This is a genomic window from Zobellella maritima (genome assembly GCF_003075035.1).
Taxonomy (GTDB): Bacteria; Pseudomonadota; Gammaproteobacteria; order Enterobacterales; family Aeromonadaceae; genus Oceanimonas; species Oceanimonas maritima.
Genome location: NZ_QCZE01000001.1, coordinates 1,394,015 through 1,449,895 on the forward strand (window position 1 = coordinate 1,394,015; position 55,881 = coordinate 1,449,895).

Sequence of the window (55,881 nt, forward strand, 5' to 3'; positions counted from 1 at the left end):
CGGCCCTGATCTGTTCCCGATTGTTGTCGTTGCTCTGGCTCATGCGTGTTTCCTTGTTTGCATACTGTCGATTGCGTGCCACCTTGATGTCATGTCAGGCCGGCGTCGTAGTCTTGTACCTGCAGCCTGTTATTCCGGTCGCTTCGGGCCAGGCTAACCCTGCCGCTGCAGTGCCCCGCCCAGCCGATGGAAATAACGGCCGAAGGCGGCATTGATCCGCTCCCGCTGCTCCCCCTGTGGATACAGGCCCAGCTCCGCCTCGCCCGACGCCCGGGTGCCCCTGACCAGGAAGCGGTTCTTGATGGCCGCATCCTGCACAAAGGCTTCGAAGGCACGGGCGCACACTTCTTCCGGTTGACTGTAATACAGGGTTCCCAGGCGCCGATCGGCCCGGGCAGAGACATGGAACAGTTCGCTCGGCTGCTCACCCCTGCTATCCAGCAGGATTGCCTGAAAGCACTGGAACAGCAGGTCGTTGAGCGGATGAGGCACAGCCCTGGCCTCATCCAGCCAGGCCCTGGAAGCGAATATCCCCTTGCCGACCCCGCTGAAGGCCTTGTCGGCCAGGTAGTGGTCGAAAGCATGAAACCATTCGTGGGCGATGCTGCCGGGCCCGGCATTCTTGGCCAGGGAAAAACAGCGGCTGGCCGGATTGTAGTGGGCCGATACCCCCGGCCGGCCACCGATGCCGTATTGCAGGGAAAGGCTGCCGCGCAGGGAAATCAGCAGTTCGGGTCCCTGCAGGATCAGCATCAAGTCGCACAGGGCGTTATAGAACAGTCCCGCCGCCTGCTCCCGCTCGGGCCGGGTCACCCAGCGCCCGATTTCGATGCTGCGAAAGTCAAAGCGTCGTCTAATCGCCACAAAATCGGTTTCCTGCCCGGCACCGTGCTCCGGCCCGTTGCGATAAAAACGATCGGCGGTTTTTGCTGTCATCGGTGGCCGGCTCGGCTCCACTCGCATCCTCATTTCCTTTACATGGAAGGGGGCAGCATATCGCAAACTCGCCGGTGTTACAGCTGCCGTCAAGGATGCGGTTAAGCACGCCCTTTCACCGCCATCATGACAACTGCTTCGGAAACCACCCACTTAATGCGACAGGAATAGCTTCGTATGGACCTTGTTACGCCGGCCCTGCAATAAAACAGTCATAAAACTGTCGCATTGTAATAAAACCGTCATCTTTCCTCGGCATAGTGCCGCCAATCCAGAAATGAGGAAACATGATGAACCTTGAGTCCACCGCCATTCCCGGCACCGCAAACGAGCGCAGCCAGTCCAGCTGGCTGTCCTGGCTGCTGGTTTCATTCCTGATTTATGTACTGCTGGCCGCCGTAGGCGCCATCGGCTCCGGCTTCAAGGCCGCCGCCGGCAGCAATGCCCAGGAACTGTTTGCCTTCGCCTCCAATCCGGGTATCGCGTTGATCATCGGGGTGGTGGCCACCGCCCTGATCCAGAGCTCCAGCACAGTCACTTCCATTATCGTCGGCATGGTCGCCGGTGGCCTGCCGATTGCCATCGCCATTCCCATGATAATGGGCGCCAATATCGGCACCTCGCTCACCAGCACCCTGGTCAGCCTGGGCCATATTCGCAATGGCGAAGAATTCAGGCGAGCCTTTTCAGCCGCCACCGTGCATGACAGCTTCAACATCCTCGCCGTGGCCATATTGCTGCCGCTGGAGCTGCTGTTCCGCCCTCTGGCCACCGCTTCCGAGTTCCTTGCCGGTCTGTTGGTCAGTGACGCCAGCGTCAGCATGAGCGGCATGAACTTCATGAAGGTGCTGCTCTCGCCCGCTTCCGACATGCTCAAGGCCAGCGTGGCCTGGCTGCCCGGTATCTGGTCCGGCGTGGCGCTGATCCTGATCGGCATCGGCCTGATCCTGCTGGTGGTCACCCAGATAGGCAAGGTACTGCGCACCCTGATGGTGGGGCGCGCCATGAACATACTGCACACCGCCGTGGGCCGCGGCCCCGCCTCGGGCATGGCCTCCGGCACCCTGATCACCGTGCTGGTGCAGTCATCCTCCACCACCACCTCGTTGATCGTCCCCCTGGCCGGCACAGGTGTATTTTCCCTGAAGCAGGTGTATCCCTTTATCCTGGGCAGCAATATCGGTACCACCATCACCGCCCTGCTGGCTGCCACCGCCATCAACGGTGCCGCGGCAACGGTTGCGCTGCAAATCGCCCTGGTGCATCTGCTGTTCAACCTGCTGGCCATCGGCATGATTTACGTATTGCCCTTGCTGCGCCAGGTGCCGGTGCGCATGGCCGAAACTCTGGCCATGCAGGCCCAGCGCAACAAGGGCTATGTGGCAGCCTATATCGGCGGCGTGTTCTTCGCCCTGCCGCTGATGATGGTTGGCCTCAGCCGGTTGCTCTAAGGATTTTCCTCGTCGGCTGCCTTGCCAGGACAGGCAAAGGCAGCCGGTATTATCCGGATACCCCTTCCTCCTTCAGCATCGCCGACCTACGCGGCCTGAGATTAGCCACCCCGGCCCCCAGCATGACCAGCATCAGGGCCGCAATCGTGGCCGGTCGCCAGTCATTGATTCCCGCCAGCACCAGCACCACGGACGACAGCAGCGGCGTGCCGAAACTCAGGGAAGCCAGCAATGGCCGGTTGCCCTGCTTCAGACCCCGATCCCACAGGTAGAAGGCGCCACCCACCGGCCCCAGACCCAACAGCAGGGCTCCCAGTCCCTCCCTGGCCGAAAGCGGCCAGTGCCCCTGCTCTGTGGCCAGATGCACCAGCAGCGACAGCAGGGCCACCGCCAGCGACACCCAGCCGATATCCTCGGCCTTGCCCTTGGTGCGAGACAAATACCAGGAATAACCGGCCCAGATCAGCGCACAACACAATGCCAGGCCATAGCCCACCAGGCCAGCGTTACTCGGGCCAGCATCTCCTGAAGGCGCGATCAGCACCGCCACCCCGCCAAAACCCAGCAGGCTGCCCAGGCCGGCAAGGTGCCGTCGCCCGCGACCGGCCACCAGCAGGCTGAGCAGCAAGGGCCACAGGTAGACAATCAGGCTGACTTCCAGCGCCGGCGCCCACTTCAGGGCGGTAAAATAACACCAGTGAAAGCCAAACAGGCCGGTGATGCCCACCAGCCACTGACCGGGGCTCAGGTCGGGCGGACTCAGCATCGGCCGGCGATGGATCAGCCGCCCTGCAAACATCAACAGCGTCGAAACACTGAAACAGATAAAAAGCAGCTGAAAAGCCGGAATGGCGGTGGTGAGGGCACCCAGCAGCGCCAGCAGGCTCCACAGGCTGATCGCCATTATCCCTTGTAATGTGGCCATGACTCTTTGCTCGATAGGAATATATTGCAGCAGAGTGTATAAGCTAATGGCCTGACAAATTGTGCCAAGAAGCCGATAGACTTGCCCGGACGGATGCTTTTAGCGTAAACGGCGGGGCGACAGCCCGAAGTGGGCACGAAAACGGCGGCTGAATGCCGAGGCATTCTGAAACCCCACCCGTTCGGCGATAATGGCGATGGGCATGTCGGTAAAAGACAGCAGCGAGCGGGCCTTTTCCATACGCAGCTGCTGCAGATACTGGCCGGTAGTCATGCCCAGCTGTTGTTTGAACAGAGTCTTGTACTGGCTGACGCTCAGGAAGCTGATGGCCGCCAGCTCGCTCAGACTGGGGGTCCGTGCCAAATCCTGCTTCAGATGCTGTACCGCCCGCTGCAGGCGCGGGTCCAGCCGGGGTTGCCAGTCCTGCTCCTCCAGCAGCCGGTAGAACAGCCGACCCATGTCCCGGATCAGGTCCGGGTTGCTTTTCTGTTGCAGCTGAGTTTCGACAAATTCGCTGTAACGCTGCAGACCCGGAGACAATGCCACAAAGGGGGTCTCGAGCCGTTGCATGGCGACGGGCAGCGTCGGCAGATCTACCACCAGGAAGCGCGCCTGCTGCTCGGCGGCAAAGCTGTGCAGTTCCCCCGCCGGGATCACCACGCACCGGGACGGCCCCACCCGACCACGCTGCCCGGCCAGTTCGATATCAATACGTCCCTGCAGCGGCAACACCAGCTGTGCATAGGCATGATGATGAGCACTCACGGTCAGGGTATAGGAGCGGATGGAAAAACGGAGTTCAGGCGCGACTGCCAAGGGGGGGATTTCCTCGAAAGATGAGAATAAGCCTGCTCAGGGTAAGGCTGGTCTGGTGTTTTGCCAACCCTGGCCGGGCAACATGCCTATGGGGCTGAAAGAACTGTTACCCTCCCACCCGGTACGGTGGGAGGCAACGGCATCAGAGGGTAACTCGGGTCCCCAATACCTGTAAAAAGGCCGCCAGCCAGGCCGGGTGCGCGGGCCAGGCGGGCGCCGTGACCAGGTTGCCGTCGACATGTACCTGATCCACCGGGATATCCATCCATTCACCGCCGGCCAACGCCACTTCAGGGCCCGCCGCCGGATAGGCAGAGCAGCACTTGCCCTTGAGCACGCCGGCGGCGGCCAGCAACTGGGGACCATGGCAGACGGCGGCAATGGGTTTATCGGCATCGGCAAAATGGCGCACCATCTCCAGCACCCTGGGGTTAAGACGCAGATATTCCGGAGAACGTCCGCCCGGCACCAGCAGGGCGTCATACTCCGCTTCCTGAATCTCGTTGAAATTGGCATTAAGGGTAAAGTTGTGGCCACGCTTTTCGCTGTAGGTCTGATCGCCTTCGAAGTCGTGGATGGCGGTCCGTACCTGCTCCCCGGCCTGTTTATCGGGACATACCGCATGCACCTGATGGCCGACCATAGAGAGTGCCTGAAACGGCACCATGACTTCGTAGTCCTCGACGTAGTCGCCCACCAGCATCAGAATTTTTTTCGCAGCCATCTTCCCGTCTCCCGCAAGTGAAAAAGCCTCATAAAGATAGCAGAATACAAGCGGTGCAAGATGACAACGATATGATGTTTGCAGGAGGAAAGAGATTGCCCGGGCGCGGCCGGGCAACCGGTGGCATCAGGCCAGTTCGTTACCGATCCAGGCCAGTACTTCGCCGTAGTTGTCCGGCAGCAGGGGCTCCAGCTGCGCGAGGGCCTGTTTGATTTCGGCAGTAGTGCCCAGGCAGAAGTTGATATGCCCTACCTTGCGGCCGGGACGGACTTCCTTGCCGTACCAGTACAGCTCGGCGCCGGGCACCGACAGCCAGGCGTTGTCCCGCTCCACGCCGACCAGGTTGACCATGAAACAGGTATTTTTCACCGCAGGGGTGACCAGCGGTAAACCCGCCACGGCCCGCAGATGGCTTTCGAACTGGCTGACGTTGGCGCCGGCCTGGGTCCAGTGCCCGCTGTTGTGCACCCGGGGCGCCAGCTCGTTGATCAGCAGGTGATCGCCAACCCGGAAACATTCCATGGCCATCACCCCCACATAGTCGAGGGAGTCCATCAGCTTGCCCAGCATCTGCTCGGCTTCAGCCTGTAGGCCAGCCAGCCGGGCCAGAGGCGCAACTGACGCCAGCAATATGCCGTTGACATGCAGGTTAAGGGTCAGCGGATAGAAAAAGCACCGGCCATCATCACCCCGCATGCCGACCAAGGACACTTCTTCATCGAAGTTGATGGCCTGCTCGGCAATGCAGTGGTCATGCCAGCCGTCGGGTACCTCGGATTGCTCGGCGGCCTTCAGCCAATGCTGGCCACGGCCGTCATAACCGCCGCTGCGGCGCTTGAGCAGCACCCGCTCGCCCAGCGCCTGGTGCAGCTCGGCGGCATCCATCTCGCCTTCAACCAGACGCCAAGGCGCGGTGGCGAGATCCAGCTGGTCGATCAGGCTCTTCTGAGTGAAACGATCGGCCAGGGTGGGAAAGGTCCCCAGGTTGACAAAGCCCGGGTGGCTGGCCAGCTGGCGGGTCGCCGGGGTATCGGGCCATTGCTCCCGTTCGGCGGTCACCTGCTCGTGGGGTTGCAACGGCAGGGTATCCTGCGATTCGATATCAACAGGACAAACCTGCAAATCCAGTGGCATGCCCGCATGAACCAGCATCTGGCCCAGCTGGCCGGCACCCAGTACCCAGATACGACTCATGCTTCCTCCCGGGGGTCAGCCTGCTCCAGCACGGCATCGGTCTGCTCTTTACGGAAGGCTTCCAGGCGGCTGGCCAGCTCCGGATCGTTATTAGCCAGGATCTGACAGGCCAGCAAGCCGGCATTGAAGGCACCAGCGGTGCCAATGGCCAGGGTGCCTACGGCAATGCCCTTGGGCATCTGCACGATGGACAGCAGGCTGTCCATACCGCTCAATGCCTTGCTCTGCACAGGGACGCCCAGCACCGGCAGACGAGTCTTGGCGGCAACCATGCCCGGCAGGTGGGCGGCGCCGCCGGCACCGGCGATGATCACTTCAAAGCCGCGGTCAACCGCCTGCTCGCCGAATTGCATCAGTTTGTCCGGGGTCCTGTGGGCCGACACCACGTCCACGACATAAGACACCTGCAGTTTATCCATGATTTCTGCGGCGGCCTGCATGGTGGGCCAATCACTTTTCGAGCCCATGATGACGGCGACTTTTGCTTGCATGACAACTCCTAGTAAACAACATTCAAGATTTGGTGGTACAGGGGGACCCCCAGTATAACATTAAAGGGGAAAGTCACCGCTAGTGCTGCCAGCATCGCCAGGCCGATATCTGCTTCTTTTATCGCCCCGCCGATGGCGGCCGGTGCCGCTATATAGGAGGCGCTGGCGGTCAGAGCGGTCAATATCAATGCCGTGCCCAAAGGCAGACCCAATGCGGCACTGGCCATGATGCCCAGCAATGACAGGGTCAGGGGCGCAAGGACGGCAAACAGCATCAGCCGCCAGTGATGCCAGGGCACCGGGCTCAGGGCCTTGGCGGCGCACAACCCCATCTCCAGCAAAAACAGCGCCAGCAGGCCCTTGAACGCGGTCAGGAACAGGGTACTGACCGGCGCTGCCTCGGGCCCGTAAAAATAGCCGATCAGCACCCCGCCGGCCAGCAGCACCACGCCCCGGCTGGTCAGGGCCTCATGCCAGATATGGCCATTGGACGCCATGACTCCCTGTCCTGCCAACCGTTTGTACAGATAGATGGCCACCACAATGGCGGGCAGTTCCAGCAGCACCAGATAGAGGGTGGTCTGGGGAGCTATGGTCATGCTCCGACTTTCTGCATAGGCCAGGGCCACGGCAAAGGTACCGGCACTGACCGAACCGTAATGGGCGGCGATACTGGCACTGTTGGCCGAGTTCAGGCGCAGCAACCGGCGGCACAGGGGATAACACAGCAGCGGGATCAGCACGCCGAGTCCGGCAATCATCAGCAGTTCGGGTACCAACCGCCAGCTCATATGGCCATGCAGAGCCAGCCCCCCCTTGAAGCCGATGGTCAGCATCAGCAATATACTCAGGGTATCGTAGGCCGCCTGCGGAACCTTTAAATCCGACTTGGCGAGCCCCGCCGCCACCCCCAATGCAAAAAACGCCACGACCACATCCGGCATAACCTCTCCCCACTGTTCATCAATTCGCTTGTTCATCGACGGGCCCGAAGGCCGGCAGACGTTGTGATGGCGACATTGTGCGGATCACGGAGTATAGTTACCAATAAATGTTAACAGCAACCAGCATAGACAATTATCTATGAACATTCGTCATCTCACCTTCCGCCTGTTGCAGGTCTATGTTGCAGTGGTCCGACTGGGCTCCGTTTCCCAGGCTGCGCGCCAGCTGCACCTGACCCAGCCGACCGTATCCCAACAACTGAAACGCCTGGGCGAAGCGGTCGGTGAACCCCTGATCGACATTCAGGATAACCGGCTCAAACCGACCCTGGTCGGCACCGAGCTGTATCATGCGGCCCTGGACGCGCTGACCCGCTTCGAGGATTTCGACAGTTTCCTGGTCGATGCCCGTCAGGGCATTCGCGGCAACTTCAGCATCGGTGTGGTGACCACCGCCAAGTACATACTGCCCCGCCTGCTGGGCCCCTTTAACCGCCAGTTTCCCGGTATAGAGGTGACCATTCATGTGGGTAATCGGGGTCATATCCTGCAGCGCCACCAGCACCAGCAGGACGACCTGTACCTGTTCAGTCATCCGCCGGCGGGAGAGCACACCCTGAACGGCCGCTTTATCCGTAACCCGCTGGTGTTGATAGCGCCATCTGATCATTGGGCCGCCCGCCGCCCACCGGGCCGCTTTAGCGATCTGCTGCAGGAACGTTTTTTGCTGCGCGAGCCCGGCAGCGCCACCCGTATGGTGTTTGAAGAATGGCTCCGGGAGCGCAACCTGCAGCTGACCAAACTGATGCAGATTGAAAGCAACGAGGTGATCCGCATGAGCGTGGAGCAGGGGCTGGGGTTGGCGGTGCTGTCCGAGCATACCCTGGCCGAGGGGCAACAGCAGGTGGCCGTGCTGCCCCTGGAGGAATTCCCGCTTCACAGCCACTGGTATCTGGTGTGTCACAAAAACCGGCGGCTGCCCTATGCGGCGGCCAACTTTGTGCACTATATCAATGATAATCTCGCGCGCTGCATCGACCCCCGCTATATCCGCAACGAGCTGGAGCTCATGCTGGCGCATATCGCTCGACAAAGCAGCAAAGCAGACACACTCGGACCCGGGTGACAACGCAGGACCCGACCCTATGCATCTGGATAAACACAAGCTGAAGCGCGCCGCCGACCGGGGGCTGCTGCGACCGGAGCAGGTCGAGCCCCTGTGGCGTTTTTTAACGGCCCAGGACCCGCGGCAGACCCGGTTTCAGTTTTCCCATATTCTCTACTACCTGGGCGGGCTGATGGCCATCGGCGCCATGAGTCTGTTCATGACCCTGGGCTGGCAACAATTCGGGGGCTGGGCGCTGGTAACAACAGGCCTGTTGTACGCCCTCGCCGGCCTGGGACTGACCGAGTGGTTCAGGGCCCGCCGTCTGTTTATCCCGACGGGTATCTGTGCCGTTCTGGTCGTGGTGCTCACTCCCCTCACCCTCTACGGTTGGCAATATGCCCAGGGCTGGTGGGAGCCCGGTGGTCCTTATCCGATGTTATTCGGATCGGGCCACTGGCGCCCACTTTCCCTGGAACTGGCGACCCTGGCCGTTGCCGCCATCATGCTGTGGCGTTACCGGCTGCCCTTGCTAATGTTACCCCTGGCCGCCACCCTCTGGTTTCTCGTTCTCGACACCAGCGGCTGGTTGCTGGACGAACGCCCGGAGGTTCAACAGTGGGCCTCGCTCTGGTGTGGATTGCTGATGACGATGGCCGCCATCCGGATCGAGCTGGCCAACGACTCACGCCAGGACTTTGCCTTCTGGCTGTATCTCTGGGGGGGCACCACTTTCTGGGCCGGGCTGAGCCTGCTCCAGCTGGGCGGCAATGAACCCGGCCCCGAGTATCTGGTGGGCAACCTGCTGATGATCCTGCTCGGCACCCTGTTGGTACGACGTATCCTGGTCGGGCTCGGCGGCCTGGGCACCGCCTGGTATCTGGGATATCTGGCCTGGGAGGTATTTGCCGACAGCCTGCTGTTCCCGCTGGCGCTGACGGCCATTGGCCTGGCGGTGATGGGACTCGGCATCTTCTGGCAGCGCCACCAGCGGCGACTGACCGAACGACTGCTCGCTATGCTGCCGCCGCGCCTGAGCGCCTTGCTGGCTCGCCGGGCCGAGGATTAACCCTCCTGCCTGGCCTGCTTGGGCGTGATCCCAAAGCGGGTCTTGAAACACCGGCAGAAATGGGCCTGGTCGTTGAAGCCCCATTTATAGGCGATATCCGCCAGGGTACGCCGGCCACCGGGCTGCCTGATGTCGGCCAGCGCCGACTGCAGGCGGATTTCCTTGATCCACTGGCCCACGCTCAGCTCGGCGCCTTCGAACAGCTTGTGCAGGTAGCGAACCGAGATCCCGCAAGCATGAGCGATGCTCTCCGGCGACAGCTGGGAACTGCGGATATGCTGGCGGATATACTGCTCCACCCGCTGCACATGCACCTGGCGCAAGCTGCTGTCTTCACTGGCGATGGCCCGTTCATCGCCCTCGACCGCCAGCGAAAACAGTTCGATCAGCTGACGCAGCAGCACCGCCGTCTGTTGATCGTCGAGATAGGCAACCTGGTTGGTGATGCTGCGGAAGTAATCAAAAAATACCGCGCCCAGGCCCTGGCTGCGGTCGAACTCGGCAAACAGGTAACGTTCGGGTAGGCGCAGGCGCGAACGCAGCAAGGAACCCGGCACCCGCAGCACCCACAGGCTATTGTCCCGGCCGTATTCGAACTCATAGGGCTTGTCGCTGCGTTCGAGGATAAAAGCCCCCGGGCGGCAGCGCACGCTGCGCCGATCCTGGCTGAAGCTGACCTCACTCTGTTCGGGTATGGTGATCAGATAATGGTGATCTTCGTGCTGATGGATATGCTGTTTCAGCCGTTGATAACAGGTGGGCGAGCTGCTGAGAAAAGAAATGCTGAACGGCGGCACTTCCCAGCGCCACAGCTGTCCGAAAAAACGCTCCTGCTGGTTGAAGCGCAGGGCCATATCGAAATAGGTGCTGCCGATAACGCCTTTCCAGTAATCTTGCCGTTCGGCCATCGGCAACAGGGTGGTCTGATGACAAGAGTGCATATGAGCTTCCTCGCAATTCCTTTGCGTGACGGCAGCTAAAAAAACCGCCGGTCCCATGATAAACCGGGCCCGGCGGTGCTCACAAGGCACGTGTGACTAAAGTCTTATCGCGCTTTTACTTGAGGCGGGTCAGCCGGTAGCAGTTGTTGGGCTCCAGCACCAGGCACCAGCCGGGGCGCACCACTATGTTGGTGGTCGGCTCTTCCACCACCGCCGGGCCCATGATCTCCAGCCCCACGTCGAGCCGTTCGCCGCTGTAGACGCCGGTTTCAATCCAGTGGCCGTCGGCATCGAACAACATGGGCCTGTGACCCACCAGGGCGTCGGTCAGGGTATGGCCGGCGGCATCCAATTGTTGCACCGGTGGCTTGCTCACCTTGCCGGTGAGGGTGGATTCGATGTTCACCAGCTCCACCGGGTTGTTCGGCTCGCTGTAGGTATACAGCTCTTCGTGCCGCTGGTGGAAAGCCTCCAGCATGACATCCACCGTCTCCGGGGTGATCTTGCCACCGGGGATCTCCACCGGACACTCGTGGATCTGACCCTGATAACGCATTTCCACGCTGCGCGACAGGCTGATATCGCCAAGCCTGAAGCCATCGGCCAGCAGATGCTCGGTGCCCTGGCTTTCCAGCTCGTGAAAGCGCTCGTTGAGGAATTTCAGCTCCGCTTCCCGGTGGATGGGCATGGGCTCCGAGGCCAGATAGTTGTAGCGTACGTCCGAGATGATCTGGCCGAAGGCGCAGAATACCGAGGCCACCTTGGGCACCAGCACGGTACGGCTGCCGATTTCCTCGGCCAGGGCGGTAATGTGCATGCCGGAGGCGCCACCTGCGCAGATCAGGGCGAAATCACGGGGGTCATAGCCCCGCTCGATGGATACCCGGCGAATACCGTTGACCATATTCAGGTTGACGATGGTGCTGATGCCGTAGGCGGCCTTTTCCACACTGATGCCGAGCGGATCGGCCACCTGGGTTTTCACCGCCTGCCAGGCCGCCTCCCGATCCAGTCGGATGGTGCCGCCCAGCACGGCGTCCGGGTTCAGGTAGCCGAGCACCAGGTTGGCATCGGTCACCGTCGGTCGGGTGCCGCCCTTGCCGTAGCACACCGGGCCCGGGGTGGCGCCCGCACTTTCGGGGCCCACCTGCAGCATGCCGAATTCGTCCACCTGACAGATGGAGCCGCCGCCGGCACCCAGGGTTTCCACCTGGATCATGGGCACGCCGATACGGTAACGCAAGAAGTCGATGTCCTTGCTCAGGTTGGTCTGACTGTCCTTGGTCAGGGTGATGTCGAATGAGGTGCCGCCCATGTCGACGGTGATCACGTTCTCGATACCGAAGGGTTTGGCGACATACAAGCCGGCCTGGGGCGCCGAGGCCGGACCCGAGTTGATGGCATTGACCGCCCGCCCCTGCATGGCCTCGCCGATGGCCAGACCGCCGTTGGACTGGAAATAACGCACCGGATACTTGGCGCCCAGGCTCTTGAAGTAATCGTCGATACGCTCCACATAACGGCGCATGACCGGGCTCAGGTAGGCGTTGACAACGGTGGTGGAGGTACGGGTGTATTCGCGGATCTGCGGATACACCTCACTGCCGGTACACACGAAGACCCCGGGCATCAGCTGCTCAACCAGCTCCTTGGCACGCCGCTCGTGGGCCGGGTTACGCACCGCCCACAGGAAGGAGATGGCCACACTTTCGACGCCTTGCTCCTTGAAACAAGCCACCGCCTCGCGGATCTGCTCTTCGTTGAGCGGGCTGTGCTCTGTGCCGTCGGCCAGAAAGCGTCCATCGATACCCCGACGCAGATGCCGCGGCACTATCATGTGCGCCGGCGGGAAGTCGGCCTCGTAACGATACCCCTCTTCCTTGTGACCCAGGCGTATCTCTATGCTGTCTTCATGGCCGGTGCTGCACAGCAGGCCCACCTTGACCCCCTTCTTTTCAATCAGGGCGTTCAGCGCAACTGTGGTGCCGTTGATGCACAGATCGCATTCCTGCACTATCTGACTCACCGGCTTGTTCAGGGCCTCGGCAATCTGGCCCAGGCCGTTACGGATGGCAATGGTGCCGTCCTCGGGAGTCGACGGGCTCTTGAATACCCGGATGTTGCCGTCGTTCTCGGCCAGTACAAAGTCGGTAAAGGTGCCGCCGGCATCCACGCCCAGACGATATTTACTACGCATAATCGGTTTCCTTCCTTAAAACAGTGTCAGCCACGCAGGTGTTCGGTTGCAGCCAGGTCAATACTCAGATCGTCGGGGTTCAGTTTGACGCCGTACTCCAGCTCGGCCGCTTCCAGTGATACCAGGCCGTTGCGCACGTCCTGTTGTACTGCCTTCGGATCCCGCTCTAAAGCTGGCCCGTAACCGCCGCCGCCCGGGTTGACATTGGTCACCCGCTCACCGGGCTTGATGGTGATGATGGTGTTGTGCTTGTGTACGATTTCCTGCTCCGGGGTGTTGACCACCAACTTGCCCAGCTTGGGCTCCAGCAGCCTGTTCTCGGCCCCCGCCGCGCCCATGGTGGGGATCTGCCGGCCTTCGCCGAAGGCAATCACCTGCATCTCGTGATCTCTCGGCTCCACTTCCCAGGCCGTGCCCGAGCCCCCCCGGTACTTGCCGGCACCGCCGCTGTCCTGCAGCAGGCCGTAGCGGTGAATGATGATGGGATAGGTGTATTCGAGCAGTTCCACGTCGCCGGAGCTGAGCGCACCGAAGCAGCACAAGGGGCCCACCGCATGCCAGCCATCCATGACCTGGGTGGCACCGGCACCGGAGATAATGGACGCCAGTACCATGGTCACGTACTGCTCGCCGCTGCGCGGATCCATGCCCGCAATGTTAATGCCGCTGGCATGGCCCCAGGACGCGGTGACCCGCTCGGGTGCCGCCTGCTCCAGGGCCTGGCGCACGGCGTCGGTCAGGGTTTCCATCGGCGTGGTGGTACAGTTGACGTGAGGCGCCGGCTCCACCGCATTGCACAGGGTGCCTTTCTCACCCAGATCCACAGTCACACAGCGATACAGGCCCTCGTTGTAGGGGGGCGGCAGCTGGGCAAACATCATCAGGCCCAGATAGACACCGGACAGGGAATTGCCCTCATAGGAATTGATAAAATAGGGGATTTGCGGCGGACTCTGCACCGCAATATGCAATTGGTCGCCGGTGACCGTGATGGTGCTGGATATTTCCAGCTCGCCAAAGCCGTGACCGGCGTCTTCCAGCACGGCACTGCCCTGGTAGACACCGTCGGGCACGTCCCGGATCAATGAGCGCATCTGCCGGTCCGCCATGTCCTTCAGCTCGGCAATACAGGCCTTGACCGTCTCCACCCCGTATTTGTCGAGCAGGGCGAGCAGGTTGCGCTCCCCTACCCGGCAGGCGCCGAACTGGGCGTTGATGTCGCCTTCCTGATCCCGGCGGGCACGCATGTTGGTGAGCAGCAGGTTGATCACGTCGTCCCGGCGCTTGCCCTTTTCCCACAGCTTGACCGGTGGAATACGCAGGCCCTCGGCATAGATTTCCTTGGCATCCGGGTTATATCCCGCCGGTACCGGGCCGCCGATATCGGTGAGGTGGCCCTTGCACACTGTCCAGAACACCAGCTCGCCCTGATAGAACACCGGCTTGTACATACAGCAGTCGAGGATATGGCTGCCCTTGTAGGCGGGATCATTGTGGTAGATGACATCCCCTTCCTGAACGTCGCCATCATAAAACTCGGCCACCGCCTTCATCGCCGGGATCAATGACCCCAGATGAATGGGAATGTCCTGGCCCTGAAGGATCATCTCGGGAAAATGGTCGAACAGGGCGTTACTGTAATCATGAGCCAGGTTGAACACGCTGGAGCGCCCGGTTTTTTCGAGGGTGAGGGTCATTTCCCGTTGGGTGGTTTCCAGCGCTCCGCGCACCACCGCCAGGGTTATGGGATCTACATGTGTGGCCATCGTCTACCTTCCGTTTTATGACTGCCTTGAATGAGTTTTTAACGACTTGTTACCAGGTCGTATGCCAGGGGCAGTATAAAATCCGCGTTGGCCCGAATAATTGACGCTGGGTGCACCGGGTTTTGACCCTGAGGGAACAGGCCGCTGATGGCAGATCCCCGACTCCCCCAATGCACTAAAAGACAAGAACCGGTGCACCCGGATGCAATCCCCTGCAGCCACAGTATCCCTATGCTGATGCCTGGTTTACCCGGGCTTAACAGGGGTTAAGCCCGTCATCACACGACAAGGAGTTCACCGTGGCCCAACTCAATCAACCACAATCGCAAGGCAGCGATCCGGACTTTACCCGGTCGCCGGTCCCCAACCACGCACGCATGCCTCGCTTCGGCCTGACCATGGCCTGGTGGTCGGTGTGCAGCGCCATGTTCTGGCTGGTGGTATCCGCCACCCTGGCACTGCATTACGGCACCCTCAATACCCTGGCAGGGCTCGTTCTGTCGGCAGCCTGCTTCAGCCTGATCAACGGCGTGATCAGCCGCTACGCCATCCGCACCGGACTGTCGGTCGGGCTGTTTTCCCAGACCCTGTTCGGCCGCTCCGGAGCGGCGCTGGCGACGCTGATCTTCTTCGCCACCGCCATCTATTACGGGGTGTTCGAAGGCTCGGTGATCGCCGTGGCGATCCAGGCCTATTTCCCCTCGCTGACCCTCAACCAGGCCTACCTGTTGGTAGTGCTGTACAGCGTGCCGCTGGTGCTGGGCAGCGTGCAACGCTGGCTGGACAAGCTGAACGGCGTGCTGCTGCCTTTTTATCTGCTTGGCCTGGCCACCGCCGTGGTGATGACCCTGAACACCTATGGCTACAGCCATGCCTGGCTCGAACTGGGACCGGAAGGCGGCGCCCCGGCCGACGGCTGGTGGCATTGCTTTACCACCTTCATGGGGGTGTGGATCCTGATGATGTACACCTGGGACTATGCCCGCTTCGGCAAGACCGAAGACACCGGCTACCATGCCCGCTTCAACTTCGGCCTGCCCTTCTACCTGTTTACCTTCGTGCTCAACGGCGTCGTGGGCATCTTTCTCGCCGCCAGCATTCCCACCGACGGCGCTGTTACCGAGGTGTCCGTGGTGCTGGCACTGCTGAAACTGATGGGCTTTGCCGGCCTGATGTTTGTCTGGGTCAGCCAGACCCGCATCAACACCGCCAACTTCTATCTTGCCACCGTCAACCTGCAGAGCTGCGTCGAGAAAGGGCTGACGCTGCGGCTTTCCAAGCTGGTCTGCGGTGGCTTGGTGGGCGGCATCGTCTATCTGCTGATGCTGACCGACGTGTTCGCCTTTATCCTGCAGGCACTGGCCTATCAGGGCATTTTCGTGGTGGCCTGGGTAGGCATAGCGCTCAGCCATATCTGTTTCGATGGCGATACCCTGTGTCATGGCGAGCAGGCGCCGGCCATTCGCGGGGCCGGGGTCGGCACCTGGTTTGTCGCCGCCGGCCTGGGTATCGGCTGCCTCGAAGCGGGTGGCGACTGGGCCCACTGGTCGGCGCCGGTTTCGGTGTTGAGTGCCTTCGGCCTGTACAGCCTGTTTAACCGCAAGGTCCCTGCCGGCGCTCCGAAGCAGGAACAGGTTTAAAATCGCCGGACGGGTCAGCCATGTGGTTGCGCTGACCCGTTACCTTGGTTACGGCGTATCGCCGGGCCACCCACGCCTCCTGGCCGCCCCCACCTTGATGGAACCCAAGCGGATCCCTTTCCCCGCCCTGCAGATGGCTCAATATATCGCCACCCGCATCACACGCCGATTCGGTCCCATGCCCTTTATCAAAATGTCCGTGCATTTCACAGGGACAAAAGATAAATTAGCGGGTCAGGGTCGCGAACGGCACCCTGGCATCAAACAAGATAGATCATAAGGAACTCCGGCATGGCAATTTGGGGGCATGGGCTCAGGGCGAAATCCATTATGGCCCTGCTGATTGCCTGCCTGGTAGCCCTGCTTCCCTCGGGCCTGATCGGCTGGCAGGTACTCGGTGCGGTACAGGACCATTTCGGCAAGGCGTATGCCCGCAACTTCACCCTGCTCAGCCGCCAGCAGATACTGGCCCCCGTATCCCGAGAACTGGCCCTGGCCCAGCGGTTGGCCGGCTCCGTGATTACCCGCAGCTGGCTGCGGGATGAAGCCAACACCGACAAAACCGCCCTTTTCTTCGAGGAAGCCCAGGGCTATGCCGATGACTTTCGCAGCCATTCCTACTTTATTGCCAGCGCCCGCTCGAATCAGTATTACTTCAATGATCCCGACAAGGTATTCAGCACGGCCCCCCGCTACCAGCTTGACCCGGACAAGACGGATGACGCCTGGTTTTTCAATTCCATGGCCGGCAAGGCCCCCTACAATATCAACGTCAACCCGGACACCCAACTCGGGCTGACCCGGGTGTGGATCAATGTACTGATCCGGGACGGGGAGCAACCGCTGGGGATGGCCGGCACCGGCATGGATCTGAGTGCCTTTATCGACCAGTTTATCCGCACCGACGAACCCGGGGTAACGCCGATAATCATCGACAAGCAAGGCGCCATACAGGCCCACCCCGACACCAGCGTTATCGCCTTCGGCGCCACCACCGGCGCCGAGCTGCAGGGGCATCATCTGTTCGCCATGGTCGGCCCGCAGCAAGACCAGAGCCGCCTGCGCCTGGCCCTGGCGCGGGCCGAACGGTCTCCCGAACAGGTCATACTGGAGTGGGTCACCCTCAACGGCCATCGCCAGCTACTGGCGCTGGCGTATATTCCCGAATTGCAGTGGTATGTGGTCACCGCCGTGGATGTGGCGGTTGCCAATATCCTGGAGCGCCCCTGGCTACACAAGGCGCTGTTCGTCCTAATGCTGATGCTGGCGCTGCTGGTGCTGGCCCTGGTCTATGCGGTGGACAAGCTGTTGCTGAGTCCATTGCAACGATTGCAGGGATCGGCGTCGGCCATTGCCGAAGGTCGCTTCGATGTCAGCCTGCCACCGCCTTCCAAAGATGAGATAGGTGATCTCAGCCAGGCCTTCGGGGTCATGGCTGAAAAGATAAAGCAGCACAGGACAGAGCTGGAAGACAAGATCGTCGCCCGTACCCGGGAATTGGAAAAAAGCCACCGACAAATCAATGACTCCATCGACTATGCCAGCCTGTTGCAGCGGGCCATACTGCCCGACCGCCAGCTGACCCAGGTGCTGGGGGAGAGCCACTTTGTCATATGGCGGCCCCGGGACGTGGTCGGCGGTGATTTCTACCTGTTTCAGCAGGACGGTGACCGTTTCCTGCTGGGCCTGGTCGACTGCGCAGGACACGGTGTACCCGGTGCCCTAATGACCATGCTGGCCCGGGCTGCCCTGGATCATGCCATCACCCAATCCGGCATCCGGTCACCGGCGGCCGTACTGAAACAGGCGGATCTTACCCTGAGAGGCATGCTGCAGGACTGTGAGCTGCCACGGAGTCTGGCCACCAACATGGATGCGGCGTTGGCCTTCATCGACCCAGAACAACAACGGCTGGTGTTTGCCGGCGCCAAAATGTCGCTGTACTGGAGCGATGGCCGGCAGGTGGAGGAAATCAAGGGCAATCGCAGGCCACTGGTGGGCCGACATAGTGGCGACTATCAGGATGTCAGCCTCGATTTCAGGCCCGAGCGCATCTATTACCTGACCACCGACGGATATCTGGATCAGGCCGGTGGAGACAAAGGCTTTGGCCTGGGCAATACCCGTTTCCACCAGTTGCTGAAGGAACATGCCGCCAAACCGCTGGCGGAGCAAGCGGACGCCCTCACACAGGCGCTGGATGAATACAGCGGCGATTATCCCCAGCGAGACGACATTACCCTACTGGCCTTCAGAGCAGAATGACCCGAGGACAATGCCATGCACCATATCGAACTGCTCTCGTTACGAGAACAATTTAACCAAAACCGGATATTAATTTGTTTTAACGGCGCCATCTCCCACAGCCTGATTGAAGAAATCGGCAATGCCCTGAAAAATTACCTGCACGAAGACCAGGCCAAGCCCTCGGCAGCCATGGATGTCTTCGCCGTCTATATCGAGCTGACCCAGAATATTCGTCACTACGCCCAAAGGCGGGGTTATAGTGAAATGGAAGGCGCCGCCACCGTGGTCGTCGCCAAGGATAAGGACAACCACTACCGGGTACTTGCCGGCAACCTGGTGGAGCTCGCCGACGGCCAGGCATTGTGTGACCGGGTAACCACCATGGCCGCCATGGACAAGACGGAGTTGAAAGCCGCCTATAAGGCCCAGCTACGCCGGCCACGGAACGACAACCAGCACGGCGACGCCGGGCTGGGCCTGCTGGAGGTCGCTCGCAAGACGTCTCACCCCCTGGTCTCCAAACTGACTGAAATCGGAGACAACCGAGCTTTTTTCAGCCTGCTGGCTGTCATATGAAAGTACAACGGAAATTAACCATGACCATGAACTCTCTCAATATCGAAGGTAGTCGCTCGACCCCCCAGATCCGCTGCGATGCCGACACCGGAGTGATTACCATGCGGGGGGATGCTTACCCGGAAAACTCATTCGAGTTTTTCAACGGACTGATTGACTGGGTTGCCCAATACCTTGCCGAAACCAGCCATCCCCTGATGCTGGAGCTGCATCTGGTCTATATGAACACCAGCAGTGTCAAGGCGATGATGGATATCTTCGACATGCTCGAAGAGGCCCATCAACAGGGAAAAGACGTCGCCGTTCACTGGCATTACGACCCGGAAAATGAACGGGTGGTTGAACTGGCGGAAGAGTTCAGGGAAGATTTAACTTTCCCATTTACCATCAGCAGCGTCGATGAGTAGTCACCAGCCCATACCCGAAGACGACGCCGACCAGGATGCCTGGCTCGAAGCCCTGCTCCAGGATCCGGCCAATGGCAACAATCCCCTGCTGCCGGCCCTGCAACTGCTCTGCCGGCGAGAGCTGGAGCACAAAAAACGCCTGACCCGCCTGCTGCGCATTTCCGATGGCTATTACAGCTTGGCCAAGGCCGAGAGCAAGTCGCTGCTTGAACGCTGCGACCGGCACATCCGTCGCCTCGAAAAAATCAGCCGTATCTCGGATCGCTATCAGCGCTCCCTGCTCGATCTGAACGAACACCTCAGACAGGCCGCCTTGCGCGATCCCCTGACCGGCCTGGCCAATCGGCGGATGATGACCGATCGCATAGCGGAAGAACAGGAAAGAGCCAGGCGTAGGCACACCGACTTCACCCTTGCCATGCTGGATGTGGACTATTTCAAGAAAATCAATGATACCCATGGCCATGAAATGGGGGATCGGGCGCTGTGTTCCATCGCCGAGGCCATCAACAGCAATCTGAGAAACTATGATCTCGGGGCCCGCTGGGGAGGTGAGGAATTCATGATATTGCTGCCCCACACCAGCCTGAAGGAAGCCGGGGATATCTGTACCCGGATGCAGAGGGCCCTGGCCGGCATCAAGCTGGAACAGACCGGCCAGCCACTGAATATCACCGCCAGTATCGGCCTGACCGCCTACCGGGGCCGGGAGGAATACACCCAGACCATAGGCAGGGCCGACCAGGCGCTGCTGCGGGCCAAACGCAGGGGCCGCAACCGCATCGAGACAGCCTGAAGTCACTCCGCCGCCTGACTCACCCTACGCTCACCGACAAGGGATATATACCGATGAAATACCAACAACTGGGTACCACTGACCTCAAGGTCAGCCTGCTCGGCCTGGGGACCATGACCTGGGGGGAACAGAATAACGAACAGCAGGCCCACGCCCAGCTGGAGATGGCACTCGACTACGGCGTCAACCTGATCGATACCGCCGAGATGTACCCGATCCCGCCAAGCCAGGACACCCAGGGGGCCACCGAGCGCATGATAGGCAACTGGCTGAGTACCTCGGGCAAGCGTGACCGGGTGGTGCTGGCCACCAAGGCGGTGGGCCCCTCCCGCAACCCCGTTCGACCTTCCTATTTCCGTGGCGGCCAGGCAAAACTAGACCGGGCCAACCTGTTTCAGGCGGTCGATGACAGCCTGCGCCGGCTGAAAACCGATTATATCGATCTGTATCAGTTGCACTGGCCCGATCGCAGCACCAATGTCTTCGGACAGCTGGGTTTTCAGGCCATGGTGGACGAACAAACCGTGCCCATAGAGGAAACCCTGCAGGCACTGCAGGCATTGCAACAAAGCGGCAAGATCCGTCACTTCGGGGTATCCAACGAGACCCCCTGGGGGATGCATCAATTCCTGCTGCAGGCCGAACGCCATGGTTTACCCCGCCCGGCCAGCATCCAGAATCCCTATCACCTGCTCAACCGCACCTTCGAGGTCGGTTTGTCCGAGTTCAGCCTGCGAGAAGGGGTCGGACTGCTGGCCTACTCACCGCTGGCCTTCGGCCTGCTCACCGGAAAATATGACCAAGAGGCGTTGCCCGCCAATGCCCGCCTGACCCTGTACAGCCGCTTTAAACGCTATCTGGATCCCCAGGCCAGGGCGGCAGCCACTCGTTATGTGGCGCTCGCCCGAGAACATGACCTGAGTCCGGCTCAGCTGGCACTGGCCTTTGTCAACAGCCGGCCTTTTGTTACCAGCAACCTGATCGGCGCCACCAACCTGACACAACTGCAGGAAAACCTGGAAAGCATCCACTTGACGCTGAGCGACCAGCTGCTGCAGGCTATCGAGGCCATTCATCTGTCCCGGCCCAATCCCTGTATTTAAGATTAACGCGATAGCCGGCCTACCGATTTCAATCGCGGCCATGATGACCCCGTCAGCACCGCCCGGTACCAATAAGCCGGGCATCAAGCTGCCGGGCCAGGCCCAGGGCGCCATCGGCCATGACCGCATTATGGCTCCATACAAATATCGGCCGGGCGATGGGCGCCGTCAGGTTCATCCACAGCCGGGTAGTAGTCACCTGCCATTCATACCGAATGCTTGTCACCCCGCTCTGTTCAGACAAACGCCAGCGACCAAGCCCGCTGAGATCGCCACTGGCTACCCCTTCGATCAGCCGGGGTGACCGATGGCGAGTCACCCGTATATCAAAACAGAGACGGTATCCCAACCGGCTTTTCCAATGGTATCTGTATACCCTGCCGATACCGTTAGCATCACCCGGGGCCAACTGCTCTACCCCCTCCAGTCCCCGCCACCAGGCGGGCCAGTGTGTGGAATGCCGGATCACCCCGTATACCTCCTCGATAGGAGCGACTATCTGCCAGATGCTCACCATACTGAATGTCGCCATCAACGCCACCCTTCCTGACCACCCGGCTCAGGGAGTAAAGAAGTCATCGGGTAACCGGGGATCAAGTTCGATATTCTCCATCAGGACAGTCTCGATTTCCTGCCCCTGCCGGTCAAAGCTGACCACCTTGAGCGGGAACAGGTTGTCGCTGTCGAGCCAAATTTCATAGCGGGCCACCTCGCCCACCGTCGTCCGCCCCTTGCCATCGACAATCAGGTGCAGGGCACTTTTCTCGCCGATGGCGGTTTCTCCCAGCAGCCCGACTTCTCCCTGCCGCTGTAACGCCTGCAGGTTGGCCAGCAGGGTACCGACATCGGACTGATCGACCCTGTGTCCCTTGGCACTGCGCACCAGACGATTATCCGGGCTGAGGGAAAAACCGGGGTGACGGTGGGGCGAACCAAACGGCCACAGACGGACCCGGCGGCTAAGCGGACTGTAGATAAGCACGGCCCCCTTGAATGGCGAGACAAGATCCATGCGGACAAATCCGGGCTTGCGATAACCATAACGCATGATCTGCATGTCACCCGGGCCCAGGCTGCGCAGCGTCAGCCGGTAGGATGACAATCGTTCGAAGCGCGCCCGTGCCTCGGCCACCGGATCGGCATCCATCCATCCCAGGGTCATCACCAGTAACAGCTCTGTCAACATGGTTACTCCACCACCTCCAGCGTCCCCACCATGCCCTTTTCCTTGTGGCTGGCAAAAAACAACAGCTTTTCCTGACAATAGAAGGTGATGCTGCCCACGGCCCGAGGGGTAAAATTCACCCTTGTCTCTCTTTCGCCCAGGGTAATATCGACATCGATGCCCGCCCGGGGCGACCAGATAACCAGGCTGTGAGGCACCAGCCCCGGCTCCTTGCTGACCACAAGCTCCACCGGCACGCCGACCTTCACCACTATATGATCCGGGTTGAAAAAATGACTGCCTCCCTTGATATGCACACGCTGCACCCCGTCTGCGGCTATCGTGGCCGTCAAGGGGGCGGACAAGGCAGGGCCCGCCAACAGCAGCGCCACTCCCAGTAACCAGCCCTTGTATCTCGCCATCATGCACCCGGCCCCTGCCCCGTTTCCGGCATCACCATCGCCAGGGCAGGCTTTCAATCACGGTACCTTCAGCATAGCAAGACAGGGACCCGCCGGATGCCGGTAAAGGCCAGGCTTAGCGGTCAGCTGCCCAGCACCACCGTCTTCCCCTGGTGGATAAATACCCGCTGTTCGATAGGGTACTGGATGGCTCGGCCTTGTTTTCCAGGTTCACCGGCAGGTGGTAGAAGGGAATATGGCGCCAATCCGCCAACCGTTGCAGTTCCGGATGGTTGGAGATAATGGCTGGGTCTCGGCGGCGCGGCCGGCAATGATAATACTCTTCTAGGCCATCAGCACCTGCATGGCCTCGGTGCCGCAAGGGGTAATGCTGAACTCGTCTCCCGCCTCCATCAACGCCTCCCACACATACAGCCCGTAGCTGGCCCGCACCTTAACGTCAAAGCTCAACTCACCGGTAAAGGAGATACGGAATATATGCGCCTCTACCCCGGCTAGGGTGGCCGGTCGCCAGTCCATAGGCCTGAAGGTCTTGCCGGACAGCTCCACATCCTCGGCCACCTTCTCCAACACCTTGCGGCTAGCGGGGCCCGATACCGTCATGGTCGCCCAATGATCGGTGACATCGGTCAAGGATACTTCCAACTCCGGACATTCGCTCCGCTGCCACAGCTCCAGCCACTGCAATACACCTTCCGTATCGTCGTGGGGGGTGATGAGGAAGCGGTTATCACCGAGGCAGGTGATCACGTCATCATCGATAAGAGAACCATCTTCCTTGCGCAGCTGACCGTAACAGCACTTGCCCACATCCAGGCCGGTGTGGGTGTAGGTGCGGTTGAGCAAGGTCCGGGCATCCGCGCCCTGTATCACGATACCGCCCCTGGCCGAGGTATCCATGATCCCCACGCTACGGCGGCTTGCCTGGCATTCCCGTGCGACCGCCTGGTGGAGGTTCTCGCCTTGTTTTGGGAAAAACCAGGGACGCCGCCACAGACCCGTATCTTCGAACTCGGCGCCCCGCCGAACATGCCAGGCGTGCAGGGGAGTCACACGTGCCGGCTCGAACAAGAGACGCCCATCGCGTCCGGTGCGGGACCCGCAGGCCATAGGGGGAGTTCCGGGACGGCGCTGAAGGTCGCCTTTTTCTGGAAGGCGGTCGTTCCGGCTCGGAGCGATGCCGAACTTCTCATGGCCTGCAGCCGGCAGCGGGAACGGAGGATGGCTGTCCACCAGCTGTGGCTGCCAGTCGGTCACACCGGGTACGACGCCGATAAGGGCATCCCACCACTGCGGTTTGCAGCTGCCAGCCCCGGTCGGGTGCCTATGGGGGTTTTTTGAATACTTTGACATGCTGTCACCTGTTCCTTCTGGCTTGCTGGAAGCGGGAGGGTGGCATCCTGTCCGGCCAATCCCCGGTGGTCGCCCGGAGCTCCCATTCATCATTTCGTGGTTGTAAAACAATCGTAAGACAAGGCTTTTCATTTGTTAAATTAATAGAAATAATGCAATCATTAATAAACCAAATTTACCTGGATGATATGGGATGAAAAATCTGCCGACGGATCTGTTGCGTACCTTTGTCACCATCAATCAGCTGGGGGGCTTTACCCAGGCCGGCGAACTGCTGGGCCGCTCCCAACCCGCCATCAGCCTGCAGGTCAAACGCCTGGAGGAGCAGCTCAATGTGCGCCTGTTTAACCGTGCCCATGGCCTGCAACTGACCGAGGAAGGCCAGTTGCTGATGAGCTACGCCCAGAAAATGCTCGATCTGAACGATGCCGTGGTATCCCGGCTGGACTCGCCCAAGGTCATCGGTACGGTTCGCCTGGGGATCCCCAACGATTTTGAAGTGTCTTTCCTCGCCACCACCCTGGGGCGCTTTGCCCAGGCCTACCCCGATGTCACCCTGGATGTGAGCAGTGACATCAGCGTCAACCTGCTGCATGACTACCGGAAGGGGGAGTACGACCTGGTGATGGCCATGGAAGAAAGCCACCAGCAACAGGGGCAGCTGAGCGACTTTATCCTGGAGCCCCTGGTGTGGGTGCGCAGCAACAACCTGGTGCTGAACGCAGATGCTCCCCTGCCGCTGATCCTCTATCCCAAGGGCTGCCTGTATCGTCAGTCGATGATCCGTGCCCTGACCGATGCCAATATTTCCTGGCGCATTATCTACAGTTCTTACAGCCTGCTCGGCATACAGGCGGCGATCAAGGCCGGCCTCGGCATCAGCGCCCTGGCCAAAAGCACGGTGCCCGACGGGCTGGAGGCCTCGATGGAATATAACGGCTGTCCCAGCCTGGGCAGCGTCTCCGTCGGATTCTGCTACAACGGGGCCGAGCTCAGCCCCGCCGGACGCATGCTGCTGGATTATTTGAAAACCGGACTGAACAGGTTGTAGGCGGAGTCCGTCCCTGCTCCCACAATAAAAAGCCCGGACGAACCGGGCTAAAGACCATGACGCCGTTTTGATACTCAGTTTGTTCTGTATCGTCCTACCGGCTGGGCGGCGGTCGCGGAGGCGGTCAGCTTGCTGACGGCCACATAAACCACGGACGATGCCAGGCAGCCATAGAGGGGCCCTTCAACCCAGCCAACCTGGGTGAACAGCAGGAAACTGCCGCTGGTGACCAGACCGGTCAGCATGGCCGCCAGGGCGCCATAGCTGTTACCGCGCCAGAAGGAAGAAATAAACACCGGACCTATCATCACCGCCAGCAAGGTGCCCGAGCCCAGGATCCCCAGCCAGGACAGCATAAAGGGCGGTGCATAGAGCATCATCAGGAAACCGACCAGGCCCAGGATGGCGACCCAGCTGCGGTTGATCCACAGGATCCGACTATTGGACGCCTTGCTTTCGGGAAACAGGGCGGTTCTCAAATCGTGAGAGGCGGCGCTCGATACCGTATGCAGCAGGGAGTTGGCGGTCGACTTCATGGCGAACAGGATAAACAGGGTGATCACGCCGGCCAGGGCGGGATGCAGGAAGGTCGACAGATACACCGGCATCGCCTGATCCGGCTGGGCCAGCTCGGGATGCGCCACACGCACATACATGCCCACAATCGGTACCAGGCTCAGCAGGCAGCCCATGGGGGCGACCCAGATCGCCACCTGATGCATCTTGACCGTCGGCTTGAAGGCCAGGAAGCGCACCGCCATATAGGGCAATACAGCGGTAAACAGGAAGGCATAGGGCAGCACCAGGAACACGGATCCCTTGCTCTCCCCGTAGGGATCCGAGGTGGTCGGATTGAGCAGCTCGGGGTTGATGGCATTGAGTCGCTCGATAAGCTCGGACGGGCTGATATCGGTAAAGATCTGCACCATCATCACCAGGGCGCCGATGCCCATGCCGGACACCATCAGGGTATCGGTCCAGGCCACCGCCGCCAGTCCACCCAGCATGGTGTAGAGGATGATCACCGAAATCATCAGCAGGGCACTGTCGTTCAGGGAAATGCCGAGCCAGGAAGCCCCCAGCAAGCCGACCGCCTTGATCTGGCTGGTCAGAAACACCAGCAGCAGCACTATGGTAATGACCGCCGCCACGCCCTTGACCCAACGCGCCATCAGACCCTCACCATGCACCTGGGCCACGTATTCGGGAATGGTGCAGCTACCCAGCTCATCTGCCCGCTTACGCAGGAAGTTGGCAAAATAGAGCACGGCGATCACCATCGCCGGAGCAAAGAAGAAATTGCCCAACACTTCTATCGAGCCGAATTCATAGGCCACCCCGGGGGAGCCCATAAAGCCCCAGCCGCTGAAGCCGGTGGCCACTATGGTGCCCGCCCCAACAAAGGGACCCAGGCTCCGGCCGGCCACCAGGAAGCCGGCTGCATCGCTGTCCTTGATCGCCCGGCTGGATAGATAGCCGATCAGGATCAATATTCCGAATGAACCCAGCAACAGGGTCCAGTTTAACCATTCATAATTTTCCATGTTTAATCCTTGTCTCTGTCCTTGTTATGACGTTGCAGCTTTATCGGCGCAGGTATTCAACCGTCCGAGGCCTTTTTCATAAACTCGCGATAACAATAAACAAGTGCGGACCAGCCGATGATGGTGGCATTCAGATAGGTGAACCATTCCATGGTCCATGATTGAAATAACATAGCTTCTACCTCTTGGAGCAGTCCGTATAGCGACTGGTCTTTGTTTCCCTGAGTGCAGCTGCTTGTCCGGGCGCTCGCACGGACGCAGTGCGGCAATTAATATTCCGTCTAATTGCGCCGGCAACACTGTGCCGCTCTGTTAAAAAGCCCGCATGACTGCGGGCCTGGGGAGGGTTAACCTTTGATGATGTTGTACTCGGGACCGAAGGGGAAACGGGTGATGTTTTCCACGCCGCTGTCGCTGATCACCAGGATATCGTGCTCGCGATAGCCACCGGCGCCGGGCAGGCCTTCCGGCAGCATCAGCATCGGCTCCATGGACACCACCATGCCCGGCTCCAGTACGGTGTCGATGTCTTCGCGCAACTCCAGGCCGGCTTCGCGGCCGTAATAGTGGCTCAGGGTACCGAAGGAGTGGCCGTAACCGAAGGTGCGGTATTGCAGCACGTCGTGCTGGGCGAAGATCTCATTCAGCTCGGCGGCGATGTCGCTGCAGCGGTTGCCGGCCTTGATCAACTCCAGGCCACGGCGGTGCACCTTGCAGTTGATTTCCCACAGTTCCAGGTGGCGGTCGGAGACATGTTCGCTGAACAGGGTCCGCTCCAGGGCGGTGTAGTAGCCGCCGATCATCGGAAAGGTGTTCAGGCTGAGGATATCACCGGCTTCAATCTTGCGGCTGGTGACCGGGTTGTGGGCACCGTCGGTATTGATGCCGGACTGGAACCAGACCCAAGTGTCCATCAGCTCGCCATGGGGGAAGGTACGGGCAATCTCGCGCACCATGGCCTGGGTGCCCGCCAGCGCCACCTCGTATTCGGGCACGCCGACCGCGATGGCGTCGCGGATGGCGGCGCCGCCCACATCGGCCACCCGGGCCCCCTGCTTGATAAGCGCAATTTCTTCCGCCGACTTGATCATGCGCATCTTCATGGTGGGCACGCCGATATCGACGAACTCGGCATCCGGCAGCGCCGCCTTCAGCTTGTCCAGGTTCTGCAGGCTCAGGTGGTCAAACTCCACACCCACGCGCTTGGCGCCGCCGATAAGCTGTTGCACCGCGCGGAAGAAGTTGTCCTTCTGCCAGTCGGTATAGACCAGGTTGTCACCCAGGGCATTGCGGCGGTAGGGCTGGCCACCGTCGATGTTGGCGGTGATGGTGGTATGGATATCCTGGGTCACCGCCAGGCCATAGTCCCGACCGAAGCGGCAGTAGACGAAGTCGCTGAAGTAGTTGATGTTGTGATAGGAAGTAAAGAGCACCGCGTCCACGTCGTTGGCGGCCATGTAGCTGCGCAGTTTGGACTGGCGGGAGGCCATTTCTTCTTTGGTAAACATACCTTGTACTTTGTCGCCATTGGGAATGGTCAGGGTCTGTGGCATTTGCATCGTAACACTCCTTCCTTGTTGAGACTGGATCAATGCGTCCGGTTGAAACCGTCGTCCGGATTAACGCATGACCCTGATGCTAGCCCCGGCCACCTCATAATAAAAATGAATACTTTAAATAATATCATTAACTATGTTAATGCCATGTGTCTGCGCAAGGGGGCCGAAGCAGCAGAAATCACATGGCCGGATACCCCTCATCGGGAACAGTCATATCAACTGGATATTCAAGAGGAAGGCAAGAACGGCCCCATGCGGATGCACGGGGCCGGATAGAAGGGAAATCGGGGGATCAGCCTCGGGCAATTTGGCAGTTTTCGCCTTCGAGCATGCGTATCTCCTGGGCAAAATCGATCGCCTGCCTGGCCTCGGTCATTTCCCGTCTGTGGTTGCGGTTCAGCTTCTTGCGCAGTTTGCCGACGGCGAAACGCTTGATCTCCTGATCATCTTCGAGGATCAGGCCGGGCACCGGCACGGGTTTGCGGGTAATTTCATCTACCGCCACCATGGTGAAATAAGAGGTGTTGGTATGCTTGACGATGCCGTTCTTGAAGTCTTCCGACACGACCTTGATGCCCACTTCCATCGAGCTGGTACCCACATAATTGACCGAGGCATAAAGGGTCAGCAACTCACCCACTTCCACCGGGTTGACAAAGTCCACCGAGTCGACCGAGGCGGTCACGCAATAGGCCTTGGCATGAGATGCAGCACAGGTATAGGCAATCTTGTCCATCAGTGACAGGATCACGCCGCCATGCACCTTGCCACCGAAGTTGGCGTAGGAAGGCACCATCAGTTCTTTCAGGATAACTTGGGAAGACTTGACTGTTCTGAAGCTCGGCTCGTTCATGGTTTTCTGATATTCACTCTATTTTATGGGCGTTGGTGACTCAAATTGCACCCAAAGGCGCTATTTAAACAATTTGTGATTAGAATGTATGACTTTTTCGCTTTCTGCAAACGGTTAGTGACAACGGACTCGAATCACTTGCTTCTGTAAGGTATTATTTACACTTTGCATTACCGAGACAGGATAAATGCGTTTAAAGGTAAATTGTGAAGATCGCCTGGGCCTGACCCGTGAGCTGCTCGATATTCTGCTGGAGCACCAGATAGATCTGCGTGGCATAGAAATCGATATCAGCGGCATCATCTACCTCAACTTTCCTACCCTCGATTTCGCTACCCTGCAGCATCTGATGCCGGCCATCCGCCGTATTCCCGGGGTACATGACGTCAAGACCATTCCCTGCATGCCTTCGGAGCGGGAGCACAACGCCATCTTGGCATTGCTCACCGCCCTGCCCGATGCGGTGGTGGCAGTGGATACCCTGGGCCGCATTACCCTGGCCAATGATGCAGCCTGCAGCCTGCTGGCAGAGAGCCAGGCAAACCTGCAGCACCAACACCTGGGGCCCAGACTGAAGGGGGTGCACGTCACCCGCTGGCTGGAGCAGGCCAACCCCAAGCCGCTCAGTGAAAAAGTGGTGATGGCCGATGAACCCTACCTGGCCGACTTTCTGCCTATCTGGGTTACCGACGAAAGCGGCGAGCAGAGCCTGGCCGGCGCCGTGGTGGTGTTCAAATCGGCCCACCGGGTGGGTCAGCACTTCAAGGTCATGCGCAGCAAGGAAAGTCCGCATTTTGACGGCTTCATCAATCAGAGTCCGGCCATGGCCCAATTACTCAAGGAAGCCCGCCGGCTTGCCACCCTGGATGCTCCCTTGTTGATCCAGGGAGAAACCGGCACCGGCAAGGAACGGCTGGCCCGGGCTTGCCACGCCGCCAGCCTGCGCGGTGAAGGGCCCTTTATCCTGCTCAACTGCGCCGCTATTCCCGACGAGGCCGCCGAAAACGAACTGTTCGGCTATGGACCCGGCGCCTTTGGCCATAACCGGGATCGCAAGCACGGGGTGCTGGAACAGGCTAACGGCGGCACCCTGGTGCTGGACGAAATTGGCGAGATGTCGCCGCTGTTGCAGCTCAAATTCTTGCGGGTGTTGCAGGACGGGGTGTTCCGCCGCCTCGGCGACGAGCTCGAAGTCAAGGTGGACATCCGGGTGATTTGCACCAGCCAGCAGGATCTGGCAGCCCTGGTGCAGCAGGGTCAGTTCCGCCAGGATCTGTTTTACCGGCTGAATGTACTGAACCTGCGCCTCCCCCCCCTGCGGGAACGGCAGAAGGATATTTTACCGCTGAGCCTGCATTTTTGCGGTCAGTTCGCCGCCGAGCTGGAACGCCCCCGCCCTAGGCTGGCAAAGCAGCTGGCCGACTACCTGTGCCATTACCCCTGGCCGGGCAATGTGCGCCAGCTCAGACACAGCCTGTACCGCGCCATCAGCCTGCTGGAGGGCGACGAGCTCACCCTGGCCCACCTGGCGCTTCCCGAGCAGGCCGGTTTGCCGGAACTGGACGCCCTGTGCGATGGCTCGCTCGAAGAGGCGGTCAAGGGATTCGAGCGCATGCTGCTGGAACGCTTGTACCCCCAGCATCCCTCCAGCCGACAGCTGGCCAAGCGGCTCGGTATTTCCCATACTGCCATCGCCAACAAGCTCAGGGAGTATGGGATCGGGAAACATAGTCGACCAAAATAATCCCCCATGCCAGCACCAACAACAGCATGGACAGCAGCACCGCCGCCGAGCCCATGTCCTTGGCTCGGCCGGCCAGCTCATGGTGCTCATGGCCGATGCGATCCACCACCGCCTCAACGGCGGAGTTGAGCAGCTCCACGATCAACACCAGCAGCAGGCTGCCGATCAGGATGACCTTTTCAACCGCCGTCACATCCCAGAACAGCGCCACCGGCAGCAACAGCAACACCAGTAGGCACTCCTGGCGAAACGCCGCCTCATGCTGAAAGGCGCTTTTGATACCCTGCCAGGAATAGCCGATGGCGGATACGATGCGGCCGAGTCCGGTCTTTCCTGGTTTCATGCTTGCTCCTCAAAGGCGCGAGTCTGCAACTCCACCCCGGTCGGGGTCACTTCCAGCACGCTGCCCTGGGTATACCAGTCACCGAGTACGATGCGCCGGGCGGCCTTGCCGTCGAGGGTCAGTTGATGGATTGCAGGCCTGTGGGTATGACCATGGATCAGCAGCTCAACATGATATTGGGCCATCTGCCGTTCCACCTCCAGCTGGGTCACGTCCATCAGACTCATGGATTTGGCCTGGTTGGCATTCTGGCTGGTATTGCGCATGCAGTCGGCAACCTTGAGACGCCAGCTCAGGGGCAGACGCCGGAACAGCCACTGCAGCCAGGGCCAGTGAGTGATGCGCCGAAAACGTTGATAGTCCCGGTCGTCTATACAGAGGGTATCACCGTGCATCACAAGCGCGGGCTTGCCGTATAGCTCGACCACGGAATGCTCGGGCAGCAAGGTGACGCCGGCCCGACCGGCAAACTCCCGGCCCAGCAGGAAGTCCCGGTTGCCATGCACGAAATAGATGGGCGTACCTTGCTCCACACAGGCCCGGCAAGCCTCGGAAACACTGGTGTGCAGCGGGTTAGGCTCATCGTCGCCAATCCAGAATTCAAACAGATCGCCCAGTATGTAAAGGGCATCGGCTCGGGGAGCTTCCTCGGCCATAAAGCGCAGGAAGGCGGCGGTAATATCCGGCCGGGCCTGGCTCAGGTGAAGATCGGCGATAAACAGGGTTGCCGGTGTCAAGGGAATGGGACCTATTGCTTATGGACGGAAAGACTGAGCATTCAGAACAGACTGGCCAGGGAAGGATACGGTGCTGACCTGTTACGCAAGTCGGTACGCTGTATTTTCCCTGGCCAGATTGCGGAGTATCAGAACCGATACTCCTCGGCGATCAGCTCTTATTCGCTAACGGTCACGCCGGTGATCAGTACATCGTCAACCGGTACATCCTGATGCATATGGCCGCGAGTGCCGGTGGCCACGCCCTTGATCTTGTTGACCACATCCATGCCATCGGTCACTTCGCCGAACACGCAGTAGCCGTAGCCCTGGGCATTGGCGGCCTTGAAGTTCAGGAAGTCATTGTCGTTGACGTTGATAAAGAACTGGGCGGTCGCTGAATGGGGCTCCATGGTGCGGGCCATGGCAATGGTGCCGACCTTGTTGGACAGACCGTTGTTCGCTTCGTTCTTGACCGGCGCACGGGTCTGTTTTTCTTCGAAGTTGGGGCCATAGCCACCGCCCTGGATCATAAAGCCGTCGATCACCCGGTGGAACAGGGTGTTGGCATAGTGGCCGTCGCGGCAGTATTGCAGGAAGTTGGCAACGGTTTCCGGCGCCTTGTCGGCAAACAGCGTCAGGGTGATATCGCCGTAAGTAGTGTGCAGTGTGACCATAATGAATTACCCGAAAATAAAAATCAGAGCCTGATTCTAGCCTATGCACCCCCTTTAACAAAACCCTGTCGTGCCAAGGCTTGCACCCGGCCTCCAATGAAGGTTCAATACGCACAGGCTCACACTCATTATCAAGACATAGACACCATGCTGAAAATTTACAACACCCTGACGCGACAAAAAGAAACCTTCAAACCCCTGACAGACGGCAAAGTCGGCATGTATGTGTGTGGTGTCACCATTTATGATCTCTGTCATATCGGTCATGGCCGCACCTTTGTGGCCTTCGACGTGGTCACCCGTTATCTGCGCTACCTCGGTTATGATCTTAATTTTGTACGCAACATCACCGATATTGACGACAAAATCATCAAAAGAGCCGCTGAAAACGGCGAATCCTGCGATGCCCTGACCGAACGACTGACGGCTGAGATGTACCGGGATTTCGATGCCCTGCATATTGCCCGCCCCGATCTGGAGCCCAAGGCCACCCAGCATATTCCCGACATTATCGCCATGGTAGAAACCCTGATCAAAGACGGCCATGCCTATATTGCCGACAATGGTGACGTACTGTTCGAGGTCAGCAGTTTCGCTGACTACGGCCGCCTGTCCGGTCAGAACCTGGAGCAACTGCAGGCCGGTGCCCGGGTTGAGGTGGAACAGTCCAAGCGAAATCCGCTGGACTTTGTGTTATGGAAACAGTCCAAGCCCGGCGAGCCGTCCTGGCCGTCACCCTGGGGGGCGGGACGTCCCGGCTGGCATATCGAATGTTCGGCCATGAACGGCAAGCATCTTGGCAAGCATTTTGACATCCATGGCGGTGGCTCCGACCTGCAGTTCCCCCATCACGAAAACGAAATTGCCCAGAGCTGCTGTGCCAATCACAGCCCTTACGTCAACACCTGGATGCATTCGGGTATGGTCATGGTCGATAAGGAAAAGATGTCCAAGTCCCTGGGCAATTTCTTCACCATCCGCGATGTACTGGGGCACTATGACGGCGAAACCATCCGTTATTTCCTGCTGTCCGGCCACTACCGCAGCCAGCTGAACTACTCCGACGACAACCTGAACAAGGCGCGCACGGCCCTGGAACGCTTCTATACCGCCCTGCGTGACCTGCCGGTGGTCGATGCCCGGGGCGGTGAGCAATTTGTGGCGCGCTTCAAGGATGCCATGGACGATGACTTCAATACCCCCGAGGCCTACTCGGTGCTGTTTGATCTGGCACGGGAGATCAACCGGCTGAAATCAACGGATCAGGCCCAGGCGGCCGGCCTGGCCGGGCGTCTGCGTGAACTGGCCGGGGTGCTGGGACTGCTGTACCAGGATCCGGAAGCCTTCTTGCGCGGTGATAACGGCAGCGATGATGAAGTCGCCGAAATCGAAGGCCTGATCCAGGCTCGCCTGGACGCCCGCAAGGCCAAAGACTGGGCCGCCGCCGACGCCGCCCGGGATCGGCTCAACCAGATGGGGATCGAGCTGGAAGACGGCCCCGAAGGCACCCGCTGGCGTCGCAAATAATAAATAACTGATACAAATACCGCTACATTTCGAGAGAGCAGTCAGGATTCGATAAGCAGACCCTCCGCGCCAAGGCCGGAAAATGCTCCCTTCCATTCCGGCATTCCCGCCATCCATGGCGGTCAGTGACGCGGCGGAGCACCCTGGGATGGGTTTATGGCGAGTCTGCGTTCGAGCCTGATTTCTGTAGCACAATGAGGAACAGTTATTTATACGCTGATAACAACAAGGGGCGGTCGGCCCCTTTTTTGTTCAGGCAATGACAGGGTTAGACATATCTTTCATGGAAAAGCCCTATTTCATCACGTCAGGATGCTTCGCAAAATCTTATTATTATCTGATTTTAAAAGATAAAATATTAAAAGACTTATTTTTACCCACCATACTCCCCCTGTATTTTTATTCCCGCCTGGGCTATTACTGATAGAGGTTAATCTCAATAAACGATGGCCATGCCGTTACGGTACCATTTAAGGAGTTTGTATGAACACGTCATTGCTTAAAGCCCTGCTGTTTTCTTCTGTCGCCGCCTTTGGCCTGGCGGCTTGTGACAACAAAGGCCCTGCCGAACAAGCCGGTGAGCAGATTGATGAGACGGTCGAAGCCGTACAGGAACAAGGCGAGCAAATGGCCGATGAGGCTCAGGAGAGCATGGGTGTTGAAGAGCAAGGCACCATGGAAGAAATGGGTGAAAGTATGGACCAGGCCGTAGAGAATATGCAGGAGCAGGCCGGTGACGCCATGGACGTGATAGAAGAAAAAGCCGGCGAGACCATGGATGCTGCAAAAGAGCAATCGGCAGAAATGAAACAGTCAATGGATGAAGTTGCCGAGGAAGCCGAACAACGGCTGGATGAGATCATGGAAGAAACCACTGAACAATAATCGGCATTAAAACAAAGGGAGCCTCGGCTCCCTTATTTGTTTTCCTGTTTGTCCTGGTCGGGATCTTCCATTGCTCCGCCACAATATTTGCAGAAGCTGGCGTCCCTGTCGTGTCCACTCCGGTCGCATTGGGGACAATGGCGGAAGTCATACTCGCGGCGGATTTCACGCCCCAGCTCGGCGGTAATGATCCCGGTCGGCACCGCAATAATCGCATAGCCCATCAGCATGGTAATGGCGGCAATCCCCTGACCCAACGGCGTTTGCGGGGTAATATCCCCAAAGCCCACCGTGGTGATGGTCACGATAGCCCAGTAAATACTAATCGGAATACTGGTAAAGCCGTTTTCCGGCCCTTCCACCATATAAAGCAGAGAACCAAACAGGGTGACCAGGGTAAACAAGGCGCTGAAAAACACCAGTATCTTGCGCCGACTCTGGTTAAGGGAACGCATCAGCACCTGGGCTTCACTGACGTAGCGCATCAGCTTCAGGATGCGGAAAATACGCAGTACCCGCAACAGCCGCACCACCATCAGGTAGCTGGCCCCCGGCATCAGCAGCATCAGGTAGGAAGGCAGCACCGCCAATAAGTCGATGATACCGTAAAAGCTTTTGATATAGGCTGGCCGGTTCTGCGAACAATAGATTCGCACCCCGTATTCAAAGGTAAACAGCAGGGTAAAAAACCATTCCAGGGAAGACAGTAACAGCCCGTATTTTTCCCGGATCCAGCCAATCGAATCGAGAAACAACACCCCTATGGACAGCAGTATGGTGACAATCAGCAGAAGATCGAAGCGACGGCCCGCCGGAGTTTCGGTTCCAAATATAACGGTATAAAGCACATCCTTGTCGGGCCATCGCATCATGCCTGATCCTGTTTAGTTGTCGTGGTACCGTTCACAGGCGATCAGGGTGTTTTCAATCAGGGAAGCCACCGTCATGGGACCCACACCACCGGGAACAGGAGTAATATAAGAAGCCCGCTCGGCGGCTACCGCATATTCCACATCCCCCACCAGTCGGCCATCGTCCAGGCGATTGATCCCCACATCAATCACCACGGCACCGGGCTTGATCCAGTCACCGGGAATAAAATTGGGCTTGCCGACCGCCACCACCAACAGATCGGCCTGAGCAACCTTGCCTTGCAGATCTTCGGTAAAGCGGTGACAGGTGGTCGTCGTGCAACCGGCCAGCAACAGTTCCAGGGTCATGGGGCGTCCTACGATATTGGACGCACCCACCACCACCGCATTCAAGCCATGGGTCTTGATATGGCTGCGTTCGATCAGGGTGATAATGCCCTTGGGCGTACAGGGACGCAGGGCCGGAATGCGCTGAGCCAGGCGGCCGACATTGTAGGGATGAAAACCGTCCACATCCTTGTGGGGATGGATGGACTCGACAATCAGGGTACTGTCGATATGGGACGGCAACGGCAACTGGACCAGGATGCCGTCGATCGTCGCGTCCTGGTTCAGCTCATCGATCAGAGTCAGCAGCTGTTGCTGGGTGGTTTCCTCGGGCAGATCGAAAGACTTGGACACGAAGCCCACTTCTTCACAGGCCCGGCGCTTGCTACCCACATATACCTGAGAGGCAGGGTTGGCTCCCACCAGGATTACTGCAAGGCCCGGTGCCCGCTTTCCCTGGTTCACCCGTTCAGCAACCCGGTCGGCCACCTGCTTACGTACCGCTTGCGCAATCGCTTTTCCGTCGATTATTTGAGCTGACATCTGCGTTAATTCTCACCTTGATAAACCTGCGCGGATTGTCGCATTTTTTCGAGCCCTTGATAAGCTGGGCGCCCGGTGTTTAATTACCGTTTAATCCCTGGGCGGGCCGCTCCCGGTTCGGGATAAAGCCGTTGACCCCATAGCATCAAATCGGTATTATCCCGCCCCGTTACAAGAAAAGCGCCCTTAGCTCAGTCGGATAGAGCATCCGCCTTCTAAGCGGATGGTCGCAGGTTCGAATCCTGCAGGGCGCGCCATTTTCTGTGGTGACCGTAGCTCAGTTGGTAGAGTCCCGGATTGTGATTCCGGTTGTCGCGGGTTCGAGCCCCGTCGGTCACCCCAATATCTCCCCTGTTAAGCTCCTTGTTGGCTATCTATTCCCTGTTACCGGTCAGCATCCTGCTCACCTTGTCGAGTAACGCCTTGCGGATACCGCCCAGCTGTTTTTTCTCGTCTCCCTGCCAGGGTATGGGGCGACACAGATCCATGGCCTGCAGTCCCAGGCGAGCGGTCAGCAAACCGGCACCCACCCCCTGCCCGGCCCGGGCTGACAGCCGCCCCGCCAGCTCCAGGCCCAGCAGATCCATGCCCATATCGACCGCCGCCTCGCTCACCCCCACATAGAGCATATGATGCAACACCTGGCGGATCAGCCGCAGCCGGCTCCAATAGCCCAGGCGAATGCCGTAACAATGGGTAATATCTTCAATCATCTTCAGGTTACGCCACAGCACCAGCAGCATATCCACCACCGCCAGCGGGCTGGCAGCCACCATCACCGCCGCCTCACCGGACCACTTCAGTACCCGGCTGCGGGCCTGCCGGTCCTGCACGCTCAGCACCTGACGGCTGTACAGGGTCAGTACCTCCACATCCAGCTCATGCTCGGTCAGGCCCGCCTGCCAGCCCTGATAGGCATCGGTATTGTTCAGGCCCGTCTCCCGGGCCAGCTGCTCACAAAAGGTCCGCGCCCGGCCAGATCCCTGTTGCTGCAGCAGCTGCTCGGCCCGAGCCCGGTGCCGAGATACCCGGGCCAGTCGCCGCAACAGCCGCAGCTCCCGCACCACAGATCCCAGAGCCGCCATGGCCAGCAGACCCAACGCCAGGCTCCATGCTGCCCCCAGCCACTGATTTTGCTGCCAGGTCTGCCACAGACCGATGGCGGAATGGAGCACCAGCAATCCCAACGTCAAACCGAAGCCTGACCACCACAGCAGGTAACGACGCCCGGGCCTCAGATCACTTGGCGGCACCACCTCGGCATCATCTACCCGGATAAAATCATCGGCGCTGAAATCTCGGCCCGGCCGGATGGGATCGGGCGCCGGGTCATCCAGGGAGGAATCCAGCATTACCTTGCCTTTTAGTTTCACAATAATTTGTCTCCCAGTAAAAACGCCAGCGCCTGATCCAGGCGCAGATGAGGCAGGGGCACCTCCTTATGCCAGTCCGGCGGGGCAAATTCGGTAAAATCGAAGCCTTGTTGCCGCCAGAATTCCGGACCAGGCAGATGTTCCGGCACGTCTCCGGGATACAGGGTGACCGGCTCGCCGTCGGCCAGGCGTACCCCCTGCAAGGCGGGCAGCTGTTCCCCCTGATAGGCCACCTGACCCGAGCGGGTGGCCTTGACCGCCGCCAGCGCCAGGGTGTGGATATCGATGCCGGCGAGGCGCGCATGCTTATGCCCGCCCTTAACCAGGGTTTCCAGCAACCGACTCAGCTTGCCATGTTGCTCCGGCGTCAGGTGATCCGCCTTGGTGGCGGCAAACAGCAGCTTGTCGATCCGTGGCGAGAACAGCCGGTGCCACCAGCGACTCTTGCCATACTGGAAGCTCAACAGGATGGCGGTCAGCGCCCTTTTCAAATCGTCGAAGCTGGCGGCCCCCTGGTTGAGGGGAGTTAGACAGTCCACCAGCACTATCTGACGATCGAAACCGGCAAAATATTCCCGGTAGAAGCCCTGCACCAGATACTTTTTATAATGCTCGAAGCGGGCGGCCATCATGCCGTAGTGATGACCTTCGTTAAGACCATCGGGCACCTCCCCCCAGATCCAGGGCACAAACTGCAGCATGGGCGCCCCCTGGTATTCCCCCGGCAACACGAAGCGACCGGGCTGGACCAGATAGGCACCCGCTTGCTGCTTGATGGCGTGCAACCAACGGGTATAGGACTCGGCCAGCGGAGCGATGCGCGTGTCATCGGCCGGGCTGTCGGGCGCGATATCCGCTCCCAGCCGCCGCCACTCCTCGGCCAGCCCGCCGAGGGCCGTTTCATTCACCAATGCCTGTTGCTGCCGGCTCCACTGGGCATAGCTTTGAGACAACAGCGGCAGATCCAGCAGCCATTCTCCCGGGTAGTCGACAATTTCCAGATAGAGGGTGGCGCTGTCATTGAGTTGACGCTTAAACCGGCTCCTGGGCCGGTATTTGATGGCCAGGGTAATTTCGCTGATGCCCTTGGTCGGTTCGGGCCAGCGGGGCGGCGCGGCCGACAGCTGACTCAGCGCCGCCTCATAGCCGAAGGCAGGGATATGGTGATGCCGTTGAGGCACCCGCTTGATACCCAGCAGCCGCCCTTCGGCCGCCGGCTCCCAGTGTGGCAGCCGGGCATCAAGGCCGGCGTGTTCCAGCTGGTTGACCAGGCTGGTAATAAACGCGGTTTTACCGCTGCGGCTCAGGCCGGTCACCGCCAGACGCAGACGCTGATCCAGTCCACGCTGCACCCAGGCCCCCGCCTTGTGCCGCCACTGCTCGAGTGTTGCCTTGCTCATTTACCCTCGCGTAGGTCGTTAAACTCCCGGCGCAGCCTGAACTCCGGCGACACCACCAGCTGCTCCAGCTCGGCGACCCGGCCGTTGAGGGCCCGCAGTTTCTGCTCCAGTGTCTGTAGCGCCTCCTGGGGAGACAGGCCGGATTGCCAGCCGGTGGTTTTGATGTGTGCCGGTGAAGACTCGGCCTCGTCGGGCATTGTGTCCAGCAGCAACCAGGCGGCGATATAGGCCACCAGGGTCAGGAAGCTGGCAAAAACAAGCCCGGTCAAGGCAAAGATACGCACCAGCCAGGGTTCAACACCCAGCTTATGAGCAATACCGGCGCAGACGCCACCCAGCCTGCCGTTTTTTTTATCGCGATAGAGGTTGATCAGGGTCGACGCCATCCGGGCACCTCCGCATCCAGCAACCGTTCCAGGGTTTCTATGCGCTGACCGAGTCGGTCGGCCTCGGTCAGGGCCTGCTCCAGGCGCTGGCGGGCTGACTCATCAAGCCCCTCTCCCAGCCGCCGCTTGCTGCGGTAATGCAGCACCAGCCAGATGGGCACCACCAGAAACAGAAAGATATTTAACGGGGCCACCAGGGCCCAGGCCAGTTCCGACATCAGCTATCCTCACCCTTGTTCATCTTGGCTTTTAATTTGGCCAGTTCCTTGTTAATGGCGTCATCCACCTCCAGTTCGGCAAAGGCCTGATCCAGGCCCCTGCTCTGGCTGTAGAGATCGGCCTTGGCCTCCAACTCGTCGATCTTGCGCTCCATGTGATCGAATTTATCGATGGCCGACTGGCTTTCGCTGCGGCGCATCTGCTCCTGCACCTTGATTCTGCTCTGGGCGCTGCGTTCACGCAGCTGCATGGCCTGCTGACGGGCACGGGCGTCGGCCAGCTTGGCCTCGAGTGCACTGATGGCCTCGGCCAGCTTGTCCATGCCCTCTTCCACCGCCCGCTGTTCCTGTTCGAGGGCCTTGAGCAGCCCTGCCTGTTTGCTTTTCTCCAGCAAGGCGGCCCGAGCCAGATCCTCGCGTCCCTTGTTCAAGGCCAGTTCGGCTTTGTTCTGCCATTCATCCAGCCGTTCCTGATGGCGCTCGGTCTGACGCAACAGATCTTTTTTCTCGGCCAGAAAACGGGCCAGGTTGGAACGCTCGCGCACCAGCTCATCTTCCATCTCCTGGATGATCAGGCGCACCATCTTGGGCGGATCTTCGGCCTTGTCCAATAGGGTATTCAGGTTGGCATTAATAATATCGGCCAGGCGTGAAAAGATACTCATCATCGTCTCCTGTTTCGGGTCTAGCTAAAATACGATTCCAGAATAGGACGACCGTCTGTAGACAGCAGTAAGGATCCGAGAAGCAGGCCGTCTGCGCCAGGGATGGCGCTGCCGAGCACCATCGAAGGGTTTACGGCGAGCCTGCGTTCGAACCTTACTGCTGTAGCACAGCTCGAAACACCTATTCATCGGTGTTGCTTACCCTTATCCATAGTCAAGTTATATGCCAACTGTTCAGGTAACACTAATTCATTGATATTAAAAAATAAAAATAGTTTATATCGAGGTTAGCGGTTGGCGGTCATAAACAAAAAGACTAATATTTGGTAAATTTCACCAACTTTATTCCTCAATGACAGACAATGAGCTGATCGGTCAGTCCAACAGCCTGCTGGCCGCCCTGGAACAGGTCTCGCGGCTGGCGCCGCTCGATAAACCGGCGCTGCTGGTGGGTGAGCGCGGCACCGGCAAGGAGCTGATCGCCCATCGCCTGCATTACCTGTCACCCCGCTGGCAACAACCGTTTGTCGCCATCAACTGCGCCACCCTGGCGGAAAGCCTGCTGGAAAGCGAGCTGTTCGGCTATGACCCCGGTGCCTTTACCGGCGCCCAGAAGCGCCATCAGGGCCGCTTCGAGCGTGCCGATGGCGGTACCCTGTTCCTCGATGAGCTGGCCACCACCAGCAGTCGGGTACAGGAAAAGCTGTTAAGGGTCATCGAGTATGGAGAGTTTGAGCGGGTTGGTGGCAGCCGCTCCATCCGGGTCAATGTACGCCTGATCTGCGCCACCAACCAGGATCTGCCGGCCCTGGTCGCGCGCGGGGATTTCCGGCCCGATCTACTTGATAGGCTGGCCTTTGATGTGGTTACATTGCCGCCCTTGCGCGCCCGGGAGCATGACATACTGCACCTGGCCGAGCACTTTGCCATCAAGATGTGTGCCGAGCTGGGCTGGTCGCTGTTTGCCGGTTTCAGCGCCGAAGTACGCCGACAGTTACTGACCCATGACTGGCCGGGCAATGTGCGGGAACTGAAAAATGTGGTGGAGCGCAGCCTGTACCGCCAGGGCAGTCCCGATCAGCCCCTGGCCAGCCTGTGCCTGGATCCTTTTGCCTCGCCCTGGCGACCAACCACCGACAACATGCCGGCCCCGGTAAACGAGCTCCGTTTACCGACCGATCTCAAGGCGCAGCTGGCCGGGCAGGAAGTGGCATTTATTAAGGCGGCCCTGGTCCAGGCCCGGTATAATCAGCGGCAGGCGGCGGAGTTGCTGGGCCTGAGTTATCACCAGTTGCGCGGCCTGTTACGTAAATACTCCACCCGCCTGCCGTCGGGCGAAGGATCTGAAGATTAAGGACTCACCATGCGTTCATGGCTTCACTGCCTGCTGCTGACTATCCTGCTAAGCGGTTGTGATACAAGCAACACCCAGTTGGCACAACAGAGCCTGCTCTACTGTGCCGAGGGCGCCCCGCTGACCTTTAATCCCCAGCTGGTCACCTCGAGTGTCACCCTGGACGCAACCGCCCACCAGCTGTATGACAGGTTGTTGGACCTGGATCTGGACAGCCTGCAGCCGATTCCGGCACTGGCCAGTGCCTGGCAACGCAGTCCGGATGGGCTGAGCTATCGCTTCACCCTGCGCCAGGACGTCGCCTTTCATCAGACCGACTGGTTCAGCCCGAGCCGCAAGCTGACCGCCGAAGATGTACTCTTTAGCTTCCGCCGCCTGACTGACCCGCATCACCCCTACCATGACACAGGCGGGGGGTATCCCTACTTCAACAGCATCGGCCTGGCGGATCTTATCAAGGAGGTACGGGCGGACGGCGACTATCAGGTGGTATTCGAGCTGAACCACCCCGATGCCTCCTTCCTGACCTATCTGGCCACCGATTATGCGGTGATACTGTCGGCAGAATATGGTCAACATCTGCTTGACCTGGGCACACCCGAGCAACTGGATCAGCAACCGGTGGGCTCGGGCCCGTTCAAGCTCAGCCAATACCGTACCGACGAGTATATCCGCTACCTGCGCCATCCCGACTACTGGCAGGGCAGCCCCCGGCTGGAACAGCTGGTGTTTGACATCACTCCCCAGTCTTCCAAACGGCTGGCCAAGTTGTTAACCGGAGAATGTGACGTGATGGCCTACCCGGGAGCCAGCCAGTTGCCGGTGATCAAGGCAGATCCCGCATTACGGCTCAACCAGGAAACCAGCATGAATGTGGCCTTGCTGAGCCTGAATACCGAAAAGCCGCCCTTTAATGATATCCGGGTTCGCAAGGCCATCAATCTGGCCTTGTCCCGACAGGATATACTGCATGCGGTGTATTTTGATGTGGGTTCCATGGCCGAAGCCGTCTTGCCCCCCGTATCCTGGGGCAATCACCCCAACCTGCTGGCACCGATACCGGATCTGTCTCGGGCCCAGTGGTTACTGGAGCAGGCAGGCCTGGCCGAAGGCTTTGACATGGAGCTATGGGTGTCGGCCGCCGCCCATTCCTTCAATCCCGATGGAGTCAAGACCGGCCAGCTGATCCAGCGCCAGCTAAGCGAGCTGGGTATCCAGGTCAGGCTGGTGCCCCTGGAAGAGCAGGTGATGCGCAACCGGCTGGCCGAGGGGGATCAGGATGCTGTGCTGACCGGCTGGGACGCGGACTCACCGGATCCGGACAACATGCTGCGTAACCTGTTGAGTTGTCAGGCCATTGCAGCCGGCACCAATACCAGCCGCTGGTGTCAGCCGATATTTGAACAACACCTGGATCTGGCGCTGCAAACCCCGCTACTGGCCGAGCGGGTACGGTTTTATCAGCTGGCCCAGCAATTGGTGCACCAGGAGGTCCCCGTGATCCCGCTGATCCACAGCCTGAAACTGCAGGCCTATCGCCGGCAGGTACAGGATTTGCGCCTACCTCCCTTCGGGGGCGTAGATTTCCACCAGGTTCATAAGGAATAACCATGCGCAGCCCATCAACCCAGAAGGCGTGTTTATGCTGAACTATATTTTACGCCGCTTCAACCTGCTGGTGACCACCCTGCTGGTGCTCACCCTGCTGGCCTATGTACTTGAATACAACCTGCTGGCCGAGGGGCCCGGCGCTGATTTCTGGGCCGGTTATCTGGTCTTTATGCGGCAACTGCTGCAGGGCGATTTCGGCATCTCCAGCGCCACCGGCATGCCGGTGCTGGATGCGCTGAACCAGTATTTCCCGGCAACCCTCGAGCTGTGCCTGGCGGCCTTTATCATCTCGTTGGTGGTGGGCATCCCGGTCGGCACCCTGGCCGCGCTGCGTCAGGGCCGCTGGCAGGATGCGCTGATCCTCTCAAGCACCCTGCTGGGCTATTCGATACCCGTCTTCTGGCTGGGGCTGCTGCTGGTAATGTTTTTTTCGCTCAACCTGGGCTGGTTGCCGGTGTCCGGCCAGCTGAGCCTGCTCTACGACATTCCCACGGTAACCGGTTTCATGCTGATCGACACCCTGCTGGCCGACAGCGACTACCGGATGTCTGCCTTCCTCGACGCCCTGCGCCACCTGATACTGCCGGCCCTGGTATTGTCCATCGTGCCCACCACCGAGGTGATCCGCCAGATCCGCAGCGCGCTGGTGGAGGTGCTCAAACAAAACTATATCCGCGCCGCCCTGACCAAGGGCCTGAGCAAGACCCAGGTCGCCCTGCGTCATGGGCTGCGCAATGCCTTTCCGCTGGCCGTGCCCACCCTGGGGCTGCAGCTGGGCCCCGTGCTGACCTCGGCGATGATGACCGAAATCGTCTTCGACTGGCCCGGTCTGGGGCGCTGGCTGCTGACCAGTATCGCGCAGCAAGACTATATGGCCATCAGGGGGGGTACCCTGGCCATCGCCACCTTCACCGTGACAGCCAGCGTGCTGACGGACATCTTCTCCACCCTGATTTACCCCACCCGCAGAAAGGCGTTTTATGTCAAACAGGGCTAACATCTATCCCGAAGTCCGGGTCTTAACTCCCCTGATGCTGGCCTGGCAGCTGTTCAAGAACAACTTCATGGCCATGGTCGGGCTCTGGGGCCTGCTGATCCTGGCCCTGTTGATTCTGTTTGGCTCCTGGCTGGCCCCGTACCACCCCGCCGAGCAATTTACCCAGGCCCTGCTGCTCCCCCCTTCCTGGGCGGAACAGGGCAATATCGATTTCTTCCTGGGGACGGATGACCTGGGCAGGGACATGCTCTCCCGCTTGATCAGCGGCGCCCGCCTGACCGTCGGCAACGCCGTGCTGGTGGTGCTGGTCGCCCTGCTGCTCGGCGGCAGTATCGGTATCCTGGGCGGCATGAGCAAGGGCTTGAAGTCCAGTATCCTGAACCACCTGCTCGATACCCTGCTGTCGATCCCTTCCCTGTTGCTGGCCATCATCTTTGTCGCCATCCTCGGACCCGGGCTGTTCAATACCCTGATGGCGATCACCCTGGCGCTGATTCCCCAGTTTATCCGCGCCACCTACAATGCGGTGTCGGACGAGATGCAGAAGGAATACATCACCGCCCTGCGGCTCGATGGCGCCAACCGCTGGCATATACTTAAGTTAGGGGTGTTGCCCAACCTGAGCGATACCCTGGTCAGCCAGACCACCCGGGGGCTTTCCTCCGCCATCCTGGATATCACCGCCGTCGGTTTCCTGGGCCTGGGTGCCCAGCCCCCCAGGCCGGAATGGGGCGCCATGCTGTCCCATGCCATCGATCTGGTGTACCTGGCCCCCTGGACCGTGACCCTGCCGGGCATGGCCATCGTGCTCAGTGTGCTGGTCATCAACATGGTGGGTGAAGGCCTGCGTCAGGCGATCAATGAGGTAATGAACTGATGCCGCTGTTAGATATCCGCAACCTGACCATAGAGATTGACACTCCTCAGGGCACGATCAAGGCCATCGACAAATTCAGCCTGACCCTGGCCGAGGGCGAGATCCGCGGCCTGATCGGCGAATCCGGTTCGGGCAAGAGCCTGGTGGCACAGACCATAGTCGGCATAGAAAAAGACACCTGGCGCATTACCGCCGACCGCATGCACCTGAACAACATCGATCTGCTGAGCCTGTCCCCGAAGGAGCGCCGACGCATCATGGGCCGGGATATCGCCATGGTATTCCAGGAACCCTCCAGCTGCCTGGACCCCTCCGAGACCATCGGTGCCCAGCTGGAAGAAGCAGTACCGGACTGGGCCTTCGAGGGAAAATGGTGGCAGCGCTGGCAGTGGCGTCGTCAGCAGTCCATCGCCCTGTTGCACCGGGTGGGCATCCGTGACCACAAGACGGTGATGAGCGCCTATCCCTATCAGTTGTCCGAGGGCATCTGCCAGAAGGTGATGATCGCCATGGCCATTGCCAACCAGCCCAAGTTGTTGGTGGCCGACGAACCCACCACGGCGATGGAGGCCAGCAACCAGGCGCAGATACTCAAGCTGCTGGAGCGGGTGAACAAGCTGTCCAACACCACCATATTGCTGATCAGCACGGACATCACCGCCATCGCCAGACTCACCGACCATATCAATATCATGTATTGCGGCCAGACGGTGGAATCGGGCACCCGGGAGCAGATCCTGACCCGCCCCCATCATCCCTATACCGCCGCCCTGTTGCAGATGATGCCGGATCTGGACGGCAACCTGCCCCACAAGTCCAAGCTGAATACCCTGCCCGGGGTGATCCCTCCGCTGCAGAACCTGCCCATCGGCTGCCGGCTGGGGCCCCGCTGCCCCAATGCCCAGAAACAATGCGTGATCACCCCCCCGCTGGCCAAGGTCAAGGGGCATGTTTACTACTGTCATTTTCCGCTGAATATGAAGAAAGGTAAGACCAAGTGAGCCAGGTTCCCCTGCTAAAGATCGATAATCTCAGCAAGGTATTCATCAACCAGACCGGGCTGTTCCGACGCCAGAAGAAGACCGCCTTCTATCCCCTGTCCTTTACCCTGGAGCGGGGCCAGACCCTGGCGTTGATGGGCGAAGCCGGTTCGGGCAAGAGTACCCTGGCCAAGGTGCTGGCGGGGGTATTACCCCCGACCCAGGGCAGCGTCTATATCGATGGCGACAAGATCGAGCCCGGTGACGATCGCAAGCGCTGCCAGCTGATGCGGATGATTTTTCAGGATCCCAATACCTCGCTCAACCCCCGCAGCCGCATCGGTCAGATACTGGAAACGCCCCTGCTGCTCAATACCGAGCTGAGCGCGGAGCAGCGGGAAACCCTGGTACTGAATACCCTGCGCATGGTGGGCCTGCTGCCGGATCATATCCATTTTTACCCGCAGATGATCTCCACCGGCCAAAAACAGCGGGTCGCCCTGGCGCGGGCATTGATCCTCTCGCCCAAGATCATCGTTGCCGATGAGGCCATCTCCGATCTGGACGTCTCGGTTCGCTCGCACATCATCAACCTGCTGCTCGGCCTGCAGAGTACCCTGGGCTTGTCCTACATCATCGTGGCCAACGATCTGGGCGTGGTGCGTCATATCAGTGACCAGGTCATTTTAATGCACGAGGGGCATGTGGTCGAAGCCGGCCCCACCGCCAGGGTGCTGAGTAACCCCCAGAGCGAACAGGGCCTGCGCCTGTTGCAGAGCTACAGTAATGAATACCGCTGGCATGCCCCCGGCAGCGGGCGCTAACCCAATCGTAAGTCGGCCGGCACGCCGCTGTGAAAACGCAGCACCTCGTCGGGAGCCTGGATAAGCTCGGCTTCCCGGGCACCGAAAAATGCCACCCGTTCGCCGATGTCCCGATCGCTGTAGTCCGCGGCCAGGGTCAGGTAGTCCTGGTAATGGCGGGCCTCGGAACGCAGCAGCGACACATAGAAGCGGTTTAGTTCCTCATCCAGGTGCGGCGCCAACCGGGCAAAGCGCTCACAGGAACGGGCCTCGATATAGGCGCCGATAATCAAGCGGTCGACCACCGCCGCCGGTTCATGGGTGCGCACATGCCTGAGCAGACCCTGGGCGTAACGGGAGGCCGACAGGGTACTGTACTCTATTCCTCGGGCTGCCATGATTTCCAGCACCTGCTCGAAATGGTGCAACTCTTCCTGGATAAGCCGCACCATTTTCACCAGCAGCGCATTTTTTTCCAACTCATCGAATACCCGCTGACTGTCCTCGGTCAGCGCATGCTTGCCAAGCACCTCGGCCTTGTCGGGCAATGCCTCGAGGGACTTGTAGAAATCCAGGTTGGGCAGCAGCTTGCGTTTTTCCCTGGGCAGACAATAGCGGCGCACCAGGCTGTGGGCGCTCATCGCCGCCTTCATCTCGCAGTTGGCGTGATCCACCAGCAGGCTGGTCAGGTGTTCGGGCTTGCGAGCCTCTGCTATCCACGCATCGGGGGTGGCACAGTGCAGGAAGGCATGAATGGGGGCCAACAACTGGCTAAACTCTGTATTCAAGGGACTGGATTCCAAACTAAAATAATGAAGGTGGTGGCAGAGACGGGTGCCATTGAGGCGCCATTTTACCTAATCTTGACCGTATGCGGCAGCCCCAGGAAAGAAAGGCACCCAAGACACGCAATGAGCCGCAGTTGGCCTCCCTTTTGTATTGCCGGCGCAATCTTTTGCCTGGCGACAAGCTGACGGGTAAACTGGGCACTCATTTTCAGTTCAGGTTTAACCCTTATGAAGCAATTTGCCGATTTTATTCCCCTCATTATCTTCTTTGTGGTGTATAAAACCGTCGATATTTACGCCGCCACCGGCGCCCTGATGGCTGCTACCTGTATCCAATTACTGATCCAGTGGGTTAAACACAAGAAGCTGGAAAAAATGCACCTGGTCACCCTGGTGCTGGTGCTCTTTTTCGGCGGCCTGACCATGTTTTTCCAGAATGATGCGTTTATCAAGTGGAAGGTAACGGCGGTCAACGGCCTGTTTGCCCTGGCCCTGCTGGTCAGCCGTTACGGCTTTGACAAGAATCTGATCAAACAGATGCTGGGCAAGGAAATGACGGTGCCAAACAGTATCTGGGACAGGGTCAACCTGGCCTGGGTGGCCTTTTTTACCGGTTGTGGACTGCTCAATATCTATGTGGCCTTCAGCCTGTCCCAGGAAGTGTGGGTCAACTTCAAGGTGTTCGGCCTGCTGGGATTGACCTTCCTTTTTACCCTGGCCACCGCCCTCTATTTATACCGGCACATGCCGGCGTCAGATAAAACCAACTTAAAAGGATAATTGCATGTGGTATCTGATTTATTCCGAAGATGTTGCAGACAGCCTGGCCCTGCGCCAGCAAGCCAGACCCGCTCACCTGGCACGCCTGCAGGCATTGGCCGATGAAGGCCGTTTGCTGGTCGCCGGCCCCAACCCGGCCATAGATGCAGAAGATCCGGGCGCGGCCGGCTTTAGCGGCAGCACCGTCATCGCCGAGTTCGACTCCCTTGCCGCCGCCCAGGCCTGGGCCGATGCCGACCCCTATGTGGCTGCCGGTGTTTACGCCTCGGTCACCATCAAACCCTTTAAAAAGGTCCTGCCTTGACACCTGCCGGCCCTGGGGCCGGCTCACCCTCCAAGCCTGACTGACAAGTCCGATTTATTCACCCAAATGGGTGAACTCCGCTGATTTCCGTTGATAAGTTCCCATTTGTATCCAAGGCTTTGATGGTCCTGGAGCACAGGATGAGTATTTTCCAGCAACAAGGAGAAACGGGAATGAACAGACCCTTGTTAACCGCATTATTGGCCGGTTTACTGGCCGCCGGCGGCCCGGCCCTGAGTGAAGAGACCCAGCCACAAACCACAAAAGCGGTCGCTGTCAGCAGTATCAATATCAACACCGCCGGCCATGAACAACTGGCCATGTTGTCGGGTGTGGGGCCGGCCAAGGCGGCAGCGATAGTCCAATATCGGGAAAACAATGGACCCTTTACGTCAGTCGATGACCTGAGCAAGGTCAAGGGGATAGGTACGGCAACCGTTGAGAAAAACAGGCATCTGTTGAGTCATTGATGCTCCGGCCCCACCGGCCATGGCCGGATGGGGCTGCTTTGGTTATGATATGGCATTTTCCAATCCAGGTCCTAGTCATGCCAAACCAGCAAATTATCAAAAAGGCCATTATTCCCGTCGCCGGCCTGGGAACCCGCATGTTGCCCGCCACCAAAGCCATCCCCAAGGAAATGCTGCCCGTGGTGGATAAGCCCCTTATCCAGTATGTGGTAAACGAGGCGATTCAGTCGGGTATCAAGGAAATCATACTGGTAACCCATGCCAGTAAAAATTCCATTGAGAACCATTTTGATACCAGCTTTGAACTGGAAGCCACCCTGGAAAAGCGGGTCAAGCGTCAACTGCTTGCCGAAGTACAGGGGATATGCCCACCCGATGTCACCATCATGCATGTACGTCAGGGCGAGGCCAAAGGCCTGGGCCATGCCATCTGCTGTGCCCACCCCCTGGTCGGCGATGCCCCCTTCGCCGTGCTGCTGCCCGATGTGCTGCTCGATGATGCCAGTGCCAGCCTGCAGCAGGATAACCTGGCAGCCATGATCCGCTCCTTCGGTGAAACCGGCCAGAGCCAGATCCTGGTAGAGCCGGTGGCTGCCTCCCAGGTTGATCAGTTTGGTATTGTCGATATACAGGGACACACACTGTTGCAAGGAGAACATGCCCGGATCCACTCCATGGTAGAAAAACCACCCCTGGATGAAGCCCCCTCCAACCTGGCTGTGGTCGGCCGCTACGTGCTGTCATCCGGCATCTGGCCGCTGCTGAAGAAAACCCCGCTGGGTGCCGGCAATGAAATTCAGCTGACCGACAGCATTGCCTTGCTGATGGAACAGGAACAAGTGGTTGCCCACCATATCAAGGGCAAAAGCCACGACTGCGGCAGCAAGCTTGGCTACCTCAAGGCCATAGTGGAATATGGCTTGCGCCACCCGGAACTGGGAGCCGACTTTGGCCGCTACCTGGAACAGTTCTCTTCCCGCTAACCCGCGGTGAACCATCAATAAGGCGTTGCTGTTTGGTGAGCTGAAGACGGGATCAACTGGCACAGGGGCACTATCCGGCATGGGCATAAGGCCGGCTTTGGTGGCTGGCGGTCAGCTGGAGCTCGCTTCCAAAAGCGCCGGTTATGGTCAGCTTCCAGGGCAGGGAAAACGGTCGGTTGCTCTGGCTGGCAACCAGATGAGGGCACCCCAGGGGACCCACATTGCAGGCCTCCAGCCAGTCGGTACCGCGCATGCCGCCGTTGGCGATATTGGCAATACCCTTGTCCGCATTCAGCTTGATTAATGCCAGGCTGACCCGGGTATCCAGACCGGCGTCCAGGATCAGGCAGTTGATATACTCCAGGGTTTGCGCCGGGCTATCCAGTAGCCGGTGTTCGCCGCGCTGGTATTGGCGCAGAGGGCCGTTGAGCAGAAAAGTCACCAGGGTCATCACCACCGGCGTATCCATATTCAGGGGATCAAACTCCGCCAGCAGCAGCAGCAGGTCGTTGTTCAGCACCACGCATTCGGTCAGTACCCAGGGGGAGCTTTGCTGGCAATGCAGATGCCAGGGCCCCATTTGAAGATCCTGGCTGGGCTGCAATGACAGCAGTAGCCGGCTGGCGGCAATATCCTGATGACGATAATAGGCCAGATGCTCAATGAACTGGGCGTTCATCCGTCCCGGCTCCGGGCGCAGGCTGGCGGCGATCACCTCGGCCACCATGCTCCAGTTTCTGATCGGTTTGATCAGATAATCCTCGGCCCCGGAACGAAGCACCCGGGCCACATCCGCCATCTTTTGCTGCCCGGAAATCACGATTACCGGCAAGTCGGGATACAGCCGCTTGAGGCTGGCGACCACCTCATGGCCGTCTATATTGGGAACCAACAAGTCACTCAGCACCAGATCGGGCCGCTGCCTGGCCACCATGTTCAGTCCTTCGGCGCCGTCTTCGGCCTCCATCACCCTGGCCCCCCACAGCTCGAGGTACGCCACCATCAGGCGACGGAACACCGGGTCGTCCTCTATCAATAATATCAGGGGAGCGGAGTCAAACATGGATAGGGCTTCAGTTAATAAAAAGTCATACCCTGAGCCTAGTTGATTATGGTCGGAGTGAAAGCTCGAGGGCCCTTTACTGTATTCTGCCGCCTCTTTATTGGATAATGGGGGTCCAATGCATCAATACTGGCTTTATGACCCCGGCAGAATACCAAGCGCTGACCTCTCCCCGACTTGCCCACCCGGCACGCAGCCTGTATATCCTGTATCTCAGGCACAGGGCCCGGGGCGATCAGACCGAGCCGCTGGATTATCCGCAGCTGGGCAAGGCCCTGGCGGTCAGCGTCGACGGCGAGTATCGCTACCGGGTGACACCCGTCGCGCTGACCGAATTGCTCGACGAGCTACAGCAGGCGGGCCTGCTGCAACTGGTGGAGCGACCCCAGGCCCAACACTATCACGGGGCCCGCTTCAACCTGCCGCTCAAGGGCATGAGCGGGCTTGCCCCCCTGCCCGCCCGGCAATTTGCCATGCATGGCGACTGGCGGCCGGACCAGCAGTTCGAGGGGCTGGCCAGATTGTGCGGCCTGCTCGACAGCCGGTTCGATGAGGCCGAGCTGGGGGAATTTATCGCCTACTGGCTTGGTCGGCCCGAAGTATTTGAAAACCAGCATCAATGGACCCTGAAGTTTGTGCGTACCCTGAAAAACAAGCGCAGCATCAAGCGTCCGGTAACCGCCACCGAGGGCTATCAGCAACAGCCTGCCAAAGCCGATGCCGAGCCCAGTAAACGCGCCCGGCAAATGATTGAAGAGGCCCGCCGTCTGAGTGGTCAGGCCGATGGAGACAGCAATGAAAAAGACGCCTGAAGAAATTGCCGCCGACCTGGCCGATATCGCCCGTCGCCGCCGACAACGTCCACAAAAAGACCTGTCGCCGGACGCCATCAGCCAGGGGCAGGTGCACAGCCTGCTGGCCCGGCTCCAGCGCCTGCGTGCCGACGGCAATCTGCCGCACTACGATTACGACACCCTCAAAAAACGCTACGAGCAGCAGGCCAATGAAGAGGTGCGCCAGGCCCAGATCGAGGCGCGCCGGCAACGCACCGAACGCCTGCTGGCCCAGGCCGACATGAACCCGGACTGGATCTTCGACAACATGGACCAGGGCGATCCCGTGCTGGCCCATCATATCGAAACCGCGCACCATTTTATCAATGCCTTCGACCATTGGGAGCAGAAGGGCGGCACCGCCATCCTCATCTATGGCAGCTTTGGCACCGGCAAATCCACCCTGGCCGGCGCCATTGCCCATGAGCTGATCCAGCGCCATCAGAAGTCGGTGATCTTCCAACAGTGGGCCTCGGTGGTGGATCGGTTGTTTTTCGGGGTGATCGAAGACCAGGACAGCCGCAACCAGTACCGTCGGGCATTGGAGGAAGTCGACCTGCTGATCCTGGACGAAGTCGCCGCCAACCGCAGCAAGCTCGCCGAGAGCCAGTCCAGCTTCCTGGGTCACCTGTTGCGCCGGCGCCGCAACCTGTCCAAAAGCGTGATCATCATTACCAACCATGATCCCCAGGCCCTGCACCGGGCAGTGGGTGATTTCTGCTTTGAGGCGATCAAGGCCTTTCATCCGGTCGATCTGGCACTGAACGGTCCCAGTCGCCGTCCCGATATCGGCGACTACCGCAGCTGAGGATCGCAGCACATTCCTTCCTTACCCGCCGATGTTGGCAGCCCAGGGCCGCCCCTGTTCCGTCAGGCGGTAACCTGCGCTACCGGTTTAAACGCCTATCCTCCGGCTCAGTCGAGCCGGAAACCGATTTTCACCACTACCTGAAAGTGGGCAACCTGGCCATCCTTGATATGGCCGCGCATTTCCGTGACCTCGAACCAGTCCAGATGCTCCACCGTCTTGGCCGCCTTGGCCACCGCCTGCTTGATGGCATCGTCGTAGCCGAGGGGGGAAGTACCGGCAACTTCTATCAGCTTGTAGACATGACTGGACATGGCATACCTCGTATTCAGAATGACAGTTACCACCGGCGAGTTACCGGCAGCGGACACAAACACCCTTAAGCAATAGCAGCCCCCGCCCGGTTCGTCGACAGCCTTTCTGTCACCCTCCGGCCAAGCCAAATCCGGTAATGTGTAGCTTGCCCCCTTACCGCCATTGCCCTACCCTATCGACTCACCAGCGGCCATGTTTTGTAGTTGTACCTGTCGGTACCGTGGTACTGAACGCATTCCGGGATCCTGTCGATGTCGTTGATTTTCTCTCTGATGCAGCAGATGAGCGTGTTTCTGGTCATCGCCTACCTGCTGTCCAAGACCCCCTTGTTCAAGCCGATGGTGAACTATTCCATCCGTCTGCCGCACAAGATAGTTATCTACCTGGTGTTTTCCGGTTTCTGCATCATGGGCAGCTATTTTGGCCTGGCGGTGCAGGACGCCATTGCCAATACCCGGGCGGTGGGCGCCGTGCTCGGCGGCCTGCTCGGCGGCCCCGTTACCGGCCTGCTGGTTGGACTGACCGGCGGCTTGCACCGTTATTCCATGGGCGGCTTTACCGATCTGGCCTGTGCCATCTCCACCACCCTCGAAGGCCTGCTGGGCGGCCTGGTCCATTACCGGCTGGTCAAGCGGGGCGAGATGGCAACCCTGTTTTCGCCCTCGGTCGCCTTTGCCACCACCCTGTCGGCGGAAGCCCTGCAGATGGCCACCATACTGCTGGTGGCCAGGCCATTCGATCAGGCCCTGGCCCTGGTCCAGGTGATCGCCGCGCCCATGCTGCTCGCCAACGCCACGGGGGCTGCGCTGTTTATCAGCATGATCCGCGACCAGAAGGCCATGTACGAGAAGTTCTCCAGCCGTTTTTCCGCCAAGGCCCTGAACATCGCCCAACGCACCGTTGGTATCATGGGTCGAGGGCTGAATGCCGAGTCCGCCCGACAGATCTGCCGCATCCTCTACGAAGAAACCGGGGTGGCCGCCGTGGCCATCACCGACCGGGAACAGATACTGGCCTTCAACGGATTGGGCCATGAGCACCACAGGCCCGGCACCGTCATCTCCTCTCCTCTGACCCTGGAGGCCATCCGTGATCAGGAGATCAAGTTTGCCGACGGCTATCAGGTGCCCTATGCCTGCTCCCTGGCCGATGACTGCGAGCTCGGCTCGGTACTGGTGATCCCCATCCGGGGGGAAAGCGGCATTCTCGGCACCATCAAGCTCTACGAGCCGAAGAAACGCCTGTTTCTGAAGATCAACCGCACCCTGGGCGAGGGTATCGCCGGCCTGCTGACCCACCAGCTGCTGACCGGTCGCCTGGAACAGCAGCAACAACTGTTGATCCAGTCTGAACTCAAGTTGGCCCATGCCCAGGTCAACCCCCACTTCCTGTTCAATGCCCTCAACACCATAGGCGCCATCACCCGCCGGGAGCCGGACAAGGCGCGGGAGCTGTTGCTGCATCTATCCAATTTCTTCCGCAAGAACCTCAAACGTTCCGGCGAGCAGACCACCCTGGCGGAAGAGCTGGAGCATGTGGCGGCCTACCTGGCCATCGAGCAGGCCCGCTTCAATGACCGGCTGGCGGTGAGCTTTGATATTCCCGAGCCGCTGCTCGGGTTGCGGCTGCCCACCTTTACCCTGCAGCCCATCATAGAAAATGCCATCAAGCACGGTATCTCTACCCTGCTCGAGCAGGGACGTATCCAGGTAACCGCCGAGGCCGAGGCTGGAGTGGTCAGACTCAGGATAACCGACAATGCCGGCACCTACCGGACCAGGGCCGACGGCGACGGCCTGGGCCTGAGTCTGGTCGACAAACGATTGAAGTGTCTCTATGGTGAAGCCTTCGGGATCGATATCCGCGTTGAACCCGACCAATGGACCCAGGTGACAGTGTCACTTCCACAGCAGGAGGCTCAACCATGATCAGCGCCCTGATCGTCGACGATGAACCCTATGCCC

The 55,881-nt window shown here is 59.5% G+C and carries 58 protein-coding genes and 2 tRNA genes (2 of these 60 only partly in view); 29 read left to right on the top strand and 31 right to left on the bottom strand.

Going from position 1 to position 55,881, the window contains the following annotated elements:
- Together cobO and DCS96_RS06375 are read right to left on the bottom strand one after the other, a co-directional pair.
- Positions 1–43: the start of a cob(I)yrinic acid a,c-diamide adenosyltransferase gene (cobO, locus tag DCS96_RS06370; protein WP_116473474.1), read on the bottom strand. The gene continues 581 nt to the left of window position 1, outside the view; the window shows 43 of its 624 coding nt (coding positions 1–43); the start codon lies at positions 41–43; its stop codon lies beyond the left edge, outside the window.
- Positions 44–153: 110 nt separating this feature from the next.
- Positions 154–963: a CLCA_X family protein gene (locus DCS96_RS06375; protein ID WP_232818194.1), complete on the bottom strand. Its 810-nt coding sequence runs from the start codon at positions 961–963 to the stop codon at positions 154–156.
- 263 nt (positions 964–1,226) lie between these two features.
- On the opposite strand from DCS96_RS06375, the gene DCS96_RS06380 reads away from it, so the two are divergent.
- Positions 1,227–2,387, top strand: coding sequence for a Na/Pi symporter (locus tag DCS96_RS06380; protein ID WP_116473476.1), 1,161 nt, complete (start codon positions 1,227–1,229; stop codon positions 2,385–2,387).
- A gap of 49 nt (positions 2,388–2,436) precedes the next feature.
- Here DCS96_RS06380 and DCS96_RS06385 read toward each other — a convergent pair whose 3' ends face one another.
- The 6 genes from DCS96_RS06385 to DCS96_RS06410 form a co-directional block, all read right to left on the bottom strand.
- Entirely contained in the window at positions 2,437–3,312 is an 876-nt protein-coding gene (locus DCS96_RS06385; RefSeq protein ID WP_116473477.1) for a DMT family transporter, read from the bottom strand.
- Between the two features lie 99 nt (positions 3,313–3,411).
- A complete protein-coding gene (locus DCS96_RS06390; protein ID WP_116473478.1) occupies positions 3,412–4,128 on the bottom strand; it encodes a helix-turn-helix domain-containing protein in 717 nt (238 codons plus the stop codon).
- A gap of 142 nt (positions 4,129–4,270) precedes the next feature.
- Entirely contained in the window at positions 4,271–4,852 is a 582-nt protein-coding gene (locus DCS96_RS06395; protein WP_116473479.1) for a DJ-1/PfpI family protein, read from the bottom strand.
- Positions 4,853–4,978: 126 nt separating this feature from the next.
- On the bottom strand, positions 4,979–6,046 hold the full coding sequence (gene purK / locus DCS96_RS06400; RefSeq protein WP_116473480.1) for a 5-(carboxyamino)imidazole ribonucleotide synthase: 1,068 nt from the start codon (positions 6,044–6,046) through the stop codon (positions 4,979–4,981).
- Positions 6,043–6,537, bottom strand: coding sequence for a 5-(carboxyamino)imidazole ribonucleotide mutase (purE, locus tag DCS96_RS06405; RefSeq protein WP_116473481.1), 495 nt, complete (start codon positions 6,535–6,537; stop codon positions 6,043–6,045). The genes purK and purE overlap by 4 nt, the downstream gene beginning before the upstream one ends.
- Before the next feature lie 8 nt (positions 6,538–6,545).
- A complete protein-coding gene (locus DCS96_RS06410) occupies positions 6,546–7,517 on the bottom strand; it encodes a sodium-dependent bicarbonate transport family permease (protein ID WP_232818195.1) in 972 nt (323 codons plus the stop codon).
- 103 nt (positions 7,518–7,620) lie between these two features.
- On the opposite strand from DCS96_RS06410, the gene DCS96_RS06415 reads away from it, so the two are divergent.
- Positions 7,621–8,607 (top strand): LysR family transcriptional regulator, encoded by a 987-nt coding sequence (locus DCS96_RS06415; protein WP_116473483.1) that lies wholly within the window; start codon positions 7,621–7,623, stop codon positions 8,605–8,607.
- Positions 8,608–8,626: 19 nt separating this feature from the next.
- On the top strand, positions 8,627–9,655 hold the full coding sequence (locus DCS96_RS06420) for a DUF2157 domain-containing protein (protein ID WP_116473484.1): 1,029 nt from the start codon (positions 8,627–8,629) through the stop codon (positions 9,653–9,655).
- Here DCS96_RS06420 and DCS96_RS06425 read toward each other — a convergent pair.
- The 3 genes from DCS96_RS06425 to capB all read right to left on the bottom strand — a co-directional run bounded on the left by DCS96_RS06425 (position 9,652) and on the right by capB (position 14,559).
- Complete coding sequence (locus DCS96_RS06425) at positions 9,652–10,596, bottom strand: AraC-like ligand-binding domain-containing protein (RefSeq protein WP_198649937.1); 945 nt, start codon at positions 10,594–10,596, stop codon at positions 9,652–9,654. The genes DCS96_RS06420 and DCS96_RS06425 overlap by 4 nt on opposite strands.
- A 115-nt stretch (positions 10,597–10,711) precedes the next feature.
- Positions 10,712–12,793: a caprolactamase subunit alpha gene (capA, locus tag DCS96_RS06430; RefSeq protein ID WP_116473486.1), complete on the bottom strand. Its 2,082-nt coding sequence runs from the start codon at positions 12,791–12,793 to the stop codon at positions 10,712–10,714.
- Between the two features lie 26 nt (positions 12,794–12,819).
- On the bottom strand, positions 12,820–14,559 hold the full coding sequence (capB, locus tag DCS96_RS06435; protein WP_116473487.1) for a caprolactamase subunit beta: 1,740 nt from the start codon (positions 14,557–14,559) through the stop codon (positions 12,820–12,822).
- 299 nt (positions 14,560–14,858) lie between these two features.
- Between capB and DCS96_RS06440 the strand changes: the two genes are divergently transcribed.
- The 6 genes from DCS96_RS06440 to DCS96_RS06470 all read left to right on the top strand — a co-directional run bounded on the left by DCS96_RS06440 (position 14,859) and on the right by DCS96_RS06470 (position 21,328).
- Positions 14,859–16,199 carry a purine-cytosine permease family protein gene (locus DCS96_RS06440; RefSeq protein ID WP_116473488.1) on the top strand — a complete coding sequence of 447 codons (1,341 nt, stop codon included), beginning with the start codon at positions 14,859–14,861 and terminating at the stop codon, positions 16,197–16,199.
- Positions 16,200–16,490: 291 nt separating this feature from the next.
- Positions 16,491–18,464 (top strand): biofilm regulation protein phosphatase SiaA, encoded by a 1,974-nt coding sequence (gene siaA / locus DCS96_RS06450; protein ID WP_116473490.1) that lies wholly within the window; start codon positions 16,491–16,493, stop codon positions 18,462–18,464.
- A 15-nt stretch (positions 18,465–18,479) separates the two neighbouring features.
- Positions 18,480–19,022, top strand: coding sequence for a biofilm regulation protein kinase SiaB (gene siaB, locus DCS96_RS06455; protein WP_116473491.1), 543 nt, complete (start codon positions 18,480–18,482; stop codon positions 19,020–19,022).
- Positions 19,023–19,042: 20 nt separating this feature from the next.
- Positions 19,043–19,429 carry a biofilm regulation phosphoprotein SiaC gene (gene siaC, locus DCS96_RS06460; protein WP_269801892.1) on the top strand — a complete coding sequence of 129 codons (387 nt, stop codon included), beginning with the start codon at positions 19,043–19,045 and terminating at the stop codon, positions 19,427–19,429.
- Positions 19,422–20,225 (top strand): biofilm regulation diguanylate cyclase SiaD, encoded by an 804-nt coding sequence (gene siaD / locus DCS96_RS06465; protein WP_116473492.1) that lies wholly within the window; start codon positions 19,422–19,424, stop codon positions 20,223–20,225. Before siaC ends, siaD begins: the two co-directional genes overlap by 8 nt.
- A gap of 53 nt (positions 20,226–20,278) precedes the next feature.
- Positions 20,279–21,328 (top strand): NADP(H)-dependent aldo-keto reductase, encoded by a 1,050-nt coding sequence (locus DCS96_RS06470; protein WP_116473493.1) that lies wholly within the window; start codon positions 20,279–20,281, stop codon positions 21,326–21,328.
- A 52-nt stretch (positions 21,329–21,380) separates the two neighbouring features.
- On the opposite strand, the gene DCS96_RS06475 is transcribed toward DCS96_RS06470, so the two are convergent.
- From DCS96_RS06475 to DCS96_RS06495, 4 genes are all read right to left on the bottom strand, one after another.
- Positions 21,381–21,860, bottom strand: a complete 480-nt coding sequence (locus DCS96_RS06475; protein ID WP_116473494.1) for an SRPBCC family protein — start codon at positions 21,858–21,860, stop codon at positions 21,381–21,383.
- A gap of 27 nt (positions 21,861–21,887) precedes the next feature.
- Positions 21,888–22,514 carry a LolA family protein gene (locus tag DCS96_RS06480; RefSeq protein WP_116473495.1) on the bottom strand — a complete coding sequence of 209 codons (627 nt, stop codon included), beginning with the start codon at positions 22,512–22,514 and terminating at the stop codon, positions 21,888–21,890.
- Positions 22,515–22,516: 2 nt separating this feature from the next.
- Positions 22,517–22,918, bottom strand: a complete 402-nt coding sequence (locus DCS96_RS06485; protein ID WP_198649938.1) for a cupredoxin domain-containing protein — start codon at positions 22,916–22,918, stop codon at positions 22,517–22,519.
- Positions 22,919–23,239: 321 nt separating this feature from the next.
- A complete protein-coding gene (locus tag DCS96_RS06495; RefSeq protein ID WP_232818196.1) occupies positions 23,240–24,268 on the bottom strand; it encodes an aminomethyltransferase family protein in 1,029 nt (342 codons plus the stop codon).
- A gap of 193 nt (positions 24,269–24,461) precedes the next feature.
- Here DCS96_RS06495 and DCS96_RS06500 point away from each other — a divergent pair, with 193 nt between their 5' ends.
- Positions 24,462–25,319, top strand: a complete 858-nt coding sequence (locus tag DCS96_RS06500) for a LysR family transcriptional regulator (protein ID WP_116473497.1) — start codon at positions 24,462–24,464, stop codon at positions 25,317–25,319.
- 74 nt (positions 25,320–25,393) lie between these two features.
- Here the strand turns inward: DCS96_RS06500 and DCS96_RS06505 are convergent, their stop codons facing one another.
- The 3 genes from DCS96_RS06505 to DCS96_RS06515 form a co-directional block, all read right to left on the bottom strand.
- Positions 25,394–26,863 (bottom strand): sodium:solute symporter family protein, encoded by a 1,470-nt coding sequence (locus DCS96_RS06505; protein WP_116473498.1) that lies wholly within the window; start codon positions 26,861–26,863, stop codon positions 25,394–25,396.
- A gap of 347 nt (positions 26,864–27,210) precedes the next feature.
- Entirely contained in the window at positions 27,211–28,422 is a 1,212-nt protein-coding gene (locus DCS96_RS06510) for a M24 family metallopeptidase (RefSeq protein ID WP_116473499.1), read from the bottom strand.
- A gap of 292 nt (positions 28,423–28,714) precedes the next feature.
- On the bottom strand, positions 28,715–29,275 hold the full coding sequence (locus DCS96_RS06515; protein WP_116473500.1) for an acyl-CoA thioesterase: 561 nt from the start codon (positions 29,273–29,275) through the stop codon (positions 28,715–28,717).
- A 187-nt stretch (positions 29,276–29,462) separates the two neighbouring features.
- On the opposite strand from DCS96_RS06515, the gene tyrR reads away from it, so the two are divergent.
- Complete coding sequence (gene tyrR, locus DCS96_RS06520; protein ID WP_116473501.1) at positions 29,463–31,019, top strand: transcriptional regulator TyrR; 1,557 nt, start codon at positions 29,463–29,465, stop codon at positions 31,017–31,019.
- Here tyrR and DCS96_RS06525 read toward each other — a convergent pair.
- The 3 genes from DCS96_RS06525 to DCS96_RS06535 all read right to left on the bottom strand — a co-directional run bounded on the left by DCS96_RS06525 (position 30,979) and on the right by DCS96_RS06535 (position 32,755).
- Complete coding sequence (locus DCS96_RS06525; RefSeq protein WP_116473502.1) at positions 30,979–31,362, bottom strand: diacylglycerol kinase; 384 nt, start codon at positions 31,360–31,362, stop codon at positions 30,979–30,981. The genes tyrR and DCS96_RS06525 overlap by 41 nt on opposite strands.
- Positions 31,359–32,099, bottom strand: coding sequence for a UDP-2,3-diacylglucosamine diphosphatase (lpxH, locus tag DCS96_RS06530; RefSeq protein WP_116473503.1), 741 nt, complete (start codon positions 32,097–32,099; stop codon positions 31,359–31,361). Before lpxH ends, DCS96_RS06525 begins: the two co-directional genes overlap by 4 nt.
- 158 nt (positions 32,100–32,257) lie before the next feature.
- Positions 32,258–32,755 (bottom strand): peptidylprolyl isomerase, encoded by a 498-nt coding sequence (locus tag DCS96_RS06535; protein WP_116473504.1) that lies wholly within the window; start codon positions 32,753–32,755, stop codon positions 32,258–32,260.
- Between the two features lie 147 nt (positions 32,756–32,902).
- Between DCS96_RS06535 and cysS the strand changes: the two genes are divergently transcribed.
- Positions 32,903–34,282, top strand: a complete 1,380-nt coding sequence (gene cysS, locus DCS96_RS06540; protein WP_116473505.1) for a cysteine--tRNA ligase — start codon at positions 32,903–32,905, stop codon at positions 34,280–34,282.
- A 483-nt stretch (positions 34,283–34,765) separates the two neighbouring features.
- Entirely contained in the window at positions 34,766–35,167 is a 402-nt protein-coding gene (locus DCS96_RS06545) for a hypothetical protein (protein WP_116473506.1), read from the top strand.
- A 32-nt stretch (positions 35,168–35,199) separates the two neighbouring features.
- Here the strand turns inward: DCS96_RS06545 and DCS96_RS06550 are convergent, their stop codons facing one another.
- Together DCS96_RS06550 and folD are read right to left on the bottom strand one after the other, a co-directional pair.
- Positions 35,200–36,039 (bottom strand): ion transporter, encoded by an 840-nt coding sequence (locus tag DCS96_RS06550; RefSeq protein WP_232818197.1) that lies wholly within the window; start codon positions 36,037–36,039, stop codon positions 35,200–35,202.
- 12 nt (positions 36,040–36,051) lie between these two features.
- Complete coding sequence (folD, locus tag DCS96_RS06555) at positions 36,052–36,909, bottom strand: bifunctional methylenetetrahydrofolate dehydrogenase/methenyltetrahydrofolate cyclohydrolase FolD (protein ID WP_116473507.1); 858 nt, start codon at positions 36,907–36,909, stop codon at positions 36,052–36,054.
- A 180-nt stretch (positions 36,910–37,089) separates the two neighbouring features.
- On the opposite strand from folD, the gene DCS96_RS06560 reads away from it, so the two are divergent.
- A tRNA-Arg gene (locus tag DCS96_RS06560) sits at positions 37,090–37,166 on the top strand.
- 9 nt (positions 37,167–37,175) lie between these two features.
- Positions 37,176–37,251, top strand: a tRNA-His gene (locus tag DCS96_RS06565).
- A 32-nt stretch (positions 37,252–37,283) separates the two neighbouring features.
- On the opposite strand, the gene DCS96_RS06570 is transcribed toward DCS96_RS06565, so the two are convergent.
- The 5 genes from DCS96_RS06570 to pspA are packed head-to-tail and all read right to left on the bottom strand — an operon-like array spanning position 37,284 to position 40,951.
- Entirely contained in the window at positions 37,284–38,282 is a 999-nt protein-coding gene (locus DCS96_RS06570; RefSeq protein ID WP_116473508.1) for a YcjF family protein, read from the bottom strand.
- On the bottom strand, positions 38,279–39,682 hold the full coding sequence (locus DCS96_RS06575; RefSeq protein ID WP_116473509.1) for a YcjX family GTP-binding protein: 1,404 nt from the start codon (positions 39,680–39,682) through the stop codon (positions 38,279–38,281). The genes DCS96_RS06570 and DCS96_RS06575 overlap by 4 nt, the downstream gene beginning before the upstream one ends.
- Positions 39,679–40,068, bottom strand: coding sequence for an envelope stress response membrane protein PspC (gene pspC / locus DCS96_RS06580; protein WP_116473510.1), 390 nt, complete (start codon positions 40,066–40,068; stop codon positions 39,679–39,681). Before pspC ends, DCS96_RS06575 begins: the two co-directional genes overlap by 4 nt.
- Positions 40,053–40,286, bottom strand: coding sequence for an envelope stress response membrane protein PspB (pspB, locus tag DCS96_RS06585; protein ID WP_116473511.1), 234 nt, complete (start codon positions 40,284–40,286; stop codon positions 40,053–40,055). Before pspB ends, pspC begins: the two co-directional genes overlap by 16 nt.
- Entirely contained in the window at positions 40,286–40,951 is a 666-nt protein-coding gene (gene pspA / locus DCS96_RS06590; protein ID WP_116473512.1) for a phage shock protein PspA, read from the bottom strand. The genes pspB and pspA overlap by 1 nt, the downstream gene beginning before the upstream one ends.
- Before the next feature lie 352 nt (positions 40,952–41,303).
- On the opposite strand from pspA, the gene pspF reads away from it, so the two are divergent.
- From pspF to DCS96_RS06620, 6 genes are read left to right on the top strand one after another with little or no spacing between them, the layout of a single operon-like run.
- Entirely contained in the window at positions 41,304–42,305 is a 1,002-nt protein-coding gene (pspF, locus tag DCS96_RS06595) for a phage shock protein operon transcriptional activator (protein WP_116473513.1), read from the top strand.
- 9 nt (positions 42,306–42,314) lie between these two features.
- Positions 42,315–43,913: an ABC transporter substrate-binding protein gene (locus tag DCS96_RS06600; protein ID WP_116473514.1), complete on the top strand. Its 1,599-nt coding sequence runs from the start codon at positions 42,315–42,317 to the stop codon at positions 43,911–43,913.
- Positions 43,914–43,947: 34 nt separating this feature from the next.
- On the top strand, positions 43,948–44,913 hold the full coding sequence (locus DCS96_RS06605) for an ABC transporter permease (RefSeq protein ID WP_116473515.1): 966 nt from the start codon (positions 43,948–43,950) through the stop codon (positions 44,911–44,913).
- The gene (gene sapC / locus DCS96_RS06610) at positions 44,897–45,790 is read left to right on the top strand and encodes a putrescine export ABC transporter permease SapC (RefSeq protein ID WP_116473516.1); all 894 of its coding nucleotides are present in this window, start codon (positions 44,897–44,899) and stop codon (positions 45,788–45,790) included. The genes DCS96_RS06605 and sapC overlap by 17 nt, the downstream gene beginning before the upstream one ends.
- Positions 45,790–46,791 (top strand): peptide ABC transporter ATP-binding protein, encoded by a 1,002-nt coding sequence (locus DCS96_RS06615; protein ID WP_116473517.1) that lies wholly within the window; start codon positions 45,790–45,792, stop codon positions 46,789–46,791. Before sapC ends, DCS96_RS06615 begins: the two co-directional genes overlap by 1 nt.
- Positions 46,788–47,594 carry a peptide ABC transporter ATP-binding protein gene (locus DCS96_RS06620; RefSeq protein WP_116473518.1) on the top strand — a complete coding sequence of 269 codons (807 nt, stop codon included), beginning with the start codon at positions 46,788–46,790 and terminating at the stop codon, positions 47,592–47,594. The genes DCS96_RS06615 and DCS96_RS06620 overlap by 4 nt, the downstream gene beginning before the upstream one ends.
- Here the strand turns inward: DCS96_RS06620 and miaE are convergent.
- Positions 47,591–48,361 carry a tRNA isopentenyl-2-thiomethyl-A-37 hydroxylase MiaE gene (miaE, locus tag DCS96_RS06625; protein WP_232818198.1) on the bottom strand — a complete coding sequence of 257 codons (771 nt, stop codon included), beginning with the start codon at positions 48,359–48,361 and terminating at the stop codon, positions 47,591–47,593. The two genes, DCS96_RS06620 and miaE, sit on opposite strands and share 4 nt — an antisense overlap.
- Positions 48,362–48,589: 228 nt before the next feature.
- Between miaE and DCS96_RS06630 the strand changes: the two genes are divergently transcribed.
- The 4 genes from DCS96_RS06630 (at position 48,590) to galU (ending at position 50,898) form a co-directional block, all read left to right on the top strand.
- The gene (locus tag DCS96_RS06630; protein ID WP_116473520.1) at positions 48,590–49,141 is read left to right on the top strand and encodes a septation protein A; all 552 of its coding nucleotides are present in this window, start codon (positions 48,590–48,592) and stop codon (positions 49,139–49,141) included.
- Positions 49,142–49,145: 4 nt separating this feature from the next.
- On the top strand, positions 49,146–49,445 hold the full coding sequence (locus DCS96_RS06635) for a YciI family protein (protein WP_116473521.1): 300 nt from the start codon (positions 49,146–49,148) through the stop codon (positions 49,443–49,445).
- Positions 49,446–49,618: 173 nt separating this feature from the next.
- Positions 49,619–49,915 carry a ComEA family DNA-binding protein gene (locus DCS96_RS06640; RefSeq protein WP_116473522.1) on the top strand — a complete coding sequence of 99 codons (297 nt, stop codon included), beginning with the start codon at positions 49,619–49,621 and terminating at the stop codon, positions 49,913–49,915.
- A 77-nt stretch (positions 49,916–49,992) separates the two neighbouring features.
- Positions 49,993–50,898, top strand: coding sequence for a UTP--glucose-1-phosphate uridylyltransferase GalU (gene galU, locus DCS96_RS06645; protein ID WP_116473523.1), 906 nt, complete (start codon positions 49,993–49,995; stop codon positions 50,896–50,898).
- A 70-nt stretch (positions 50,899–50,968) separates the two neighbouring features.
- Here galU and DCS96_RS06650 read toward each other — a convergent pair whose 3' ends face one another.
- Positions 50,969–51,961, bottom strand: coding sequence for a response regulator (locus DCS96_RS06650; protein ID WP_116473524.1), 993 nt, complete (start codon positions 51,959–51,961; stop codon positions 50,969–50,971).
- 137 nt (positions 51,962–52,098) lie between these two features.
- Here DCS96_RS06650 and DCS96_RS06655 point away from each other — a divergent pair, with 137 nt between their 5' ends.
- Positions 52,099–52,773: a DnaT-like ssDNA-binding domain-containing protein gene (locus DCS96_RS06655; protein ID WP_116473525.1), complete on the top strand. Its 675-nt coding sequence runs from the start codon at positions 52,099–52,101 to the stop codon at positions 52,771–52,773.
- Positions 52,757–53,602: a DnaA ATPase domain-containing protein gene (locus DCS96_RS06660; protein ID WP_116473526.1), complete on the top strand. Its 846-nt coding sequence runs from the start codon at positions 52,757–52,759 to the stop codon at positions 53,600–53,602. The genes DCS96_RS06655 and DCS96_RS06660 overlap by 17 nt, the downstream gene beginning before the upstream one ends.
- 107 nt (positions 53,603–53,709) lie before the next feature.
- Here DCS96_RS06660 and DCS96_RS06665 read toward each other — a convergent pair whose 3' ends face one another.
- Complete coding sequence (locus tag DCS96_RS06665) at positions 53,710–53,916, bottom strand: dodecin (protein WP_116473527.1); 207 nt, start codon at positions 53,914–53,916, stop codon at positions 53,710–53,712.
- Positions 53,917–54,168: 252 nt separating this feature from the next.
- On the opposite strand from DCS96_RS06665, the gene DCS96_RS06670 reads away from it, so the two are divergent.
- On the top strand, positions 54,169–55,845 hold the full coding sequence (locus DCS96_RS06670) for a sensor histidine kinase (RefSeq protein WP_116473528.1): 1,677 nt from the start codon (positions 54,169–54,171) through the stop codon (positions 55,843–55,845).
- On the top strand, positions 55,842–55,881 hold the 5' portion of the coding sequence (gene btsR, locus DCS96_RS06675) for a two-component system response regulator BtsR (protein ID WP_116473529.1). 677 nt of this gene lie beyond the right edge of the window; only the first 40 of its 717 coding nucleotides appear in the window; the start codon lies at positions 55,842–55,844; the stop codon falls past the right edge of the window. The genes DCS96_RS06670 and btsR overlap by 4 nt, the downstream gene beginning before the upstream one ends.

Excerpts from the sequence above, each read along its gene's own strand:
- DCS96_RS06375 (WP_232818194.1), bottom strand. The coding sequence starts at position 963 with ATGCGAGTGGAGCCGAGCCGGCCACCGATGACAGCAAAAACCGCCGAT.
- DCS96_RS06380 (WP_116473476.1), top strand. The coding sequence starts at position 1,227 with ATGAACCTTGAGTCCACCGCCATTCCCGGCACCGCAAACGAGCGCAGC.
- DCS96_RS06385 (WP_116473477.1), bottom strand. The coding sequence starts at position 3,312 with ATGGCCACATTACAAGGGATAATGGCGATCAGCCTGTGGAGCCTGCTG.
- DCS96_RS06395 (WP_116473479.1), bottom strand. The coding sequence starts at position 4,852 with ATGGCTGCGAAAAAAATTCTGATGCTGGTGGGCGACTACGTCGAGGAC.
- purK (WP_116473480.1), bottom strand. The coding sequence starts at position 6,046 with ATGAGTCGTATCTGGGTACTGGGTGCCGGCCAGCTGGGCCAGATGCTG.
- purE (WP_116473481.1), bottom strand. The coding sequence starts at position 6,537 with ATGCAAGCAAAAGTCGCCGTCATCATGGGCTCGAAAAGTGATTGGCCC.
- DCS96_RS06410 (WP_232818195.1), bottom strand. The coding sequence starts at position 7,517 with ATGAACAAGCGAATTGATGAACAGTGGGGAGAGGTTATGCCGGATGTG.
- DCS96_RS06415 (WP_116473483.1), top strand. The coding sequence starts at position 7,621 with ATGAACATTCGTCATCTCACCTTCCGCCTGTTGCAGGTCTATGTTGCA.
- DCS96_RS06420 (WP_116473484.1), top strand. The coding sequence starts at position 8,627 with ATGCATCTGGATAAACACAAGCTGAAGCGCGCCGCCGACCGGGGGCTG.
- DCS96_RS06425 (WP_198649937.1), bottom strand. The coding sequence starts at position 10,596 with ATGCACTCTTGTCATCAGACCACCCTGTTGCCGATGGCCGAACGGCAA.
- capA (WP_116473486.1), bottom strand. The coding sequence starts at position 12,793 with ATGCGTAGTAAATATCGTCTGGGCGTGGATGCCGGCGGCACCTTTACC.
- capB (WP_116473487.1), bottom strand. The coding sequence starts at position 14,559 with ATGGCCACACATGTAGATCCCATAACCCTGGCGGTGGTGCGCGGAGCG.
- siaA (WP_116473490.1), top strand. The coding sequence starts at position 16,491 with ATGGCAATTTGGGGGCATGGGCTCAGGGCGAAATCCATTATGGCCCTG.
- siaB (WP_116473491.1), top strand. The coding sequence starts at position 18,480 with ATGCACCATATCGAACTGCTCTCGTTACGAGAACAATTTAACCAAAAC.
- siaC (WP_269801892.1), top strand. The coding sequence starts at position 19,043 with ATGACCATGAACTCTCTCAATATCGAAGGTAGTCGCTCGACCCCCCAG.
- siaD (WP_116473492.1), top strand. The coding sequence starts at position 19,422 with ATGAGTAGTCACCAGCCCATACCCGAAGACGACGCCGACCAGGATGCC.
- DCS96_RS06470 (WP_116473493.1), top strand. The coding sequence starts at position 20,279 with ATGAAATACCAACAACTGGGTACCACTGACCTCAAGGTCAGCCTGCTC.
- DCS96_RS06475 (WP_116473494.1), bottom strand. The coding sequence starts at position 21,860 with ATGGCGACATTCAGTATGGTGAGCATCTGGCAGATAGTCGCTCCTATC.
- DCS96_RS06480 (WP_116473495.1), bottom strand. The coding sequence starts at position 22,514 with ATGTTGACAGAGCTGTTACTGGTGATGACCCTGGGATGGATGGATGCC.
- DCS96_RS06485 (WP_198649938.1), bottom strand. The coding sequence starts at position 22,918 with ATGATGGCGAGATACAAGGGCTGGTTACTGGGAGTGGCGCTGCTGTTG.
- DCS96_RS06495 (WP_232818196.1), bottom strand. The coding sequence starts at position 24,268 with ATGTCAAAGTATTCAAAAAACCCCCATAGGCACCCGACCGGGGCTGGC.
- DCS96_RS06500 (WP_116473497.1), top strand. The coding sequence starts at position 24,462 with ATGAAAAATCTGCCGACGGATCTGTTGCGTACCTTTGTCACCATCAAT.
- DCS96_RS06505 (WP_116473498.1), bottom strand. The coding sequence starts at position 26,863 with ATGGAAAATTATGAATGGTTAAACTGGACCCTGTTGCTGGGTTCATTC.
- DCS96_RS06510 (WP_116473499.1), bottom strand. The coding sequence starts at position 28,422 with ATGCAAATGCCACAGACCCTGACCATTCCCAATGGCGACAAAGTACAA.
- DCS96_RS06515 (WP_116473500.1), bottom strand. The coding sequence starts at position 29,275 with ATGAACGAGCCGAGCTTCAGAACAGTCAAGTCTTCCCAAGTTATCCTG.
- tyrR (WP_116473501.1), top strand. The coding sequence starts at position 29,463 with ATGCGTTTAAAGGTAAATTGTGAAGATCGCCTGGGCCTGACCCGTGAG.
- DCS96_RS06525 (WP_116473502.1), bottom strand. The coding sequence starts at position 31,362 with ATGAAACCAGGAAAGACCGGACTCGGCCGCATCGTATCCGCCATCGGC.
- DCS96_RS06535 (WP_116473504.1), bottom strand. The coding sequence starts at position 32,755 with ATGGTCACACTGCACACTACTTACGGCGATATCACCCTGACGCTGTTT.
- cysS (WP_116473505.1), top strand. The coding sequence starts at position 32,903 with ATGCTGAAAATTTACAACACCCTGACGCGACAAAAAGAAACCTTCAAA.
- DCS96_RS06545 (WP_116473506.1), top strand. The coding sequence starts at position 34,766 with ATGAACACGTCATTGCTTAAAGCCCTGCTGTTTTCTTCTGTCGCCGCC.
- DCS96_RS06550 (WP_232818197.1), bottom strand. The coding sequence starts at position 36,039 with ATGATGCGATGGCCCGACAAGGATGTGCTTTATACCGTTATATTTGGA.
- folD (WP_116473507.1), bottom strand. The coding sequence starts at position 36,909 with ATGTCAGCTCAAATAATCGACGGAAAAGCGATTGCGCAAGCGGTACGT.
- DCS96_RS06575 (WP_116473509.1), bottom strand. The coding sequence starts at position 39,682 with ATGAGCAAGGCAACACTCGAGCAGTGGCGGCACAAGGCGGGGGCCTGG.
- pspC (WP_116473510.1), bottom strand. The coding sequence starts at position 40,068 with ATGGCGTCGACCCTGATCAACCTCTATCGCGATAAAAAAAACGGCAGG.
- pspB (WP_116473511.1), bottom strand. The coding sequence starts at position 40,286 with ATGTCGGAACTGGCCTGGGCCCTGGTGGCCCCGTTAAATATCTTTCTG.
- pspA (WP_116473512.1), bottom strand. The coding sequence starts at position 40,951 with ATGAGTATCTTTTCACGCCTGGCCGATATTATTAATGCCAACCTGAAT.
- pspF (WP_116473513.1), top strand. The coding sequence starts at position 41,304 with ATGACAGACAATGAGCTGATCGGTCAGTCCAACAGCCTGCTGGCCGCC.
- DCS96_RS06600 (WP_116473514.1), top strand. The coding sequence starts at position 42,315 with ATGCGTTCATGGCTTCACTGCCTGCTGCTGACTATCCTGCTAAGCGGT.
- DCS96_RS06605 (WP_116473515.1), top strand. The coding sequence starts at position 43,948 with ATGCTGAACTATATTTTACGCCGCTTCAACCTGCTGGTGACCACCCTG.
- sapC (WP_116473516.1), top strand. The coding sequence starts at position 44,897 with ATGTCAAACAGGGCTAACATCTATCCCGAAGTCCGGGTCTTAACTCCC.
- DCS96_RS06615 (WP_116473517.1), top strand. The coding sequence starts at position 45,790 with ATGCCGCTGTTAGATATCCGCAACCTGACCATAGAGATTGACACTCCT.
- DCS96_RS06630 (WP_116473520.1), top strand. The coding sequence starts at position 48,590 with ATGAAGCAATTTGCCGATTTTATTCCCCTCATTATCTTCTTTGTGGTG.
- DCS96_RS06635 (WP_116473521.1), top strand. The coding sequence starts at position 49,146 with ATGTGGTATCTGATTTATTCCGAAGATGTTGCAGACAGCCTGGCCCTG.
- DCS96_RS06640 (WP_116473522.1), top strand. The coding sequence starts at position 49,619 with ATGAACAGACCCTTGTTAACCGCATTATTGGCCGGTTTACTGGCCGCC.
- galU (WP_116473523.1), top strand. The coding sequence starts at position 49,993 with ATGCCAAACCAGCAAATTATCAAAAAGGCCATTATTCCCGTCGCCGGC.
- DCS96_RS06650 (WP_116473524.1), bottom strand. The coding sequence starts at position 51,961 with ATGTTTGACTCCGCTCCCCTGATATTATTGATAGAGGACGACCCGGTG.
- DCS96_RS06655 (WP_116473525.1), top strand. The coding sequence starts at position 52,099 with ATGACCCCGGCAGAATACCAAGCGCTGACCTCTCCCCGACTTGCCCAC.
- DCS96_RS06660 (WP_116473526.1), top strand. The coding sequence starts at position 52,757 with ATGAAAAAGACGCCTGAAGAAATTGCCGCCGACCTGGCCGATATCGCC.
- DCS96_RS06665 (WP_116473527.1), bottom strand. The coding sequence starts at position 53,916 with ATGTCCAGTCATGTCTACAAGCTGATAGAAGTTGCCGGTACTTCCCCC.
- DCS96_RS06670 (WP_116473528.1), top strand. The coding sequence starts at position 54,169 with ATGTCGTTGATTTTCTCTCTGATGCAGCAGATGAGCGTGTTTCTGGTC.